At 67.6% G+C, this 55,924-nt stretch carries 52 protein-coding genes and 1 riboswitch (2 of these 53 only partly in view); of the genes, 27 read left to right on the forward strand and 25 right to left on the reverse strand.

The window, feature by feature from the left end; genetic code table 11:
• The 7 genes from SAHL_RS08270 to SAHL_RS08300 form a co-directional block, all read left to right on the forward strand.
• Positions 1-64: the 3' end of an aminotransferase class I/II-fold pyridoxal phosphate-dependent enzyme gene (locus tag SAHL_RS08270; protein ID WP_245968455.1), read on the forward strand. It extends 1,139 nt beyond the left edge of the window; 64 of the gene's 1,203 nt are visible here — the last part of the coding sequence; the start codon falls outside the window, past its left edge; the stop codon is at positions 62-64.
• The gene (gene bioH / locus SAHL_RS08275) at positions 61-834 is read left to right on the forward strand and encodes a pimeloyl-ACP methyl ester esterase BioH (RefSeq protein WP_123590934.1); all 774 of its coding nucleotides are present in this window, start codon (positions 61-63) and stop codon (positions 832-834) included. Before SAHL_RS08270 ends, bioH begins: the two co-directional genes overlap by 4 nt.
• Before the next feature lie 112 nt (positions 835-946).
• Complete coding sequence (bioD, locus tag SAHL_RS08280; RefSeq protein ID WP_123590935.1) at positions 947-1,657, forward strand: dethiobiotin synthase; 711 nt, start codon at positions 947-949, stop codon at positions 1,655-1,657.
• Between the two features lie 37 nt (positions 1,658-1,694).
• Positions 1,695-2,180 carry a DUF2244 domain-containing protein gene (locus tag SAHL_RS08285; RefSeq protein WP_123590936.1) on the forward strand — a complete coding sequence of 162 codons (486 nt, stop codon included), beginning with the start codon at positions 1,695-1,697 and terminating at the stop codon, positions 2,178-2,180.
• 31 nt (positions 2,181-2,211) lie between these two features.
• The gene (gene coxB / locus SAHL_RS08290; RefSeq protein ID WP_123590937.1) at positions 2,212-3,729 is read left to right on the forward strand and encodes a cytochrome c oxidase subunit II; all 1,518 of its coding nucleotides are present in this window, start codon (positions 2,212-2,214) and stop codon (positions 3,727-3,729) included.
• Positions 3,730-3,765: 36 nt separating this feature from the next.
• A complete protein-coding gene (gene ctaD / locus SAHL_RS08295; protein WP_123590938.1) occupies positions 3,766-5,394 on the forward strand; it encodes a cytochrome c oxidase subunit I in 1,629 nt (542 codons plus the stop codon).
• A 239-nt stretch (positions 5,395-5,633) separates the two neighbouring features.
• Positions 5,634-6,512 (forward strand): cytochrome c oxidase subunit 3, encoded by an 879-nt coding sequence (locus tag SAHL_RS08300; protein ID WP_123590939.1) that lies wholly within the window; start codon positions 5,634-5,636, stop codon positions 6,510-6,512.
• A 70-nt stretch (positions 6,513-6,582) separates the two neighbouring features.
• On the opposite strand, the gene SAHL_RS08305 is transcribed toward SAHL_RS08300, so the two are convergent.
• A complete protein-coding gene (locus SAHL_RS08305) occupies positions 6,583-6,789 on the reverse strand; it encodes a twin transmembrane helix small protein (RefSeq protein WP_123590940.1) in 207 nt (68 codons plus the stop codon).
• A gap of 42 nt (positions 6,790-6,831) precedes the next feature.
• On the opposite strand from SAHL_RS08305, the gene SAHL_RS08310 reads away from it, so the two are divergent.
• Genes SAHL_RS08310 through cyoE form a run of 4 tightly spaced genes read left to right on the forward strand, consistent with a single transcriptional unit; the run spans position 6,832 to position 10,025 of the window.
• Entirely contained in the window at positions 6,832-7,530 is a 699-nt protein-coding gene (locus SAHL_RS08310) for an SURF1 family protein (protein WP_184947534.1), read from the forward strand.
• Positions 7,527-8,102: a hypothetical protein gene (locus SAHL_RS08315; RefSeq protein ID WP_123590942.1), complete on the forward strand. Its 576-nt coding sequence runs from the start codon at positions 7,527-7,529 to the stop codon at positions 8,100-8,102. The genes SAHL_RS08310 and SAHL_RS08315 overlap by 4 nt, the downstream gene beginning before the upstream one ends.
• Positions 8,103-8,110: 8 nt before the next feature.
• Positions 8,111-9,115 carry a COX15/CtaA family protein gene (locus tag SAHL_RS08320; protein ID WP_123590943.1) on the forward strand — a complete coding sequence of 335 codons (1,005 nt, stop codon included), beginning with the start codon at positions 8,111-8,113 and terminating at the stop codon, positions 9,113-9,115.
• Complete coding sequence (gene cyoE, locus SAHL_RS08325) at positions 9,108-10,025, forward strand: heme o synthase (RefSeq protein WP_123590996.1); 918 nt, start codon at positions 9,108-9,110, stop codon at positions 10,023-10,025. Before SAHL_RS08320 ends, cyoE begins: the two co-directional genes overlap by 8 nt.
• Here the strand turns inward: cyoE and SAHL_RS08330 are convergent.
• Positions 9,998-10,363 carry a YqcC family protein gene (locus SAHL_RS08330; RefSeq protein WP_123590944.1) on the reverse strand — a complete coding sequence of 122 codons (366 nt, stop codon included), beginning with the start codon at positions 10,361-10,363 and terminating at the stop codon, positions 9,998-10,000. The genes cyoE and SAHL_RS08330 overlap by 28 nt on opposite strands.
• 16 nt (positions 10,364-10,379) lie before the next feature.
• On the reverse strand, positions 10,380-10,997 hold the full coding sequence (locus tag SAHL_RS08335) for a transglycosylase SLT domain-containing protein (RefSeq protein WP_123590945.1): 618 nt from the start codon (positions 10,995-10,997) through the stop codon (positions 10,380-10,382).
• A gap of 205 nt (positions 10,998-11,202) precedes the next feature.
• Here SAHL_RS08335 and SAHL_RS08340 point away from each other — a divergent pair, with 205 nt between their 5' ends.
• The 3 genes from SAHL_RS08340 to SAHL_RS08350 all read left to right on the forward strand — a co-directional run bounded on the left by SAHL_RS08340 (position 11,203) and on the right by SAHL_RS08350 (position 15,408).
• Positions 11,203-13,050, forward strand: coding sequence for an assimilatory sulfite reductase (NADPH) flavoprotein subunit (locus SAHL_RS08340; protein ID WP_123590946.1), 1,848 nt, complete (start codon positions 11,203-11,205; stop codon positions 13,048-13,050).
• Positions 13,051-13,115: 65 nt separating this feature from the next.
• On the forward strand, positions 13,116-14,873 hold the full coding sequence (gene cysI, locus SAHL_RS08345; RefSeq protein WP_123590947.1) for an assimilatory sulfite reductase (NADPH) hemoprotein subunit: 1,758 nt from the start codon (positions 13,116-13,118) through the stop codon (positions 14,871-14,873).
• On the forward strand, positions 14,842-15,408 hold the full coding sequence (locus SAHL_RS08350) for a DUF2059 domain-containing protein (protein ID WP_123590948.1): 567 nt from the start codon (positions 14,842-14,844) through the stop codon (positions 15,406-15,408). The genes cysI and SAHL_RS08350 overlap by 32 nt, the downstream gene beginning before the upstream one ends.
• A 130-nt stretch (positions 15,409-15,538) precedes the next feature.
• Here the strand turns inward: SAHL_RS08350 and SAHL_RS08355 are convergent, their stop codons facing one another.
• Positions 15,539-16,234: a TetR family transcriptional regulator gene (locus tag SAHL_RS08355; protein ID WP_123590997.1), complete on the reverse strand. Its 696-nt coding sequence runs from the start codon at positions 16,232-16,234 to the stop codon at positions 15,539-15,541.
• A gap of 191 nt (positions 16,235-16,425) precedes the next feature.
• On the opposite strand from SAHL_RS08355, the gene SAHL_RS08360 reads away from it, so the two are divergent.
• From SAHL_RS08360 to SAHL_RS08375, 4 genes are all read left to right on the forward strand, one after another.
• Positions 16,426-17,487: a ferredoxin reductase gene (locus SAHL_RS08360; RefSeq protein WP_123590949.1), complete on the forward strand. Its 1,062-nt coding sequence runs from the start codon at positions 16,426-16,428 to the stop codon at positions 17,485-17,487.
• 67 nt (positions 17,488-17,554) lie between these two features.
• Positions 17,555-18,673 carry a fatty acid desaturase family protein gene (locus SAHL_RS08365; RefSeq protein ID WP_123590950.1) on the forward strand — a complete coding sequence of 373 codons (1,119 nt, stop codon included), beginning with the start codon at positions 17,555-17,557 and terminating at the stop codon, positions 18,671-18,673.
• Positions 18,657-18,968: a hypothetical protein gene (locus tag SAHL_RS08370; RefSeq protein ID WP_123590951.1), complete on the forward strand. Its 312-nt coding sequence runs from the start codon at positions 18,657-18,659 to the stop codon at positions 18,966-18,968. Before SAHL_RS08365 ends, SAHL_RS08370 begins: the two co-directional genes overlap by 17 nt.
• 80 nt (positions 18,969-19,048) lie before the next feature.
• Complete coding sequence (locus tag SAHL_RS08375) at positions 19,049-22,516, forward strand: mechanosensitive ion channel domain-containing protein (RefSeq protein ID WP_184947536.1); 3,468 nt, start codon at positions 19,049-19,051, stop codon at positions 22,514-22,516.
• A gap of 215 nt (positions 22,517-22,731) precedes the next feature.
• On the opposite strand, the gene SAHL_RS08380 is transcribed toward SAHL_RS08375, so the two are convergent.
• The 10 genes from SAHL_RS08380 to SAHL_RS08425 form a co-directional block, all read right to left on the reverse strand.
• Positions 22,732-24,306: an OpgD/OpgG family glucan biosynthesis protein gene (locus tag SAHL_RS08380; RefSeq protein ID WP_184947538.1), complete on the reverse strand. Its 1,575-nt coding sequence runs from the start codon at positions 24,304-24,306 to the stop codon at positions 22,732-22,734.
• Positions 24,307-24,368: 62 nt separating this feature from the next.
• On the reverse strand, positions 24,369-25,244 hold the full coding sequence (rpoH, locus tag SAHL_RS08385) for an RNA polymerase sigma factor RpoH (RefSeq protein ID WP_245965423.1): 876 nt from the start codon (positions 25,242-25,244) through the stop codon (positions 24,369-24,371).
• A gap of 116 nt (positions 25,245-25,360) precedes the next feature.
• Positions 25,361-26,347 (reverse strand): permease-like cell division protein FtsX, encoded by a 987-nt coding sequence (gene ftsX, locus SAHL_RS08390; RefSeq protein WP_123590955.1) that lies wholly within the window; start codon positions 26,345-26,347, stop codon positions 25,361-25,363.
• A gap of 2 nt (positions 26,348-26,349) precedes the next feature.
• Positions 26,350-27,015, reverse strand: coding sequence for a cell division ATP-binding protein FtsE (ftsE, locus tag SAHL_RS08395; RefSeq protein WP_123590998.1), 666 nt, complete (start codon positions 27,013-27,015; stop codon positions 26,350-26,352).
• A 19-nt stretch (positions 27,016-27,034) separates the two neighbouring features.
• Positions 27,035-27,997 carry a signal recognition particle-docking protein FtsY gene (gene ftsY / locus SAHL_RS08400; RefSeq protein ID WP_123590956.1) on the reverse strand — a complete coding sequence of 321 codons (963 nt, stop codon included), beginning with the start codon at positions 27,995-27,997 and terminating at the stop codon, positions 27,035-27,037.
• A 70-nt stretch (positions 27,998-28,067) separates the two neighbouring features.
• Positions 28,068-30,107, reverse strand: a complete 2,040-nt coding sequence (locus SAHL_RS08405) for a VTT domain-containing protein (RefSeq protein ID WP_123590957.1) — start codon at positions 30,105-30,107, stop codon at positions 28,068-28,070.
• Positions 30,108-30,122: 15 nt separating this feature from the next.
• Positions 30,123-31,439, reverse strand: a complete 1,317-nt coding sequence (hemL, locus tag SAHL_RS08410; RefSeq protein WP_123590958.1) for a glutamate-1-semialdehyde 2,1-aminomutase — start codon at positions 31,437-31,439, stop codon at positions 30,123-30,125.
• Positions 31,436-32,095 carry a thiamine phosphate synthase gene (gene thiE / locus SAHL_RS08415; protein WP_123590959.1) on the reverse strand — a complete coding sequence of 220 codons (660 nt, stop codon included), beginning with the start codon at positions 32,093-32,095 and terminating at the stop codon, positions 31,436-31,438. The genes hemL and thiE overlap by 4 nt, the downstream gene beginning before the upstream one ends.
• A complete protein-coding gene (gene thiD / locus SAHL_RS08420) occupies positions 32,092-32,865 on the reverse strand; it encodes a bifunctional hydroxymethylpyrimidine kinase/phosphomethylpyrimidine kinase (protein WP_123590960.1) in 774 nt (257 codons plus the stop codon). The genes thiE and thiD overlap by 4 nt, the downstream gene beginning before the upstream one ends.
• Positions 32,866-33,372: 507 nt before the next feature.
• Positions 33,373-34,140 carry a metallophosphoesterase gene (locus SAHL_RS08425; RefSeq protein ID WP_123590961.1) on the reverse strand — a complete coding sequence of 256 codons (768 nt, stop codon included), beginning with the start codon at positions 34,138-34,140 and terminating at the stop codon, positions 33,373-33,375.
• 89 nt (positions 34,141-34,229) lie between these two features.
• On the opposite strand from SAHL_RS08425, the gene SAHL_RS08430 reads away from it, so the two are divergent.
• Both SAHL_RS08430 and SAHL_RS08435 read left to right on the forward strand, forming a co-directional pair.
• A complete protein-coding gene (locus SAHL_RS08430) occupies positions 34,230-34,874 on the forward strand; it encodes an O-methyltransferase (protein WP_123590962.1) in 645 nt (214 codons plus the stop codon).
• Entirely contained in the window at positions 34,871-35,473 is a 603-nt protein-coding gene (locus SAHL_RS08435; protein WP_123590963.1) for a DUF938 domain-containing protein, read from the forward strand. The genes SAHL_RS08430 and SAHL_RS08435 overlap by 4 nt, the downstream gene beginning before the upstream one ends.
• Here the strand turns inward: SAHL_RS08435 and SAHL_RS08440 are convergent.
• A complete protein-coding gene (locus SAHL_RS08440) occupies positions 35,470-36,423 on the reverse strand; it encodes a 2-hydroxyacid dehydrogenase (protein ID WP_123590999.1) in 954 nt (317 codons plus the stop codon). The two genes, SAHL_RS08435 and SAHL_RS08440, sit on opposite strands and share 4 nt — an antisense overlap.
• Positions 36,424-36,633: 210 nt before the next feature.
• Here SAHL_RS08440 and SAHL_RS08445 point away from each other — a divergent pair, with 210 nt between their 5' ends.
• Complete coding sequence (locus SAHL_RS08445; RefSeq protein WP_184947540.1) at positions 36,634-37,122, forward strand: MarR family winged helix-turn-helix transcriptional regulator; 489 nt, start codon at positions 36,634-36,636, stop codon at positions 37,120-37,122.
• Positions 37,123-37,206: 84 nt separating this feature from the next.
• Here SAHL_RS08445 and metF read toward each other — a convergent pair whose 3' ends face one another.
• The 3 genes from metF to metK all read right to left on the reverse strand — a co-directional run bounded on the left by metF (position 37,207) and on the right by metK (position 40,895).
• A complete protein-coding gene (metF, locus tag SAHL_RS08450; RefSeq protein ID WP_123590965.1) occupies positions 37,207-38,085 on the reverse strand; it encodes a methylenetetrahydrofolate reductase [NAD(P)H] in 879 nt (292 codons plus the stop codon).
• Between the two features lie 118 nt (positions 38,086-38,203).
• On the reverse strand, positions 38,204-39,625 hold the full coding sequence (gene ahcY / locus SAHL_RS08455) for an adenosylhomocysteinase (protein ID WP_123590966.1): 1,422 nt from the start codon (positions 39,623-39,625) through the stop codon (positions 38,204-38,206).
• A gap of 94 nt (positions 39,626-39,719) precedes the next feature.
• Complete coding sequence (metK, locus tag SAHL_RS08460) at positions 39,720-40,895, reverse strand: methionine adenosyltransferase (protein ID WP_123590967.1); 1,176 nt, start codon at positions 40,893-40,895, stop codon at positions 39,720-39,722.
• 572 nt (positions 40,896-41,467) lie between these two features.
• Between metK and SAHL_RS08465 the strand changes: the two genes are divergently transcribed.
• Positions 41,468-42,031 (forward strand): thioredoxin family protein, encoded by a 564-nt coding sequence (locus SAHL_RS08465; RefSeq protein ID WP_123590968.1) that lies wholly within the window; start codon positions 41,468-41,470, stop codon positions 42,029-42,031.
• Between the two features lie 25 nt (positions 42,032-42,056).
• On the opposite strand, the gene SAHL_RS08470 is transcribed toward SAHL_RS08465, so the two are convergent.
• On the reverse strand, positions 42,057-42,878 hold the full coding sequence (locus SAHL_RS08470; protein ID WP_123590969.1) for an SDR family NAD(P)-dependent oxidoreductase: 822 nt from the start codon (positions 42,876-42,878) through the stop codon (positions 42,057-42,059).
• 113 nt (positions 42,879-42,991) lie between these two features.
• On the opposite strand from SAHL_RS08470, the gene SAHL_RS08475 reads away from it, so the two are divergent.
• Positions 42,992-43,648 carry a TetR/AcrR family transcriptional regulator gene (locus tag SAHL_RS08475; protein ID WP_123590970.1) on the forward strand — a complete coding sequence of 219 codons (657 nt, stop codon included), beginning with the start codon at positions 42,992-42,994 and terminating at the stop codon, positions 43,646-43,648.
• 52 nt (positions 43,649-43,700) lie between these two features.
• Here SAHL_RS08475 and SAHL_RS08480 read toward each other — a convergent pair whose 3' ends face one another.
• The 5 genes from SAHL_RS08480 to ribB all read right to left on the reverse strand — a co-directional run bounded on the left by SAHL_RS08480 (position 43,701) and on the right by ribB (position 48,427).
• Positions 43,701-44,537 (reverse strand): metal-dependent hydrolase, encoded by an 837-nt coding sequence (locus tag SAHL_RS08480; protein WP_123591000.1) that lies wholly within the window; start codon positions 44,535-44,537, stop codon positions 43,701-43,703.
• A 140-nt stretch (positions 44,538-44,677) separates the two neighbouring features.
• A complete protein-coding gene (locus SAHL_RS08485) occupies positions 44,678-45,577 on the reverse strand; it encodes a metal-dependent hydrolase (protein ID WP_123590971.1) in 900 nt (299 codons plus the stop codon).
• Entirely contained in the window at positions 45,570-46,553 is a 984-nt protein-coding gene (locus tag SAHL_RS08490) for an alpha/beta fold hydrolase (protein ID WP_123590972.1), read from the reverse strand. Before SAHL_RS08490 ends, SAHL_RS08485 begins: the two co-directional genes overlap by 8 nt.
• Positions 46,554-46,945: 392 nt before the next feature.
• The gene (locus tag SAHL_RS08495) at positions 46,946-47,737 is read right to left on the reverse strand and encodes a MerR family transcriptional regulator (protein WP_123590973.1); all 792 of its coding nucleotides are present in this window, start codon (positions 47,735-47,737) and stop codon (positions 46,946-46,948) included.
• 48 nt (positions 47,738-47,785) lie between these two features.
• The gene (ribB, locus tag SAHL_RS08500; RefSeq protein WP_123590974.1) at positions 47,786-48,427 is read right to left on the reverse strand and encodes a 3,4-dihydroxy-2-butanone-4-phosphate synthase; all 642 of its coding nucleotides are present in this window, start codon (positions 48,425-48,427) and stop codon (positions 47,786-47,788) included.
• A gap of 68 nt (positions 48,428-48,495) precedes the next feature.
• A riboswitch (FMN riboswitch) is annotated at positions 48,496-48,642 on the reverse strand.
• Between the two features lie 74 nt (positions 48,643-48,716).
• Here ribB and SAHL_RS08505 point away from each other — a divergent pair.
• Positions 48,717-49,874 (forward strand): methionine aminotransferase, encoded by a 1,158-nt coding sequence (locus SAHL_RS08505; protein WP_123590975.1) that lies wholly within the window; start codon positions 48,717-48,719, stop codon positions 49,872-49,874.
• A 322-nt stretch (positions 49,875-50,196) separates the two neighbouring features.
• On the opposite strand, the gene SAHL_RS08510 is transcribed toward SAHL_RS08505, so the two are convergent.
• Positions 50,197-51,237, reverse strand: coding sequence for a ferritin-like domain-containing protein (locus SAHL_RS08510; protein ID WP_221177886.1), 1,041 nt, complete (start codon positions 51,235-51,237; stop codon positions 50,197-50,199).
• A 541-nt stretch (positions 51,238-51,778) separates the two neighbouring features.
• Here SAHL_RS08510 and tkt point away from each other — a divergent pair.
• The 3 genes in view from tkt to SAHL_RS08525 are tightly spaced (at most 43 nt apart) and all read left to right on the forward strand, a layout consistent with a single transcriptional unit that may run on beyond the window.
• Positions 51,779-53,782: a transketolase gene (gene tkt / locus SAHL_RS08515; RefSeq protein ID WP_123590976.1), complete on the forward strand. Its 2,004-nt coding sequence runs from the start codon at positions 51,779-51,781 to the stop codon at positions 53,780-53,782.
• Positions 53,783-53,825: 43 nt separating this feature from the next.
• On the forward strand, positions 53,826-54,833 hold the full coding sequence (gene gap / locus SAHL_RS08520) for a type I glyceraldehyde-3-phosphate dehydrogenase (RefSeq protein WP_123590977.1): 1,008 nt from the start codon (positions 53,826-53,828) through the stop codon (positions 54,831-54,833).
• A gap of 18 nt (positions 54,834-54,851) precedes the next feature.
• Positions 54,852-55,924, forward strand: the 5' portion of a protein-coding gene (locus SAHL_RS08525) for a phosphoglycerate kinase (protein ID WP_342782242.1). The gene runs 136 nt beyond the window's last position; only the first 1,073 of its 1,209 coding nucleotides appear in the window; the start codon lies at positions 54,852-54,854; its stop codon lies off the right edge, out of view.

Here is a 55,924-nt window from a genome sequence, read left to right on the forward strand (position 1 = left end):
GCTGTCCGATGCGATTCACGACGGGGCGGCCCGCCGCCGCAGTCCCGCACGAGAGAGTGCATGACGCTGAACATCCGCAGTCAGGGGCACGGCCCCGATGTGGTCTTCCTGCACGGCTGGGGTCTGTCCGGGCGGATCTGGCAGCCGCTGGCCGACCGCCTGTCCGACGTGATGCGCTGCCATCTGGTCGATCTGCCCGGCCACGGCGACAGCCCCGGCGGTTACGCCGGGCTCAATAACTGGGCGGATGCCGTCGCCTCGGGAATCGAGCGGCCGGCGGTGGTGGTGGGCTGGTCGCTCGGCGGCCTCGTGGCGCTGGCCATGGCGCGGCGTTGGCCCGATCGGGTGCGCGCGCTCGCGCCGGTGGCGTCGCTGCCGCGCATGGTGCGCGAACCGGATTGGTCCTGGGGCATGAAGTCGAGCGCGATCGAAGCCACCCGCCGCGGTCTGAACGAGGACTTCTCCACAACGCTCAGCGAGTTTCTGATGCAGCAGGTACTGGGCGAACCCGGTGCGGCCCGCGCCGTGCGCAGCCTGCGCAACGATCTCATCGATCGGCCGCCGCAGCGCAGCGCGCTGGAGCGCGGACTCGACATTCTCTTCGAGGCGGATTTTCGCGAAACGCTGTCCGCCATCGATTGCCCGGCGTTGTGGATCGCCGGGGCGCGCGACCGTCTCGCGCATCCGGACGGCGTGGCTTGGGCGGCCGCGCAGATGCCCCGGGGCGAGTGCTGGCGGGTCGAGCGGGCCGCGCACGCGCCGTTCGTCTCCCATGAGAAGCGCTTCGCCGAACGCCTGCTGGCGTTCGTCCGGGCCAGCGAGCCGGTGGCGTGAGCGCGCGGATCGTTCGGCGTCGAGACCTTGACGCGTCGCGGCGGGGCGTTCGCCGCGCCGATCGCGCGCGGTTGCGCCATTCGCGTCGCGGCCCGCGCGCCGGGCCGGCGACATGACCGCGCGCACGCTGTTCGTCACCGGTACGGATACCGAGATCGGCAAGACCCGTATCAGCACGGCGCTGCTTCGCGGACTGCGCGGCGTCGGCCAGAGGGCGGTCGGCTACAAGCCGGTGGCCAGCGGCTGCGTGGCGGGTGCCGAGGGTCTGCGCAACGAGGACGCCCTCGCGCTGCAGGCCGCGGGGACGCCGGGCTGGGACTACGATGCGATCAATCCCTATGCCTTCGGGCCCGCGATCGCGCCCCACATCGCGGCCGCCGACGCCGGCGCGACCGTGGACCGGGCGGTGCTCGACGCCGGCCACGACGCGCTGGCCGCCGCCAGTGACTGGGTGGTCGTGGAAGGCGCGGGCGGCTGGTACGTGCCGCTGTCGGATACGCTCGACTTCGCCGACTGGGTCGCCGCGCGCGGCTGGCCGGTGCTGCTGGTGGTCGGCATGCGGCTGGGCTGCGTCAATCACGCGCTGCTGTCCGCGCACGCGATCGCCGTCCGCACGCGTCTGGTCGGCTGGATCGCCAACACACTGCCGCCCGAGCAGCCGCGCCTGGCGGCCAACCTGGCCTGCCTCGAAGCGCGCATGCCGGCCCCTTTGGTGGCGCGGGTGGACATGGATCCGGCGCCCGACTTCACGCTGAATCCGGCGCTCTGGTTTGCGCGTACATACCCACAGGGGTATAAAACCCGAAGTTTGCCAGCGGTATAGCGCTTCGCATAAACTCTCGGCCGGAGGATACGGCGGGATGTCGACCGGACTGCACAGCGAACATTCCGTACGACGTCTGGTGATCGCACCGAACGGTTCGATGACCGTGGCTCAGGCGCAATGGTTCTTTCTGGGCATGTGCGTCGTGTCGTTCGGCGTGGCCGGCGTGATGACCGTCTGGGGGCTGTGGCTGATATGGCCGTTCGCCGGACTCGAGATGGCGGCGCTGGGCGCGGGGCTCTATGCGAGTCTGCGGGACAACGGGTATCGCGAAGTGATTTCGGTCTATCCGGATCACATCGAGGTCGAGGCCGGACGGAACGAACCACAGCGGCGATGGGAGTTTCCGCGACTGCTCACGCAGGTGCGGCTTTCGCCCGGTGTGAATCGAAACAGCCCGAGCCGTCTGCTGCTCACGCGGCACGGTCACGGCTGTGAACTGGGGCGCTGCCTGACCGACGAGGAGCGCGCCGAGGTCGCCGAGCGGCTCAAGTCGTGGGTCACCGCGACCGAGCTGCCGTAGGCCGGACTGGGCGGATATACAGAGAGTGATTATGAAGAAGATCAGCATGCTGTCTCGTTGGGGTCTGGGGGCGCTCGGTGCGCTGGCCATGGCGCCGGCCCACGCCGAATGGACGCTCAACATGGGCCGCGGCGTGACCGACCTGACCGACGACGTCTTCGGTCTGCACATGCTGATCTTCTGGATCTGCGTGGTCATCGGCATCGGCGTGTTCGGCGCGATGCTGTATTCGGTGATCGTGCACCGCAAGGCGCGCGGCTTCGAGGCCGCGCACTTCCACGAATCCACGGTCGTCGAGATCGCGTGGACGGTGGTGCCGTTCATCATCCTGATCGCGGTCGCGATTCCCGCCGCCGGTACGCTGCTGCAGATCGAGGACAGCAGCGATCCGGACATGACCATTCGCGTGACCGGCTACCAGTGGCTCTGGGAGTACGATTACGTCGACGAGGACGTGAGTTTCTTCAGCCGCATCGATCGCGAGAGCGACCGCGCGCGCCAGCTCGGTTCCGGGATCGATCCCGCGGGCGTCGAGCATTATCTGCGCAACGTGGACAATCCGATGGTCGTGCCGGTCGATACCCGGGTCCGGCTGCTGCTGACGTCCGGCGACGTGATCCACTCCTGGTGGGTGCCCGAACTCGGCGGCAAGAAGGACGCGATTCCGGGCTATATCAACGACATGTGGTTCGAGGCCAACGAGACGGGGACCTATCGCGGCCAGTGCGCGGAGCTCTGCGGGCGCGGTCACGCGTTCATGCCGATCGTGGTGAAGGTGGTGTCCCAGTCCGAGTACGACGAGTGGGTCGCGGAGCAGGGCGGCGACGCCGGCTCCGAGGGCGAGCTTGCCACCGGTCAGCCCTCGCCGGACGAGGCCAGCGCCGACGAGGCCACTTCGAGCGAGGAGAGTCCGACCGCCGGCAACGCCACCGAAGGGCGCACCGAGGACGACAGCGAGGATCAGCCGGAAGAGGCCGAGGAGAGCATGGTCGGCTCGGGTGAAGAGGACGAAGGCAGCGAGCCCGCCACCGGCGACGAGCAGGATTCGGACGCGGACGAGGCCTCGGATGACAGCGGTTCCGATGACGGCGGTTCGGAAGAATCCGATTCGGCCGATCAGGACGCCGGTGGCGACAGCGAGGAGGCCGCCGCCTCGAGTGGTTCCGACAATGGCTCGAACGGTGGTTCGGGTGACGAGGACGAGGGCAGCGGCGGTGACGCCGCGGGCGACGGCTCGGACGAGGTCTCGAAGGACGAGCTGATGAGCGAGGGCGAGACGGTGTATGCCGACCTCTGCGCCGCCTGTCATCAGCCGGACGGCAGTGGCATGCCCTCGGCCGGCTTCCCCGCCCTCAAGGACGGCGCGATCACCACCGGGCCCGTCGAGGCGCACGTGGCGCAGGTTCTCGACGGCAAGGGCGCTATGCCGCCTTACAAGGGTTCGCTCAGCGATCGCGAGATCGCCGCAGTCGTGACCTACGAGCGCAATTCGTTCGGCAACAGTACGGGCGACGTCATCCAGCCGTCCCAGGTTGCCGAGCAGCGATAGCACAGGCCCCGTGAACGGCGGCCCAGGAGATACGCGATGAGCACTGTCAATCCGACCGATACCCATCATCACGACGACCATCATCACGGTCCGGTCACGCTGGCCGACGGGGTGTGGCCGTGGATGAAGCGCTGGATCGGCACGACGAACCACAAGGATCTGGGTACGCTCTACCTGATCTTCTCGTTCACGATGCTGTTCATCGGCGGGCTCATGTCGCTGGTGATCCGGGCCGAGCTGTTCGCGCCGGGCATCCAGTTCGTCGATCCGGCCTTCTACAACGAGATGATCACCCTGCATGCGCTGGTGATGATCTTCGGCGGGGTGATGCCGGCGTTCGTCGGTCTGGCCAACTGGATGGTGCCGATGATGATCGGCTGCTCCGACCTGGCGCTGCCGCGTGTGAACAACTGGGGTTTCTGGATCCTGCCGTTCGCCTTCACCATGCTGCTCGGCACGCTGCTCGTTCCCGGCGGCGCGCCGGCTTCGGGCTGGACCATGTATCCGCCGCTGGTGATGCAGACCGGTGCCGCGCTGCCGCTGATGGTGTTTGCGCTCCATCTGGCCGGTATCTCGTCGATCACTGGCGCGATCAATATCGTGGTCACCATTCTGAACATGCGCGCGCCGGACATGCCGCTGCTCAAGATGCCGCTGTTCGTCTGGACGTGGTTGATCACCGCCTATTTGCTGATCGCGGTCATGCCGGTACTCGCCGGTGCGGTCACCATGATCCTGACCGACCACTTCTTCGGTACCACGTTCTTCGACGCGGCCGGTGGCGGTGACCCGGTGCTGTTCCAGCATATCTTCTGGTTCTTCGGGCATCCCGAGGTATACATCATGATTCTGCCGGCCTTCGGCATCGTCTCCACGATCATTCCGGCGTTCGCGCGTAAGCCCCTGTTCGGGCATGACTCGATGGTCTATGCCGTGGCCTCGATCGCGTTCCTGTCGTTCATCGTGTGGGCGCACCACATGTTCACGGTGGGCATGCCGGTGTCGGCGGAACTGTTCTTCATGTTCGCGACCATGCTGATCGCGGTGCCCACGGGCGTGAAGGTGTTCAACTGGGTCGCGACCATGTGGCGCGGGTCCATGACGTTCGAAACGCCCATGCTGTTCGCGCTGGGCTTCGTGGTGCTGTTCACGATCGGCGGCTTCTCCGGGCTGATGCTGGCGCTCACGCCGGTGGACTTCCAGTATCACGACTCCTACTTCGTGGTCGCGCACTTCCACTACGTGCTGGTGCCGGGCGCGATCTTTTCGATCATCGCCGCCATCTACTACTGGATCCCCAAGTGGACCGGCGTGATGTACAACGAGAAGCTCGGCCAGTTCCATTTCTGGTGGAGCGCGGTGTGGATCAACGTGCTGTTTTTCCCGCAGCATTTCTTGGGGCTGGCGGGCATGCCGCGCCGCATCCCGGACTACGCGGTGCAGTTCACCGACTTCAACATGGTCTCCTCGGTCGGGGCGTTCATGTTCTTCATCGGGCAGTTCGTGTTCATCTACAACATGATCATGTGCATGCGCGGTTCGGGCACGAAGGCCACGGGCCGGGTCTGGGAAGGCGCGCGGGGTCTCGAGTGGACGGTCGCCTCGCCGGCGCCGTATCACACCTTCGAGACGCCGCCGAAGATCGATCCGCGCGAGATGGCGTGACCGGCGCATCGGGGTTGTATGTCGCCTAGACGGAAGAACGTGTGGCTGGCCATCGTGCTCGGTGGCATCGCAGTGGGCGTCTATGTCGCCTTCTTCTTCGAGATGGCGGCGCGATAGACAGCGGCGGGGGCGCTCGTCGGGCATGATGGTCCGACAGGGCGCCGAACGGCCGACAGGGATCGAATGGAACCGCCCGCGCGGCGGCTTCGAGGCAGCAGGACAAGCAAGGACAATGTGCTATGGCGACTGAGACCAGCGAACATCACAAGTACTACGTGCCGGAGCCGTCGCCGTGGCCGTTCATGCTCACGGTCTCGCTGTTCTTCATGCTCGGCTCGGGCGCGTTCTGGCTGAACGGCAGCACCACGGTGGCGCCATACCTGGCCGCGCTCGGGCTCGCGATGACGCTGGTCATGGTCTTCATCTGGTTCCGCGATGTCGTCAACGAGAACCTCGGCGGCGTCTACGGCCATCAGGAGGACATGACGTATCGCTGGGCCATGGGCTGGTTCATCTTCTCCGAGGTGATGTTCTTCGGCGCCTTCTTCGGCGCGCTGTTCTACACCCGCATGATCGCGCTGCCGTGGCTCAACGGCGAGGGCGAAAAGTTCTTCACCAATCTCTATCTCTGGCCGGAGTTCGAAGGGGCCTGGCCGTCGAACGGCCCGGGTAACGTGGGCGGTGATTTCGAGACGGTCAACGCCTGGCATCTGCCCCTGCTGAACACCGTTCTGCTGCTGACCTCCTCGGTGACCGTGACCTGGGCGCACTGGGGTCTCAAGGAGGACAGCCGCTGGAAGTTGTGCACGGGGCTTGCGGCGACGGTGCTTCTGGGCGCGGTATTCCTGTATTACCAGGGTCTGGAGTACGTCGAGGCCTATCAGCATCTGGGGCTGACGCTGGGCTCGGGGATCTACGGCTCGACCTTCTTCCTGCTCACCGGTTTCCACGGCATGCACGTCACGCTCGGCACGCTGATGCTGTTCATCATCCTGCTGCGCTGTCTGAAGGGGCACTTCAGTTCCCACGACCACTTCGGATTCGAAGCGGTCGCGTGGTACTGGCACTTCGTGGACGTGGTCTGGCTCGGACTGTTCATCTTCGTCTACATACTCTGACGCGGACCGAGCGTCGGCGATCGGTCGTCGATCGGCCCGCCCGCCCTCCCGGTGGCGGGCCGGGCACTGATCACTGCCCGAGATTGTGCGGCTGGACGATGCCAGCGTAGTAGCCGAGCACGAGGAGTCCGATCAGCACGAACGACAGGATGATCCGCCAAGTCAGTGCCTTGACCACGCGTCGCTCGTCGCCCGTGTCGCGTACAAGGAACACGAGCCCGGAGCCCAGGGCGATAACGATGGCGAGCATGAAGGCGACGACGATGATCTTGATCATATGCGAGTAGGGCGGTATCGGTTCGCACCCCCGTGGTGGGGTGTGCTGGTGCTGATCCTCGTCGCGGGTGCCCTGTGCGGTCTAGGTGTCTGGCAGATCGATCGCGGCGAGACGAAGCAGGCGATGCTAGCGCAACGCGCTGCAGCGAGCCAATCGGCGCCGACGCCGCTGGCCCGCGAACTGGGTGACGACGCCTCGGCGCGCGCCGCCCATGGCCAACACTATACGTTGACGGGCCGCGTGGATGCGTCGCATCAGTTGCTGTTCGACAATCAGGTCTTCGAGGGGCGTGTGGGCTATCGTGTCTGGACGCCGGTGGTGTTGGAGGACGGGCGGCGGGTGCTCGTCGATCGCGGCTGGGTGCCGCTCGGACCGGGCGGCCGGAGTCAGCCGCCGGACCCGGAGGCGCCCACCGGGACGGTCGCCTTCCGCGGGCGCTGGCGCGGCCTGCCCGAAGCGGGCATGCGGCTGGGCGACGGCGGCGCCTGTGAACAGCGCGGCTGGCCGCGCGTGCTCAATTACCCAACGATCGCGCAGTTGCGTTGTCAATATGACGGGCCGGTGGCCGCGGGTCTGCTGCTGCTGGCCGAGGATGCGCCCGGCGGCTTCGCGCGCGACTGGGACAGTCAGCTTTCCCGCATGCCGCCGGTGCGTCACTACGGCTATGCGATCCAGTGGTTCGCCATGGCCCTGGCCGTTCTCGCGATCTTCGTGATCGTCAACCTCAAGCGAGTCCGATGAAGTCACAAAACATCGCACGCCTGAAACTCATCGGCGTGTTCATGATCTTCCTGCTGCCGCTGGCGACTGCCTATCTGCTCTACTACGGGCTGTCCTACGGCGGCCCCGGTACCAACGACGGCAACCTCATCGACCCGGCCGAGCCGTTGCCGGAGCTGACGCTGCACACTGCAGAAGGCGAGTCGATGCCGAGCCTGCGGCTGCTGGAGCAGGACTGGACGATCCTTCAGGTGGCACCGAGCGGCTGCGGGGACGCCTGTCGCCGGAGCCTCGAAGAGACGCGTCAGATCCGGGCGCTCCTGCATCGCCGCTCGACGCGCGTACAGCGTGTGCTGCTGGTCGGCGACGCGACGATGCCCGACTTCGAGGGCCAGCCCGACCTGCAGGTCTACCGCAGTGAGGATGCCGGGGCCTGGATGCGGCTGTTCGAGGCCGACGGCGCGCACGCGCCGGGGACCGTGTACCTGGTCGATCCGCTCGGCAACTGGATGCTCTATTACCCGCCGGACGGTGACGGCGCGGCGTTGTTCGACGACATCAAGCACCTGCTCAAGCTCTCCCATATCGGTTAGGTGGCTCGATGTCGCGTTTCCAGCTGAATCTGCTCACCCTGTGTGTCGCCTTCGTGGTGATCACGCTGGGCGCCTTCGTGCGGCTCTCGGACGCGGGCCTGGGCTGCCCGGACTGGCCCGGCTGCTACGGGCATCTGGACGTGCCCACCGAGGCCGCTGATGTCGCCGCCGCCAATGCGCGCTTTTCCGACCGGCCGGTGGAGGCACCCAAGGCGTGGAAGGAGATGATCCATCGCTATGCCGCCGGGGCGCTGGGCCTTCTCATCCTGTTCATGGCGCTGGCCGCACTCCGGCGCAGCGATGATCCGCACCAGCAGCGTGTGCTGCCCTGGGTGCTGCTCGCGCTGGTGATCTTTCAGGCCCTGCTCGGCATGTGGACGGTCACGCTTCTGCTCAAGCCGTTGATCGTGACCGCACATCTGCTCGGCGGCATGGCCACGTTCGCGCTGCTGGGCTGGTGTCTGTTTCGCGCCGGCCCGCTGTTCGCCGGCTGGGCGACGACGGCGAGACGCGGGCTGCGTGTGGCGGCCGCGGCGGCGCTGGTGCTGCTCGTTGGCCAGATATTCCTCGGCGCCTGGACGTCGACCAACTACGCCGCACTCGCCTGCCCGGATTTTCCGACCTGCCAGACCCACTGGTGGCCGCCGACGGATTTCTCCACGGCGTTCACGCTCTGGCACGGGTTGGGTATCAACTACGAATACGGCATTCTGGAGAGCACGCCGCGCGCGACGATCCACTGGACGCATCGCCTCGGCGCGGTCGTGATCGCGATCGTGATGCTCGCGCTCGCCGCCGCGCTCTGGCGGGCAGGCCGCGTGGACGGCCGCTGGCGCGGGCTCGCCGGCACGCTGGTGACCGCGCTCGCGCTCCAGATCGCCCTCGGCATCTCGGTGGTCGAGTTCCACCTGCCGCTGTCGGTGGCGGTCGCCCACAACGGCGGGGCGGCCCTGTTACTATTGACGCTCGTGGCCATCAATCACGCCGTGTGGAGTGCGCGTCGTCATGTCTAGCTCGTGGAGCGCCGTCGCCGATCGCCAGACGCTGTCGCAGCGGCTGACGGATTACTACGAGCTGTGCAAACCGCGAGTGGTGCTGCTGATCGTGTTCACCGCGATGGTGGGCATGTTCCTCGCCACGCCGGGCATGGTGCCGCTGGACGCCTTCCTGTTCGGCACGCTCGGAATCGGCCTGATGGCGGCCTCCGCCGCAGCGGTCAATCAGATGCTGGACCGCAAGGCCGACGGCCGCATGGCCCGGACCCGTGGCCGGCCCCTGGTCACCGGCAACCTCGATATGGCGCAGTCGGCACGCTTTGCCGCGGCCATCGGTGCCTTGGGCATGGCCACGCTGCTGTTTCTGGTCAACCCGTTGACGGCATGGCTGACGCTGGTGACGCTGATCGGTTACGCCGGTATCTACACCGTCTATCTCAAGCGCGCCACCCCGCAGAACATCGTCATCGGCGGGGCCGCTGGGGCCGCGCCGCCGGTGCTGGGCTGGGCGGCGGTAACCGGCAGCGTCCATCCGCATGCGCTCATCCTGTTCCTAATCATCTTCATCTGGACGCCGCCGCATTTCTGGGCGCTGGCGATCGAGCGGCACCGGGAATACGCCGAGGTGGATATCCCGATGCTGCCGGTCACGCACGGGCTGGAATACACGCGAACGCAGGTGCTGTTGTATACCGTACTGCTGTTCCTGGTGTCACTGCTTCCGTTCGCCACCGGCATGAGCGGCCCGCTGTATCTGCTCAGTGCCGTGCTGCTGTCCGGCTGGTTCCTGGTGTATGCCGTTCGGTTGAAATACGCGCCCAAGCCGGGGTTGGCGATGCGCACCTTCGGCTACTCGATCCTCTACCTGATGGCGATCTTCACCGCGCTGCTGGTCGATCATTACGTGCCGGCGGTGTTCGGCATCTGAGGTGGCCGACCGGCCTCGATCAGGCGATCGAAGGCCTGCAGCTGCGCCACGATCGTCGGGCCGCCCGAGACCTCCGCCAAGGCCTCACGGCCCATGACCGCGATACCGCTCGCGGCGGGCAGGGGGCGATCGTTCTCGATGATCAGCCGCATTCGCGGCAGGAATACGAACTGGAGCCATTCGCTGAACATCAGCGTGTCGGCACAGAAGGGGGTTCGGCTGGCCATGGCGGCCGGTGTCGGTGCCCGCTCGTGCCATAGGTCCGCCGCGCGCAGGGCATGTTCCAGTGCGAGGAGGATGTCGGCTGCCGCATGCAGCGGCCCGCGGTCGGCGTTCATTGCGTTCGTCCTGTAATCAGAACGGCCACCACCAGTGGCCGGGATGTTCGAGTGCCGCGCGGCAGCCGTCGAGCTGGTTCGCGTAGCGGCCGGCGCGGGCGTCCACGCGGCCGGCCGTGCGCTGGAGCCAGGGTTTGGCCCTGTAACTGCCGCGCCGGTAGCCGGCCTGGCCCTCGTGATAGGCGAGGTACTGATCATAGGCGTCCCATTTCGAGATGCCGGCGCGGGCATGGCTTTGATCGATGTACCAGCCGACGAAATCGGTCGCGTCCGCGAAGTCGTCGCGGTCCGCCCAGCTGTTGCCGGTATCGCGCTTGTACCAGTCCCAGGTGCTGTCGAGCGCCTGGGTGTAGCCGTAGGCCGAGGAAATATGTGTCCATGGGATGAACCAGAACAGACGTTTACGCGGCGGCCGGGCATCGCCGACAAAGCGCGATTCCTGATGGATGATCGCCATCTGTATGTGGATCGGCGCGCCCCAGCGGTCGAAGGCGTCGCGCGCGTCGTCGTACCAGCCGCTTTTTTCGTGGAATATGTCGCAGACGTTCGCGGTGGCGCGCGGCGGAGCGGTCACGCAGCCGGCCATCGTCAGGACCAGCAGCAGGAGGACGAGGGAGACGGACAGACGCTGCATGAGTTTAGGGTAGCAGAGTGCGAATCTCGCGTATGCGGTTATAATGTCGCCCGCTCGCCGCCGCGCCGTGCCGATCATGTCTCGGCCATATATCGCGTGACGTTATAAGAAAAGAAAGAAATAGACGTTTTCACGCTGGGTGGCGGCCGATACCCTGCGCCTCTACCGTTCCTGGCGCCCGACCAGACCCGAGCCCGGATTGTCGATGAAATCTGCTCCCATACAAGAACATACGAGTCCGCTGAACGCGCAGCAGGCGCAGCAGCTCACGGAACTGATCGGCACGCTCACGCCGATGCAGGTGACGTGGATCAGCGGTTACCTCGCCGGCATCAACGCGCACAGCGCCACCGGCGAGGTTGCGCCGCCGGCGCAGAGTGCGGCCGCCCCCGCCGCGCAGGCCGAGGCCAGCGAGCCGCTCACGATCCTGTACGGCTCGCAGACCGGCAACGCCGAGGATGTGGCGGAGCAGCTGCGCGAGCGCGCCGAGGCGGCGGGGCTGAACGCCACCGTCCACGACATGCTCGACTACAAGCCCAAGGATCTGAAAAAGGAGCAGAACCTGATCGTGTGCGTGTCCACGCACGGCGAGGGCGATCCGCCGGACAACGCCGAGGAACTGCACGAGTTCCTGTTCGGCAAGAAGGCGCCGAAACTCGACGGGCTGCGGTTTTCCGTGCTCGCCTTCGGCGATACCAGCTACGACAATTTCTGCCAGACGGGCAAGGACTTCGACGCGCAGCTGGAAAAGCTCGGCGGCAAGCGCATGGCCGAGCGTGTGGATCTGGACGTTGATTTCGACGACGCCGCCGAAGCCTGGATCGACGATATCGTCAAGACCTTCGGTGACGCGCTTGGCGGCACCGGCGGCGGCGAGCAGCCGCATCCGACCGTGACCGCCATGCCCGGCGCCGAGGCCGCGCCGAGTGCCGCGAACTATTCGCGCAAGAACCCGTATCCGGCGGAGGTACTGGAGAACATCGTTCTCAACGGCCGCGGTTCGGACAAGGAAGTCCACCACATCGAGCTGGATACCGAGGATTCCGGGCTGGTCTGGGAGCCGGGCGATTCGCTGGGCATCATTCCGGAGAACGATCCGGCCGTGGTCGAGGAGCTCATTGCCGCCCTGAATCTGTCACCGGAAGAGACGGTGACCGGTGTCGACGGCGAGGTCAGTCTCGAACATGCGCTCACGCATCAGTACGAGATCACGACGCTGACCCGTCCGTTCATCGAGAAATACGCCGAGCAGGCGCGCAGCGAAGCGCTGGACGCCCTGCTGGCCGAGGATAAGCGCGACGCGCTCGCCGAATACATGGACGGCCGATTCATCGTCGATCTGGTCGAGGACTATCCGATCGAGGGCCTGGCCGGCGCCGATTTCGTGCGTCTGCTGCGCAAGCTGCCGCCGCGGCTGTACTCGATCGCCTCCAGCCACGCCGCCAATCCGGACGAGCTGCATCTGACGGTGGCCGCGGTGCGCTACGAGGCACACGGCCGCCCGCGCAGCGGCGTGGCCTCAATTCAGCTCGCCGATCGGAGCGAGGACGTCAAGCTGCCGGTCTATATCGACAGCAACAAGAACTTCAAGCTGCCCGCCGACGACGCCGCCCCCATCATCATGATCGGACCCGGGACCGGCGTGGCGCCGTTCCGTGCGTTTCTCGAGGAGCGTGAGGAGCGCGGGGCGAGCGGCGACAACTGGCTGTTCTTCGGTTCCCAGCACTTTCTCGCCGATTTCTACTACCAGATCGACTGGTTGCGCTGGCGCAAGGACGGCCTGCTCACGCGCATGGACGTGGCCTTCTCGCGCGACCAGGAAGAGAAGATCTATGTCCAGGACAAGATTCGTGCCGCCGGCAAGGACGTGTTCGACTGGATCGAGCGCGGCGCGACGATTTATGTCTGCGGCGATGCCAATGCCATGGCCCACGACGTGCACGAGGCGCTGCTCGATCTGATCGGCGAACACGCCAAACTCGACGCCGAGGGCGCCGCCGGCTTTCTCAAGAATCTGCAGAAGGAAAAGCGCTATCAGCGCGACGTCTATTGATCCGCGGCCCGACGGCGCCAGTGTCATAGAAGTGTTCGCGTAAAGCACCAAGTCGAGTGATTGCCATGAGTGACGACAAGCAACTTTCCCCGGTCGAGCACATCAAGCTCGAAAGCAACTATCTGCGCGGCAGCATCGCCGAAAGCCTGGCCGACGATCTCACCGGCGCGATCGCCGATGACGATACCCAGCTGACCAAGTTCCACGGCTTCTACCAGCAGGACGACCGCGATCTGCGTTCCGAGCGCAAGACCGCCAAGCTGGAGTCGCACTATCAATTCATGGTGCGCATGCGTCTGCCCGCCGGCGTGCTCACGCCCGAGCAGTGGTTGGCCGTGGACGACATTGCCCGTCGCTACGCCAACAACACGCTACGCGTGACGACCCGGCAGACGTTCCAGTTTCACGGCATATTCAAGCAACGCCTCAAACCCCTTATCCAGGCGCTTGATGCCGTCGATCTGGATACGCGCGGCGGCTGCGGCGACGACAACCGCAACGTCGTCGCCAATACCAACCCCCAGCGCTCGGCGCTGCACGCGGCGGTTCACGACTGGTCGGACAGAATCAGCCGCCATCTGTTGTGGAAGTCCCGGGCCTACGACGAGCTGTGGCTGGACGCACCGGTGTCGAGCGAGCCCGACCACGAACCCCTCTATGGCAAGTCCTATCTGCCGCGCAAGTTCAAGGTCGCGATCGCGATTCCGCCGGAAAACGATGTCGATCTATTCGCCAACGACATCGGCCTGATCGCGATTACCGGCGACGACGGCGAACTGGCCGGTTTCAATGTGGCGATCGGTGGCGGCATGGGCATGACCCATGGCGAGCTGGATACCTATCCCCGGCTGGCGACCGTAATCGGATTTGCGCCTTTAGACCAGACGCTGGCCGTCGTCGAGACCCTGGTGGCCATCCAGCGCGACCATGGCGATCGCGAGAATCGCAAGCACGCCCGCTTCAAGTACACCATCGACGACCACGGCGTCGACTGGATCCACGACCAGCTCGACGAGCGTGCCGATCTGCGGCTCGATAAAGCCCGCGACTACCACTTCGATCGCAATGGCGATCCGCTCGGCTGGGTCGAGGGCGACAATGGCAAATGGCATCTGACACTGTTCATCGAGAACGGTCGTATCGCCGATTTCGATGACAACGGCACGGCCCACTACGGTCAGTATCAAGGGCCGGCCGGCTACAAGCTGATGACCGGCCTGCGCGAGCTGGCCAAGATCCACACCGGCCAGATGCGCCTGACGTGCAATCACAACGTGATCATTGCCGACGTCGCCGAGGCCGACAAATCCGCGATCGAGGAGCTCGTCGCGCACTACGGGCTTGACGACGGCAGCAAGAACTCGACGCTGCGCTATTCGGCCATGGCCTGCGTGGCTTTTCCGACTTGCGGTCTGGCGATGGCCGAATCCGAGCGCTATCTGCCGAGCCTGATCAGCAAGCTCGACGACGTCATGAGCGACGCGGGACTGAGCGGCGATGCCATCGTGGTGCGCATGACCGGCTGCCCCAACGGCTGCGCGCGGCCCTTCCTCGGCGAGATCGGCTTCGTCGGCAAGGCGCCGGGCAAGTACAACCTGTATCTGGGCGCGGCCCACGACGGGTCCCGCCTGAACAAGCTCTATCGCGAGAACATCGGCGAGGACGAGATCCTGGCGGAACTGACGCCGATCATCGAGCGCTACGCGGAAGAGCGCGACGACGGTGAGTCCTTCGGCGATTTCGTCGTTCGTACGGGTATCATTGCCGAAACCACCGAAGGGCGCTTCTTCCATGACAACGTCGGCTCTCCCGAACCGGCCTAGCCGCCGGCCGCTGTTCGCCGTCGCGCGGCCGCTGCTGGTCGCGCTGGCGCTGTGCGTTGGCGGGTTCGCGACGGCACAGGAGCGGCCCGCCTCGGGGGCCGCTTCGCCGGACGCGTCCCGCGAGGCGCTCATCCGTGAGCTGATCGAGCTCACCGACGCCGAGCAGCTGGAAGGCGTGTTCTCGCGCCAGTTCATCGATCGCGTCGCCAACGCCGTCGCGCTGGTGCAGCCGCAGCTGGACCCGCGGACCATGCGGGTGATCCGGGAGGAGTCGGCCGCGGTCGTGCGCGATCGCATCGAATCCGGCGACGCCCTGTATTCCGTGCTTTACCCGGTCTATTCCAGGCACTTCAACATCGTCGAACTGTCGCGGCTGGTGGAGTTCTACCAGTCGCCGCTCGGCCAGAAGCTGGTACGGGTGTCGCCGCAGCTGCTGACCGAGTCGCTCTCGCTGGGGCGCGAATGGGGCCTGTCGCTCGTGCCCGAGATCATCGATCGGGTGCAGTCGCGCCTGGACGAGACCGGAAGCGACTGATACCTCGCGTTAACGGGTGGCCCGGCAGCCCGCGGCGCCGGCCCCGGTGGCCGACGAGCGTGGGCGGTCGCTGCCTGCGCCGCTGGGTCGCGGGACCGGGCGTTGTCGATACGATGGCAGCCGTCAGCCGTCAGCCGTCAGCCGGGGACCGATCGGTCTCATCGCGGTCCTCGGGCCGGCTCTCCCATTGCCCCACGCCCATGAAGATCAGCCGCAGCTGTTTCTCGGCGCGGAGCATGAGTGCGGTGTCCTCCGGGTGGTTCGCTGCTACCTCTAGGATGCGTTCGGACAGCGCGATCACGGTATTGACCACCAGATCCGAAAGCATGCGCAGATCGGTCTCGGCGATGTGCGAGAACTCGTCGAAACGCGCGAAGATCGCCGCGAGCGCATGGGTGAGCACCCGGATCTCGTCGTGGATCGCCGCCCGCATCGGCGCGGTGCCGGAGAAGCGTTCCTTGACCACGAACTGGAACAGCAGGCGATTGTCGCGCACGTGATGGGCGAAGAGTTCGACCGAATGGCGGGTCAGTCCCTTGAGCGGCAGCGCGCTGAGGTCCGCGTCCTGGAGTAGCCGCCGAAGCTCGCGGAACGTCTCTTCGACCAGGGTCAAGCCGAGCGCGTCCAGATCCTCGAAATGGCGATAGAAGGCGGTCGGCACGACGCCGGCCTGCCGCGCGATCCGGCGCAGCGATATCGCCGAGAAGTTGGCCTCGGTCGAGACCAGCTCGAGTGCGGCCTGCATCAGCGCCTTGCGCGCCTCACCGCGGCGGGGGGCGGTGCGACGCGCCGTGCCGGCTGACGGATTGTCGGCGGATCGGGTCATCGTGTCCGGTCGTGCGGCCATCGGTTCAACGCGGGACCAGCCGGCGACCATAGCCGTTGCGGGCGCTGTTGCAAACAGGCGCCGGCAGCGCGGGGCCGGCAACGGGGGCATGATTCTTTGTGAACAAGTGTTGACTTAATGGTGCGCCGCACCTAAAGTGTACACCTGTTCACGTGCAGGAGGAAGCCGTCATGAAACCCGTGGTGAAGAAACTGCTCGGCAGCCCCCTGGTCGGCGCGCTCACCAGCCCGCTCTCGGTGGACGACTATCTGGCCCTGATCGATCGTCGACTGTCGCTGCGCGAGCCGCGCGGCCGGGTCAGCGCCGTCGCACGCCAGACGCCCGACAGCGTCACCCTGACCATCGAGCCCAACGACAACTGGACGGGTCACCGGCCCGGCCAGCACTTGCTGCTGGGCGTGGATCTGGACGGCGTTCGCCACAGCCGTTGCTTTTCCATCGTAAGCGCCCCGGGCGATCCGCTGATCGAGGTCACGGTCAAGCGTAACGGCGACGGTCGCGTGAGCAACTTTCTGGTCGATCATGCCGAGCGCGGCCAGCTGATCTATCTGAGCCCGGCCGAGGGCGATTTCTGTCCCGGCCCGTCGGTGCCCGAAAGCGCACTGCTGATCAGCGCCGGCAGCGGCATTACGCCGGTGATGGGGGTGTTGCGCGACTGGCTCGCGCGGGATCTCGTGCAGGATGTCGTATTTGTCCACTACGCGCGTTCGGCGACGGACATGATCTACGCCGCCGAACTGGCGGCGCTGGATGCGCGTCATCCGGGGCTGCGCGTGGAAACGGTCTACACCGCCGAGGGCGGTGGCCGCATCGACGCTGCCGCCCTGGACGCTCGGGTGCCCGACCTCGCCGAGCGCGAGACCTGGCTGTGCGGGCCGGCGGGCTTCATGGACGCGGCCGAGCCGCTCGTCCGGGCGCGCTCGAACCGGCCGCTGCACCGCGAGCAGTTCGCCGCCACCCGGCGCGAGGCCGCCCACGGCGAGGGCGCCGTACAGTTCGTCAAATCCGATATCGCCGCCTCCGGCGAGAACGGCTCGCTGCTCGAGGTCGCCGAGGGCGCGGGGCTGAAGCCCGCCTACGGCTGCCGCATGGGCATCTGCCACGCCTGCAAGTGCCGGGTGAGCGAGGGCACGGTGCGCGATCTGCGCACCAACCGTGTACGCGACGTGCGCGATACCGACCTACAGCTTTGTATCCACGCCGCCGCCGGCGACGTGGCCGTTGAACTCTAGAACGCGCCTCACGCGCGCTCGAACCGCCATTCACGACAGGGCGCCAGCGCGTCCGGGAGTCAGAACCATGGGTAAGCCGACACATCTGAGCGAAGCCGACATCGCCGAATTCGGGCGCGAGCTCGATGCCGTGCGCGACGAGGTCATGAACGATGTCGGTGAGCGCGATGCTCGCTATATTCACAACATTCTCGCCACCCAGCGCTATAGCGAAGTGGTCGGGCGGGCGATGCTGATGGCCGGGTTCCTGCCGCCGGCGTGGCTCAGCGGCGTGGGCCTGCTGTCGTTGTCCAAGATCCTCGAGAACATGGAGATCGGGCACAACGTCATGCACGGCCAGTGGGACTGGATGAACGATCCGGCCCTGGATTCGGGCACCTACGAGTGGGACAACACCTGCCCGTCGGACCAGTGGAAGCATTCGCACAACTACGTGCACCACACCTTCACCAATATCGTCGATCTCGACCGCGATCTGGGCTATTCGGTGCTGCGCATGAGCGAGGATCAGGCCTGGGAGCCGCGCTTTCTCGTGCAGCCGGGCATCGCCCTGACGCTGGCGGCCTTCTTCCAGTGGGGCGTGGCCCTGCACGATCTGGAATGGGAGCGCATCGGCAAGGACAAGAGCTGGAGCGAGGTCGGCACCCAGGCGCGTGGCATCTGGGGCAAGGTGCGCAATCAGCTGTTCAAGGATTACGTGGCCTTCCCGCTGCTCGCCGGACCGATGGCGCCCTTCGTGATCTCGGGCAACTTCGCGGCCAACTTCAACCGCAATATCTGGTCGTTTATGATCATCTTCTGCGGCCATTTCACCGACGAAGTGGAGATGTTCGACGTCGAGGAGACGCGCGACGAGGCCCGCGGCCAGTGGTATCTGCGCCAGCTGCTGGGCTCGTCCAACCTCGACGGCTCGGTGCCGTTTCATATTCTCAGCGGCCATCTGAGCTATCAGATCGAGCACCACCTGTTCCCCGACATGCCCTCGCATCGCTATCGCGAGATCGCACCGAGGGTGCAGGCGATCTGCGAGCGCTACGGGCTGAACTACAACACCGGCCCGCTCAGCAAGCAGTTCGGCGGCGTGGTTAAGCGCATCCTGCGCATGTCGTTGCCGCATCGGCGCAAAGGCAATACGCTTGCCGATGAGTCATCCGTGGATGCGCCCGTCTATGCTGAAGCTGCTTGAAACCGTCAAGGATTCGGCCGAGTCGACCTTCGATTCGGCCGCGTCGCGGGTCGAGAACGTCCATCGCCTGATCGGCGATTATGTCGGCGGCCAGGCCGGCCGCCTGCGGGGCCGCTCCGCCGGTGGCGCCGCGGACCGCGCCGCGTCGGCGGATCCGGCGCGACCGACGATCTATGACGTCGTGCGGGGTGTGAACCGCGAACTCGGCGAGTTCGGTACCGATCTCTTCGAGATCATCGACGATGCCCGCGCGCGCCGGCGAGCCGAAAAGCGCGGCGATGACGAGAGCCGCTGACTCGCCGTGCGCCCCCCGTGCGGGGTAGAATGCGGTCGCTGTCGGGCAGCGCAACCAGGGCGACGGGCGACATGCGGTTGATGAGGCATCAGGGGCCGGCAGCGCCGCGCCGCGCAGGCGTCGGGCGTACGGTCGTGTTCGTGCTGTGCTGGCTGCTCTGCATGGTCGCGGCCCAGGCCCAGCAGCCGACGGATGCCGATACCGACCTCGATCAACGGCTCGCCCAGGTCCGGGATCGCATCAGCGCGTTGAAGGCGCGCGACGACGTCGACTCGGCGCTGCGCGACGACGCGCTGGAGACCTATCAGCAGGCCGTATCCGCGCTCGAGGCGGCCCAGAACGATCGCCGTCAGACCGAAGCGCTGCGCGAGAAGGCGGCCGAGGCACCGGCCGAGATCCGGCGCATCAACGAACAGATGCGAGCGATCGAGGCCGCGCCCAGCCGGGATTCACTGGAAGAGACCGCCACCTCGGCTCTGTCGACACGGGCCGACGAGCTCGACACGCGACTCGGTGAGACACAGGCCCGTCTGTCGGATCTGCGCGACCAGCTGACCCGCCTCGCCCAGCGGCCCGACGCCGCCCGCCGGGAGCTGGCCGAGGCACGCAATGCCCTGCAGTCGCTGGATACGTCGGCGGCCTCATCGTCGAGCGATGAGCCCGGTGCCAGCGCGCTCAACGAGGCCGAGCGCAGCCAGCTGTCCGCCCGGCGCGAAGCCCTGACCGCCGAGATCGAGCGACTCCAGCAGGAGCTGTCCGGTCTGGATGCCCGCGAACGCCTGGTCGAGGCACAGCGCACACTGGCCGAAGCGCGGCTGTCCCGCGACACGCAGGCGCTCGCCGCGCTCCAGCTGGCGCTGGCGCAGCGTCAGAACGACACCGCCCGAACGCTGCGCGAACAGAGCCAGGACACGCTCACCGAACTTCGCGGTGCCGCCCGGCCGCTCGCCGACGCGGCCCAGCGCAATCTGGAACTGTCACGGGAGCTGGCCAAAGTCACCGCCGACAGCGAGCGTCTGGCCTCCCGCCAAGTGGAACGCCGCAGCGATGTCGAGGATCTCGAGCGGCGTCTGAATCTGGTCCAGCGTCAGCTCGAGATCGGCGGCACGTCGGTGGCCCTTGGCGACGTCCTGCGCTCGCAGAAGCGGGACCTGACCTCGCCCGAATTCGCGGCGGTGCCCGTTACGGGAAGCCGGGCGCCGGATATCGCCTCGGCCGAACTCCAGCGTTTTCAACTCCAGCAGGCGCGGGTGGAGCTCGATGATCTCGCCTCGCGCGTGGATGCGCTGGTCGACGGGCCGGATGCGCTGAACGACAGCCAGCGCCGGTCGCTGATCAACCTCCTGGAACAGCGCCGCGACGTACTCGACCTCCTGGTCGACGCGGAGGGCCGCTACATCGACATCGGCCGGGATCTGCGTTCGCTCGGGGGGCAGTACGAGGAAACGCTGGGCGCCTTCGAACGATTGCTCGACGAGCGTCTGTTCTGGCTGCCGTCGTTCGACCGCGTGGGTCTCGACTGGCCGGGCGCGGTGGCCCGCGATCTGCCCTGGGTGTTCGATCCCGACGGTTGGAACAGCGCCGTGGCGGCCTTCGTCTCGGGCGTGAGCAACGAGCCGCTCGCGGCCCTGCTCGCCGCGCTCGTCGTTGCCGCCATGCTCAGCGTGCAGCGGACGCTGCGCGCACGGCTCAAACGGCTTGCCGAGCCGGTCGGCAACGTGCGGCGTGATACCTTCTGGGTCACGCTGCGCACCACGCTGATCACGCTGCTGCTGTCGCTGCCGGCCGCGTTGCTGCTGGTCGCCACGGGCCTGTTCATCCGTCAGGGCAGCGATCCGGCACCCTATGCGCTGGCGGTGGCGTACAGCGCGATCCAGCTCGGCGTGCTGGTGCTGTTCATCGAGCCCTTCGCCCAGGTGTGCCGGGCCAACGGCCTCGCCGAGCGGCACTTTCTCTGGGACGAGGCGGCCCGCCGCGGCCTGCATCGGAATCTGCGCTGGCTGCTGGCCGTCCTGGTGTTGCCGACCCTGGTGCTGGCGCTCACCGAGTCGATCAACGAGGACGGCAGGCGCGAGACGCTCGGGCTGGCCGCGTTCGTGTTCAGCTCGCTGATGATCGCGGCGTTCTCCTGGCGGCTGCTGCATCCCACCCGCGGGGCGATCTCCAACCTGGCCGACAGCAGCGACGACCACTGGCGGCTGGGCTATCTGTGGCTGCCGCTGGCGGTGGGGGTGCCGCTGCTGCTGTCGGGGATGGCGCTCTGGGGCTATTACTACACGGCGCTGCAGTTGCAGACCCGTTTCTTCTATTCGGCGGCGCTGCTGTCGGGCTGTCTCATCCTCTACAGCCTGATCGTGCGCTGGCTGACCGTGGCCGAGCGCCGGCTGGCGCTCACCCGAGCCCTGCGCAAGCGCGAGGAGGCGCGCGAGGCCCGCGCCGCGCGCGAAGCCGCGGCCGCGGCCGGCGAGGGCGCGCCGGAGAATCTGGACACGCTCGAGATCGATCTGCTCCAGATCAGCGAACAGACGCGCGGACTCATCAAGGTGGTGATCACGCTTATCATCGGTGGCGGCCTTTGGCTGATCTGGTCGGATACGCTGCCGGCGCTGCAGCTGCTGGACAACGTCACGCTCTGGCAATACAGCACCGAGATCGAAGGCCAGAACCAGCTCATGAACGTCACCCTAGGCGCGCTGATGCTGGCGCTCACGGTGGGGGTGATCACCGCGCTCGCGGGGCGCAACCTGCCGGGGTTCCTCGAGATCACGATCCTGCGCCGGTTCTCGATGGACGCCGGCAGCCGCTATGCGATGGCCACGCTGTTCCAGTACGCCATCGTCATCGTCGGCCTGCTGGTGGCGGTCAGCCTGATCGGGCTGCGCTGGTCGTCGATCCAGTGGCTCGTCGCCGCCGTCGGCGTCGGTCTGGGTTTCGGGCTGCAGGAGATCTTCGCCAACTTCGTCTCCGGCATCGTGATCCTGTTCGAGCGTCCGGTGCGGGTCGGTGACACGGTCACGGTCGGCACGCTCACCGGCACGGTTTCGCGCATCCGCATCCGTGCGACCACGGTCACCGACTGGGACAACAAGGAAGTGGTCATCCCCAACAAGACCTTCATCACCGAGACCGTGATCAACTGGACGCTCACCGACGACATCACGCGGCTGATCCTGCGCGTGCAGCTGCCGCTGGATACGGACACCGAACTCGTCGAACGTCTGATCTCCGAGGCCATCGAGGCCGAGCCGGTGGCGCTGGAGGAGCCGGCACCCTCGGTCTTTCTCGTGGGTTATGACGACGGCACGATGACCTACGAGGCGCGGGTGTTCTATCACGACCTCTACAATCTGCTGCCGCTCCAGCATGCGCTCTACAAGCGGATTCACGCGGCCTTCGCCGACAACCGCGTGACCGTGTCCTTCCCGCAGCGGGATCTGCACCTGCGTTCGATGGATTCGTCCTTCGAGCGCTTCGGCCGCGAGGCCGGGCCCGGCGGGGCGCACGCGGGCGGGGACGACGACGCTCCGGTACCCGCCGACGGGCGTTAGAGCACGCGGTTCGGCGTCCGATCCCCCCGTTTCCCGAACGGGCGGCGGGCGCGGGCAGGGCCCGCGGCACGAGATGGCGTGAGCCGGCGCGCGGGTTCCACGCGCCGGACGCGCGCCCGGCAGGCAGGCGCCTTCCGGGCCCGGCGCGACGGGTTGGGCCGTGGCGCGGGCCGATAGGCAGCGGCCGTCGCCGCGGAGACGTCGCACGTGCCGGCCTAGGCGTTCTCCTCCGGGTGAAAGATCTGGGTCGGCAGCGCCTGAGGGAAATAGGCGAACAGCCAGGTTTCGGTCAGCAGCCGGTCGCCGCGGGCGAGCACGCAGCGCAGCTCGACCGGTTCGTCCGCCGGCGGCAGCGCGCCGCTCCAGTCGAAGAACGCGCGCCAGCGCGGCGTGCCGGCGACACGGCGGGCGTAGGGATTGACGATATCGCCGTGGCTGGCGCTGGCCCGGACATCGAGGGTGGTATCGTCGGCGAGTCGAGGCAGCGCGCCGCCTTCGAAATCGATCACGAACTTGCGTGCCAGCACCGACTGGTCGTCGTAGCTGCCCGGGTCGCCGGCCCGGCCGGTCCGGGTCGCCACCACCTGCGCGCGTCCGGACGCGGGCGCTGCGCGGTCCCGCCAGTCGAGGCGATAATCGAAGCGCCAGCGGTGGTCCGCGCGGTCGCTGCCCTCGGGCACCCAGAAGGCGTTGATGTTGTCGTACACCTCCTCGGCGGTGGGTAGCTCGAGCAGCCCGACATGGCCCGGGCCCCAGTCGCCGCGTGGGGTCACCCACAGGCTCGGGCGGCGTTCGTAATGGACCGCCGCGTCCTGATAGTGGTCGAAGTCCCGGTCGCGCTGGAGCAGGCCGAAGGCGCGCGGATCGGTGTCGCCGAAGGCGCTGTAGTGGGTCCGCGGCGGATTGCCCAGTGCCCGCCAGAGGTGCTCGCCGCGGCCGGTGATCATGGCGAGACCGTCGCTGTCGTGCAGTTCCGGGCGCCAGTCGGTGCCGCGTCGGGCGTTGGTCTCGCTGAACCAGAACATGCTCGTCAGCGGGGCGATGCCCAGCCGCCGGATGCCGTGGCGCTGAAACAGATGCGATTCGACGTCCATCACTGCGCCGCGCTCGCCGATCTCGAAGCGATAGGCGCCGGTCAGATCCTCTCCCTCGAGCAGGGCGCACACGGTGAGCGTCGTATCCCCCGGCGCCGGGCGCAGGAGCCAGTAGGCGGTGAAGTGCGGAAAGGATTCCTCGGCGCCGTAGCCGGTGTCGACCGCGACCCCGCGGGCGGACAGGCCGTACTGGTCGCGCGCGCCGGGGCTGCGGAAATAGCTCGCGCCCTTGAAGGCGCACCATTCGCGGCGGTCGCCGGCGGCATCGCGCACGCGAAAACCGGCGAAGCCGAGATCGGCCGGCAGCCGCTGTTCCAGCTCGGGATCGTCGTAGCGGAACAGCGACGGCCGGTAGTCGAGCCGGCGTGCGCGGCCGTCGGCGTCGACGACGTGCAGCGCCACCGGCACCCGCGCGTTCTGGTCGAGCTGGAAGAACTCCACCGTGACCGGCAGGTCCGCGCCGTGCCACAGCGAGTGCTCGCGGTCGGCATGGATCCCCATGAAGGTGTCGTAGCCGAGCTCATCGAGCAGTGCGGCGTGCCGCGACTCGGGTGAATCGTAGGGTGGATCCGCGAGTCCACGCGCGTGTGCGATCAGATGCTCGAAGGCAAAGCGCCGATCATCGGGCGGGGCCGCATGCAGCGGCCAGCGCCAGCCGCCCAGCGCCGAGGCGCCGGCCAGTGTCGCGGTCGACACCAACAGACGCCGCCGCGTCGCGTCGGGAGGCATGGCCGCCGTCGAGCGGGGCGTCGATCGCGTTAGGCAGCGACCATGGCGCCGCGCAGCTTCTTGATCGCCGCGACCTCGAGCTGACGAATGCGCTCGGCGGACACGCCGTAGCGGTCGCCGAGCTCCTGCAGCCCGATCTTGCCGTCCTCGCGCAGCCAGCGCGATTCGAGGATGTCGCGGCTGCGCTCGTCCAGCCCGGTCATCGCCTGCGACAGGTTGGCGTGCTGGTAGGTTTCCCAGTCGCCGTTCTCGACGTCGGCGGCCGGGTCGTAGCCGTCCTCGGCGGCGAGGTAGTCCTCCGGCGCGTAGCTGTCCTCGTCGTTGGCCGAAGGCAGGGCGTTGTAGGAGGTGTCACCCCCGGACAGCCGGCGCTCCATCTGCAGCACCGTCTCCGGCTTGACGCCGAGATCGGTGGCGACCGCGTTGACTTCCTTGTCGTTCATCCAGCCCAGGCGCTTCTTGGAGCTGCGCAGGTTGAAGAACAGCTTGCGCTGCGCCTTGGTCGTGGCGACCTTGACGATGCGCCAGTTGCGCAGGATGAATTCGTGGATCTCGGCGCGGATCCAGTGGACCGCGAAAGAGATCAGGCGCACGCCCACGCTGGGATCGAAGCGCTTGACCGCCTTCATCAGGCCGATGTTGCCTTCCTGGATCAGGTCGGCGAGCGGCAGGCCGTAACCGGAGTAGCCGCGCGCGACGTGCACCACGAAACGCAGATTGGACAGAATCAGCTTCTGGGCGGCCTGGATGTCGCCTTCGTCGCGCAGCTTGCGTGCGAGCTGCTGCTCGTCGTCCTGTTCGAGTACCGGGATGCTCGAGACCGCCTGGAGATAGGACTCGATGCTGCCGGACGCGAGCGTGGGCAGGTTCATGCGGGCCGGGGACAGGGAGATATCGTTAGCCATGTGCAAAGCCTCCTTCGGACTTTTGCCTATGGCGTCATTCTATCAAATAACGCCGGAGTGGGGCTGCAGTCCAATAGTAATACCCCAAAGACAGGCGGCGCGACGTTTGGTTCCCGCTATCGTGGTTCGATGTCCGCGAGTCGCCGGTTCACCGTCAGCGCGCAGCCGCACCAGCCCAGCGCGATGCCGGTCGCAAGCAGGGCGAACCCGCCGCTCCAGTCGAGGCCGACCAGATCGAGCGCGCTGTCGTAGGAGCGCGTCAGCGTGCCGAGGGGCCCGGCCAGCGCCGCGAAACATCCGCCGAGCAGGATCAGCGCCACCACCGCGCCGGACAGGCCGTACCAGACGCCGCTGTAGAGGAACGGCCTGCGGATGAAGGCGTCGGAGGCGCCCAGCAGTTTCATGACCTCGATCTCCTCGCGCCGGTTCTCGATGTCCAGCCGGATGGTGTTGCCGACGATGAACACCACCGCTGCCGACAGCAGCAGCCCGATCACCCAGGCCGCGCGCTCGATCAGCGAGAGGATGGCGAACAGACGCTCGAGCCAGGCCTGGTCCAGCTCGGCCCGGGCCACCCCGGTCTCGCCGCGCAGCGTGTCGACGAGCTCGCCTACCGCGGCCCGGGTCATGTCCGCGTCGGGCGTGACCACGACCACCGCGGGCAGGGGGTTGGACGGCAGCGCGTCGAGCGCGTCGCCGAAGCCCGAGGCCTCGCGAAACGTCTCGAGGCCCTCTTCGGCGGAGACGTATTCGGCACCGTCGATCGTATCGCGGGCATCGAGCCGGCGCGCGAGCGTGCGCCCGCGCTCCACGCTCACGTCGTCGTCGAGATACAGCGAGGCCTGGACCGTGCCCTGCCAGCTGGTCGAGAGCGTGTCGAGATTCTTGACCAGCACGTACAGCCCGGTCGGCAGGGCGAGCGTGATGCCGATCACGAACACGGTGAGCAGGCTCGCGACCCAGCGCCGGTGCATGCGCCCCAGCGCCTCGATGAGACAGCGGGCGTGCGCGCCCAGCCAGCCCTGGGCCGGCGCGGCCAGGGTGGGTATGCGCTGGCGCTGGGACGGCCGGCGTCCGTCGCGGCCGCGGTGCTGTTCGGCCATGCCTAGCCGGCCTCCAGATGGCCGTGATCGAGCGCGATCCGGCGATGGCCCATGCGCTGGACCAGATCGATGGCGTGCGTGGCGATCATGATGCTGGTGCCGGTCTCGTTGAGGCGGGTGAACAGCCGCATGATGTCGGCCGACAGCGCCGGGTCGAGATTGCCCGTGGGCTCGTCGGCCAGCAGCAGATAGGGGCGATCGACCACCGCGCGGGCGATGCCCACCCGCTGCTGCTCGCCGCCGGACAGGGTCACCGGGAACTTGCGTTCGTGTGACAGCAGACCGACGGTGTCGAGAGCGGCGCGCACGCGGCGGGCGATGTCGGCGTGGCCCAGGCCGCGGATCACCAGCGGCAGGGCGACGTTGTCGAACACGGTGCGGTCGAACAGCAGATTGTAGCTCTGGAAGATCAGCCCCAGCCGCTGGCGGTAGCGCGGAATCTGGCGCCGCCGGACCGTGGCCAGATCGGTGCCGTTGATGACCACCTGGCCCCGGGTCGGCCGTTCGATCAGGCCGATGAGCTTCATCAGCGTCGACTTGCCAGCGCCGGAATGGCCGGTGAGAAACGCCATCTCGCCGCGCGCGAGGCGCAGCGACACGCCGTCGAGCGCCATCTTGCCGCCGGGATAGCGCTTGACGACGTGATTGAAGGCGACGATATCGGTCATGCGCGGGCCGGTGTGCGCGTCAGCGCTGGAACAGGGCATCCATGAACGCTTCCGATTCGAACACGCCGAGATCCTCGACCGCCTCGCCGACGCCGATGAAGCGCAGCGGCAGCCCGAGTTTCTGGGCGATCGCGAAAACGATGCCGCCGGCCGCCGAGCCGTCGAGCTTGGTCACCGTGATGCCGGTCACGCCGACCGCCTCGTTGAAGGCCACGGCCTGCTGCAGGGCGTTGCCGCCGGTGGTAGCGTCGACCACGAGCATGATCTCGTGCGGCGCGCTCTCGTCCTGTTTGCCCAGCACCCGCTTGATCTTCTTGAGCTCGTCCATCAGGTGGCCCTGGGTGTGCAGGCGCCCGGCGGTATCGGCGATGAGGATATCCGTGCCGCGCGCCTTGGCGCGCGAGAACGCGTCGTAGACCACCGAGGCCGAATCCGCGCCGCTGCCCTGAGCGACCACGGGCACGCTGTTGCGCTCGCCCCACTGCTGGAGCTGTTCGACCGCGGCGGCCCGAAAGGTGTCGCCGGCGGCCAGCATCACCGACTGGCCCGAGTCCTGGAACTTCTTCGCCAGCTTGCCGATGGTCGTGGTCTTGCCGACGCCGTTGACGCCGACCATCAGGATCACGAAGGGCTGGCTCTGCTCGGGGATCTCCAACGGGGCCTCGCAGGGCGCGAGTATGTCGCCCAGATGCTCGCGCAGCGCCCGGCCGAGATCCTTGCCCGAGCGCAGCCGGCCGCCGTCGAACATCGTCTGCAGACGGCCCATGACCTGGCCGGTGGCGTCCACGCCCACGTCCGAGAGCAGCAGCTTGGTCTCGAGTTCGTCGAGCGCATCCTGATCCACGGTCTCGCCGGGCAGCAGGTTGCGCAGGTCGTAGGTCAGCCAGGAGTCGCCCTTGTTGAGGCTGGCCCGCATCCGGGTGAAAAACCCCGGTTGCTTGAGCTTGCTCTTCTTCTTGGGCTTGGAGGGGGCGAATGCCATAGGCGTAACGGCGCGTCCGCGCGAACGATGAACGATCTGGAGGGGCCGGCGCCGCGCAGCGGCCGGCCGGCTAGTCCGGCGCTACTTTAGCATCGACGCCGGGCACCGGGGACCAGAGCAGCAGCTGTGTGGTGCCGCCGGTGCCCGCGACCCGGCGATGTCCGATGCCGGCCGCCGCGAGCGTGCGCTCGAGATCGACCAGTGCCCGCGCATGGCTGCGCTGATCCGCCGCCGTGGCGATCAGACTCAGGCGGCGATCCACGCGCTGGTGATCGACCATGCCGACCCAGATCGGTCGGTGCCGGTTGGCGGTGAAGGCGCCGCTGCGCCAGAGCCGCAGCACGCTGCGCCGACTCGTCTCGTCTGCGGGCATGGCGTGCACGAGGGTGATGCCGGCGCGGCGCCCGTCGTGGATGCGCGGGAGTACCGCCAGCGTTTCGATGTCGACGTCCGGTGCGAGCCAGCGCAGCGGCTGGCCGGCGTCCAGACCCGGCGGCGGATGCCAGCCGGCCCGCGCGAGCGTCGCGATCAGCGCGTGGGCGTCGCCGGCGGCCTGGACGTTGAGCGGCGCGCTCGGTCGCCCGGCGATGTCGCGGATGCGCGCATCCAGCACACGGTGGCCGTCATCGGCCCAGTCGGCGAGCGGTCTAGCCGGCTGCGCGCCGGCGGCCTCCGGCAGAGGCCGCTGAGGCAGCAGCGTCAGCAGCGCGGCGATCACCAGACAGCCCGCCAGAACCATGAATACCGGCCGGCCGCGCACCGGTCGCGGCCGCTGGCGCCGATAGCAGAGCATGAGCAGGTTCAGCCAGACGAAGGCGACCGGCAGGCCGATGAGCAGATCGCTCGCCCAGTCCAGACCGAGATAAAGCCGCGCGAGCGCGATCAGCACGACCCCGGCGATCGTGACCGCGTGATAGTAGGGCCGGGCGCCGGCCGCCTGGCGCGAGGCCAGCACCATGCCGGCCAGCCCGTACACGGTGGCGCACAGGATCAGATCCTGGCCGCCGCCGGCCAGAAACAGCGGATCGGGGGCGCGGCCGTGCAGCAGCGCGCCGGGGCCCGGTATCGCCAGCCACCAGCGCAGCAGCACCGTCGCCAGGGCCGAGAAGCCGATCGCCGCTGCCCAGTGCCCGGCCGCGCGCCAGTTGCCCATCAGCGCCAGCAGGGCGCCGATGACCGCCGCGAACGGCAGATAGATCAGCGGTGAGCCGATCTCGGCGAGCACGCGCGCGATCCCGTCGGAGATCGGCGTGTGCAGGCTCTGGGTGACATAGAAGGCCACCGCGTCGAAGCGGCCGGGATAGACCGGCTGCGGCCAGCCCCAGACCGCGCAGTAGAGCAACGCGGTTGCGGCCATGACCAGGGCCGCGAGAATCGCCAGCGCCGGCAGTTCGGGCTGACGCGGGTCCGCGAGCGCGCGGCCGAGGATGCCCAGCCGTCGATGGCGACCGCTCCAGGCGAGCAGGCGTTCGGCATAACGTCGCGTCAGCACCCGGCCGGCTGCGAGCGTGAAGCGGGCGGCGGCCACCGCCAGCCATACGATGCTCGCAACCACCACCAGCAGCACCGCCAGTCGGGTCGCGACCTGGGCGGCCAGTTCCAGCGAGGCGCCGAAGACCACGCCGGGCAGGATGTAGCAGGGCGCCCAGACCAGCGTGGCGATCACGTCCATGATCGCGAATCGTGTGACCGACAGCCCGGCTGCACCCGCCACGGTGGGCACGATCGGGCGCAGCGCACCGATGAGCCGGCCCAGCACGATCGCCTTGCCGCCGTGCGTGGCCAGAAACGACTGGCCCCGGGCCACCAGTGTCGGCGCCCGGGCGAAGCCGGGCAGCGCCTGCAGGCGGCCGCGGTAGCGGCGGCCGAGCGCGTAGCTCGCACCGTCGCCGACCAGCGTGCCCAGCATCGCGGCGGCGAAGGTGGCCGCCAGTGGCAGGGCGTCGGCGCCGATGAGCGCGCCGAAGGCGAACATGAACAGCGCGCCGGGGATCAGCAGCCCGAACAGGAACAGCGATTCCCCGAGCGCGACCGCGAACACGAGCGCGAGCGCCGCCAGCGGGTGGGCCTGGACCCACCCCAGCAGTGCCTCGAGCAGGCCGTGACCCACGCGCGCGGTGGGCGATCAGCCGCGGGCGACGGCGGCGAACGCGGCGTCCGCCGCGTTCAGCGTCTCCTCGATGGCCTCCTCGTCGTGGGCGCGGGAGATGAAGGCGGCCTCGAACGGCGACGGCGCGAGATAGACCCCGTGGTCGAGCATGGCGTGGAAGAATCGCCGAAAGGCCGCGCCGTCGCAGGCCGCGACCTCGTCGAAGCGGGTCACCCGCGACGCGTCGGTGAAGAACAGCCCGAACATCGCGCCGGCCCGCTGTACGGTCAGCGGCACGCCGTGGCGGCGGGCACGCGCCTCGAGGCCCGAGACGAGCGCGTCCAGTCGGGGTTCGATCGCGGCATGCACCGCGCCGCCGCGGATCTGGCTCAGCGTGGCGATGCCGGCGGCCATGCCCAGCGGATGGCCGGACAGCGTGCCGGCCTGGTAGACCGGCCCGGTCGGCGCCAGCGTCTCCATCACCCGGCGCGAGGCGCCGACCGCGCCGACCGGCATGCCGCCGCCCACGATCTTGCCCAGCGCGGTCACGTCGGGGGTCACGCCGAAGTGCGCCTGGGCACAGGCCGGATGCACGCGAAAGCCCGTCATCACCTCGTCGAAGACCAGCAGCGCGCCGTGGTCGTCGCAGAGCGCGCGCAGGCCCTCGAGAAAACCCTCGACCGGCGGCACGCAGTTCATGTTGCCCGCCACCGGTTCGACCATGACGGCCGCGATCTCGTCGCCGTGGGCGGCGAAGGCCTCGGCCACCGAGTCCAGGTCGTTGTAGGTCGCCACCAGTGTGTCGTCGACCACCGATTGCGGCACGCCCGGCGAGCCCGGAATGCCGAGGGTGAGGGCGCCCGAGCCGGCGTTGACCAGCAGGGCGTCGACGTGGCCGTGGTAGTTGCCCGCGAACTTGAGGATCTTGTTGCGGCCGGTATGGCCCCGCGCCAGCCGGATGGCGGTCATCGCCGCCTCGGTGCCGGAGTTGACCATGCGCACCGACTCGATCGAGTCGACCATGTCGCAGATCAGCTCGGCGAGTTCGACCTCCAGCCCGGTGGGCGCGCCGAAGGACAGGCCCTTGGCCGCTTGCTTCTGGACCGCCTCGATCACCGCCGGGTCGGCGTGGCCGAGGATCATGGGCCCGAACGAACCGACGTAGTCGACATAGGCGTTGCCGTCGACGTCGTGTATGCGCGCGCCGCTGGCGCGATCGATGAAGGCCGGGGCGCCGCCGCCGACCCCGTCGAAGGTGCGCGCCGGCGAGTTGACGCCGCCGGGGGTGAAGCGCCGTGCGCGCTCGAACAGGGCCGCCGAGCGCGGGCCGGGGCGGGCAGCGGGTTCGCTCATGATCGAGACTCCTGAAGCAGATGAATATCCGAAGATCGTCGGGCCGCGGCCACGGCGGCGGCCAGCTCGCGCGTGGCCGCGGCGCTGTCGGCGGCCGCGAAGAGGGCGCCGGCGACGGCGACGAGATCCGCGCCGGCCGCGATCAGACGTGGCGCATTGTGGGCGTCGATGCCGCCGATGGCGACCACCGGCACGCCGAGCGCGCGCGCGGCGCCGAGCACGGCCGGATCGGCCGGCGGCGCGTCGGGCTTGGTCCGCGATGCGAAGAAACGGCCGAAGCTGACATAGCTCGCGCCTTCGGCGACGCCCCGCCGCGCGCGCTCGAGCTCGCCCGAGCAGCTCACGCCGATGATCGCGTCCGGGCCGAGGCCCGCGCGGGCGGCGGCGATGCTGCCGTCGCTCTGGCCGAGATGGACGCCGTCGGCACCGCAGGCGGCGGCCAGCCGCCAGTCGTCGTTGATGATCAGGCGCGCGCCGTGCGCGCGCGTGCGCGAGGCCAGCGCGGCGACCAGCGCCTTGTCCGGCGCCTGCGGCCGCTTGTCGCGATACTGCAGCCACCGGGCGCCGTGGGCGAGCACGGCGTCGACGCGATCGAGCGCGTCATCGGCCAGGGTGGTGCGGTCGTAGATCGCATAGACACCTTGGGACACGCTCATGGCAGGGGCCGGCGATCCGGTATCCGCTGGCCGCGGCCGGCGGCGAAGCCGTGTTCGATCGCACGCCAGGTGTAGTCCTGGGCCTGGGCGAGCGCGCGCTCGGTGGCGTCACCGCAGGCCAGGCGCGCCGCGATCGCGCTGGCGAGCGTGCAGCCCGAGCCGTGAAAGACGCCCGGCACGCGCGGCCACTCGTAGGTGTGGGCCAGGCGCCCGGCGACGAATCCGCGGTTGACCACAGCCGCGCCGTCTTCGTCGCCGCCGGTGATCAGCGCATGGCCGCCGGTGCGCGACAGGCGCTCGCCGCAGCGCGCCAGCTCGGATTCGCCGTCGCAGAGCAGCCGTGCCTCGGCGGCGTTGGGGGTGATCACCGTGGCATGGGCGAACAGCTGATCGCGCAACGCCTGGCCGACCGCATCGCCGGCGAGTGTGCCGCCGCCGGCCGCGCGCAGCACCGGATCGACCACCAGCGGAATGTCGGGACGCGCCTGCACGAGTTCGGCGATGGCCGCGACCTGCGCGACGTCCGCAACCACCCCGATCTTGATCGCGCCGAACGACATGTCGGCGATCGCGGTATCCAGACAGCGGCGGAAGAAACCGATCTCGACCGGCGACACGCCGTACACGTTGGTGGTGTCCTGACAGGTCAGGAGCGTGACCACGGTGGCGGCGTGGGCACCATTGGCGGCCGCGGATTCGATGTCGGCCTGGATGCCGGCACCGCCGCTCGGGTCGTGACCTGCGATGACCAGGATATTGGGGCGCGTCATGGCCGCGAGTCTAACACCGGGCGGCCGTTTTCCGGACGTTATGCACAATGCACGTCCGGGCGATGGCGATCGGTCGCGGATTTTTTCCGGTTCTCGATATCGCACCCTCGATTATTGGATAAACTTCTGATTTTAAATCGGTGTGTCGGACTGGTTACAAAATCGCCGGTTTGCGCAAATCCCTGATCACATGCCCGATGACGCGCTTCGTTCGACGCGTTTCCACAGAGTTATCCACAGGTTTTGTGAATTCTCCTCGTTTAGCGTTTGCGCTCAATCGGTTAGCGGTTATAGCTCAACGAGTGTCTTTAGCGGCCCAGCGGTTATGCACAATGTCAACGGGGTTGTCGCTGAACAGAGGCTTTGTTAAGCACACGACTGCCTTTTTTTGTCATCTCGTAGGATTCTGAAAATAAACAATTAATGGTTGGAAGGCGGGACGTCCCGAGATATTTAGGCCGAACTGACGCTGGGCGTCACGAGCGGACGCACAAACTATCCCCGGATTTATCCACAGGCGTCCGCGACCGCGACCCGGTGCACGCGGGTGCACCAGCGGCCGTGGTCGTCCAGCTCGATACAGCGATAGCCGGGGCCGCGCTTTGGATCGAGACCGAAATCCGTCGCTCCCGGCAGGAACTGGCGCATGGTCGAGGGTGTGACGAGGCAATCGAAACCGCCGCAATCGATACGCGCGTCCTGATGGGCGTGCCCACAGACCACGGCCCGAACCTGCGGCTGCGCGGCCAGGCAAGTCCGCAGGGCCGCGCCGTCGTCCAGGCCGATGGCGTCGACCCAGGCACTGCCGACCGCAGCCGGCGGGTGATGAACGAACACGAGCGTCGGGCGGTGGGGGCAGGCGCCGAGCGTCTGCGCCAGTGCTTCGATCCGTCGTTCGCCGAGGTGCCCGGACGCGGTGCCCGGCTGGTGACTGTCCAGGGCGACCAACCGCCAGTCGCCGATATCCAGCACGCCGTGCACGGTGGCCGCGGCGAGATGTCGCTGCATGCGCGCCGGGTCGTCATGGTTGCCGGCCATCGCCAGCACCGGTCGGCCGAGTGCGCGCAGGCGTGCGTCGAGACGCTGATAGCCGGCCACGCTCTCGTCGTCGACCAGATCGCCGCCCAGGACAAGGGCGGCGCAGTTCGGGTAACGGCGGAGGGCGTCGGCCAGCACCGCGCCGAAGCTCGTCTCGACCTGCCAGCCGTGCAGCCGCGCGTGCGCTGCCGCCAGCAGATGGGGATCGGTCAGGTGCAGAATCTCGAGCGCGGCCATGGCGATTTCGTGCCGACGGAGGACGGCGGTATGCTGCCACGGTTCGGCCGACGCAGCCCTGGTTTCGGCCCCCGAGAGCGAGGTGTGTCATGTACGACGCGGAGCTGGTCACCTATCTTCGCCATATCAGCAGTCGCGAGACCGCGGTCATGGCCGACAACCGGCGTCTGACCGCCAGCCGTGACGATGCCGGCCTGCAGATCGACCCCGAGCAGGGGCAGCTGATCGCGCTGCTGCTGCGGCTGATGGGTGCGCGCCGCGGCATCGAGATCGGTGTGTTCGCGGGCTACTCGAGCCTCTGGATCGCCGAGGCGCTGCCGCCCGACGGCTGTCTGATCGCTTGTGACAGCGACGCCGAGATCACCCAGCGCGCCCGCGCGGACTGGGCACGGGCCGGCGTGGCCGATCGTATCGACCTGCGTATCGGCCCGGCGATGGCCACGCTCGACGCCGAGATCGCCGCGGGCATGGCCGGCCGCCACGACTTCGTGTTCATCGATGCCGACAAGACCGGCTATCTGGACTATTACGAGCGCGCGCTGGCGCTGCTCGCCCCGGGCGGGCTGGCGATCGCAGACAACACGCTCTGGCACGGCCGGGTGATCGATCCCGACGACGCGAGCGCGGACACCGAGGCCATTCGCGCGTTCAACCGGCGGCTGCGCGACGACGAGCGCGTGGACCTCAGCCTCGTGCCGATCGGTGACGGCCTGACCCTGGCGCGCAAGCGATGAGCACGCGCATCGGCGACGACAGCGCGGCCGAGCGCAACAAGCAGCCGATCTTCGAGGCGCTGGCGCCGTGGCTGGTCGATGCCCGCCGGGTGCTCGAAGTGGGCGCGGGCGACGGCACCCACGCCTTCGAGGCGGTCCACCGCCTGCCGCAGGTCATCTGGCAGACGAGCGAGGCGCCGGCGCATCATCGGCGGCTGGTCGCGGCGCTGGTCGAAGCCGACATGACGCGGCTGCCGGCGCCGCTGGCGCTCGATGTCCGGGGGCCGTGGCCGGCCGCACGCTTCGACGCGGTGTTCGGCGCCAACGTCGCCCACATCATGGACTGGGACGCCGTCGGCGCGCTGTTCGCCGGCGCCGGGGCGTGTCTGAACGTGGCCGGGCTGCTGTGTCTCTATGGGCCGTTCATCGAGCCCGAGGCGTCCCTGACCGAGAGCAATGCCCGTTTCGACGCCGCTCTGCGCGCCCGCGATCCCGCCATGGGGCTGCGGCGCCTGGACGATCTGGACGCGCTGGCGGGGCGGCACGGGCTCGACCCGGCCGACGTCCGGCCGATGCCGGCGAACAACCGGCTGGTGATCTGGCGTCGTCGTTCGCGCTAGTTCACACGGTGGCCGGTGTCGCCCGCCCGGAATGCCCGCACGTTGGCCGCGATCTGGTTCAGCAGGCGCTGGCGCGCGCCGCGGCTGGCCCAGGCGCTGTGCGGCGTGACCACCAGGTTGGGGATGCTCGGATCGAGCAGGGGATGATCCGCCGGCGGCGGTTCTTGGTCGAGGACATCCAGCGCCGCGCCGGCGATCCGGCCTTCGCGCAGGGCCGCGATCAGTGCGTTGGCGTCCACGATTCCGCCGCGGGCGGTGTTGATCAGGAACGCGTTCGATTTCATCCGCGCCAGCGCCGCCGTGTCGATCAGACGCTCGGTCTCGGGGGTCAGCGGGCAGTGCAGGCTGATGAAATCGGCGCGCGCGAGCACGTCGTCGAAGGCGACGCGGCCGGGGCGGACGTCGCCGGCGCCCGGCCGTTCGGATACGAGCACGGTCATGCCGAAGGCTTCGGCCAGACGGGCCACGGCGCCGCCGAGTTCGCCGTGGCCGACGATGCCGAGCGACTGGCCGTCGAGTTCCTCGATGGGATAGTCGAGGAAGCAGAAGAATTCGCTCTGGGCCCAGGCGCCGCGCTTCACTGCGGCATCGTAGGCGGCCCAGCGGGTGGCGTGGCCGAGCATCAGGGCGAGCACGTGCTGGGAAACCGCGGGGGTGCCGTAGCCCGAGACGTTGAGTACCGGGATCCCGTGATCGGCGGCGGCCTGCAGATCGACGTTGTTGACGCCCGTCGCGGCCACGCAGATGAGCTTGAGGGCGTCCGCAGCGGCGATGGTTCCGGCATCCAGCACCACCTTGTTGGTGACGGCGACGTCCACGCCGCGCAGGCGCTCGCCGACCTCCGCGGGCTCGGTGTTGTGATGCCAGGTCCAGTCGTCGAGCGTATCGGTCAGAGCCGTCCAGTCCAGGGCGTCGCCCATGGAGCCGGCATCGAGAAAGCAGCCGCGCATCATTTCTCCCGCAATGGCGATATAATGCGCAAGGTTAACCGAGCGCCCGCAGTGCCGATACCGTGGGTGAACCTTTCGGCTGCTGCGGCGTCCGAATGACGAGGGGGACGCGAAGGGGTTACATCGCCAGTCATTCGTGTATCCTGCAGATATCTGTGGAACAACGGGATCCGTTTTCGAAACTCAACCGAACCCGAGTGGATGACACCCATGACTCGCAGCACGCCGGCGCAGGACAAACCGCAAAGCCATCACCTGCCGACCACCTGTCCCTCCGTTCAGGCGCTCGAATTCGAGCTCGCCTTCCTGGTGCGTCGGCTCGAGGCCGCACGTCGCCGCTTCGATTTCGGCCTCGAGCGGGCCCATTATCTTCTGTTGATCCTGCTCGAGCGGGAGGACCGCCAGTCGGTGGGCACGCTCGCCGCCCAGGTCAATCTCGACGCCTCGACGGTCACGCGTCAGGTCGCGGCCATGAAGCAGGCCGGTTTCGTCGACAAGCTGGACAATCCGGACGACCGCCGCGGTGGTTTCGTCACCATCACCGAGGCGGGCCGAGAGGCCGCGAACCGCACCCGCCAGCGTCGGCTCGATCGCGTGGAGAGCGCGTTTCGTGACTGGAGCGAGGCCGATCGCCGCGAGCTCGCGCGGCTCACGGCGAAGTACAACGACGCCATGCGGGACATGTTCAACGAGCTCTGAAGCGGCTGTCCCCACGAAAAAGGCCGACGATGAATCGTCGGCCTGACGGGTACTCCACCCGATGCGCGCTGTGTCCGGCGGTTGTCAGCCGTTGGCCGCGCTCGCGGTGTCCTGGGTGGGCAGCCCCAGTTCGCGCCAGAGCCAGCAGGTCGGGTCGGCCTTGTTGAGGCTGTAGAAATGCAGACCGGGCGCGCCGCCGGCGAGTAGACGTTCGCACAGGCGCGCGACCAGATCCTGGCCGAAGGCCTGCACCGATTCCAGATCGTCGCCGTAGGATTCCATCTTCTGACGGATCCAGCGCGGAATGTCGGCGCCGCACATGGCCGAGAAGCGCGAGACCTGCTCGAAGTTGGTGATCGGCATGATGCCCGGCACGATCGGGATGTCGACGCCCTTGGCCGCGGCTTCGTCGCAGAAGTTGAAGTAGGCGTCGGCGTTGTAGAAATACTGGGTCATCGCCGAATCGGCCCCGGCCTTGACCTTGCGCACGAAGTTGTCGACGTCGGCGGCCGGCGAGGGCGCCTGCGGATGATATTCCGGGTAGCAGCCGACTTCGATGTGAAAGTCGTCGCCGTGGCGCTCGCGGATGAACTCGACCAGTTCGTTGGCGTAGGCGAATTCGCCGGCGGGCCGGTCCATGCCCTCGGGCAGGTCACCGCGCAGGGCGACGATGCGATCCACCCCCGCCGCCTTGTAGTTGTCGAGGAACTCGCCGATGCTCTCGCGCGTGCCCTCGACGCAGGACAGATGGGGGGCCGCCGGGATACCGGTGGTCTCCATGCAGCGCTTGACCGTCTTGAGGGTGCCCGAGCGCGTGGTGCCGCCGGCGCCGAAGGTCACCGAGAAGAAGGCCGGGCCGAGTTCGGCGAGCCGGGCCCGGGCCTCGTCGAGCCGGGCCTCGCCCTTCGGGCCCTTGGGCGGAAAGAATTCGATGCTGTAGGAACTCTGGGATGCGTTCGTCATAAGCGTGTACCGAAGCGTTGAACCGAGTGAACGCGAAGACAGTGCATAAAAGCCGGCCCGCACGTGGCGGGCCGGTTTCGCGTGCCGAATGTCGGCCGAAAGCGGCCGGCTGCCCGCCTTAGTAGCGGTAGTGATCCGGCTTGTAGGGGCCTTCGACGGGCACGCCGAGGTAGTCCGCCTGGGTCTGCGACATCTTCGTGAGTTTGGCGTTGACGCGTTCCAGATGGAGCGCGGCGACCTTCTCGTCCAGATGCTTGGGCAGTACGTAGACCTCGTTGTTGTAGCGGTCCCTGTGGTTCCAGAGCTCGATCTGGGCCAGCACCTGGTTGGTGAAGGAGTTGGACATCACGTAGCTCGGATGGCCCGTGGCACAGCCCAGGTTCACCAAGCGACCCTCGGCCAGCAGGATGATCTTCTTGCCGTCGGGGAAGGTGATGTGATCGACCTGCGGCTTGATCTCCTCCCACTCGTACTGCTCGAGCGCGGCCACGTCGATCTCGTTGTCGAAGTGACCGATGTTGCAGACGATCGCCTCGTTCTTCATGCGCTTGAGGTGATCGTGGTTGATCACGTGGTAGTTGCCGGTGGCGGTCACGAAGATGTCCGCCTGCTCGACCACGCCCGGGTCTTCCAGATCCACCACGCGCAGGCCTTCCATGGCCGCCTGCAGCGCGTTGATCGGGTCGATCTCGGTGACGCAGACCGTGGCACCCAGGCCGCGCAGCGACTGCACGCTGCCCTTGCCGACGTCGCCGTAGCCGCAGACGATGGCGACCTTGCCGGCGACCATGACGTCGGTGGCGCGCTTGATGCCGTCGACCAGCGATTCACGACAGCCGTAGAGGTTGTCGAACTTCGACTTGGTGACCGAGTCGTTGACGTTGATCGCCGGGAAGGTCAGGCCGCCTTCCTTGGCCATGTGGTACAGGCGATGCACGCCGGTGGTCGTCTCCTCGGAGACGCCGGTGATGGCCTTGCCCAGCTTGGTGTAGAAGTCCGGCTGTTCGGACAGCCGCTGCTTCATCACCTTGAACAGCGCCTTCTCCTCGTTCGAGCCCGGGTTGTCGAGCAGCGAGGGATCCTCGGTCGCCTTCACGCCGAAGGTCGCCAGCGTGGTGGCGTCGCCGCCGTCGTCGAGGATCAGGTTCGGCAGGCCGCCGTCGTGCCAGTCCATGATGGCGTGGATGTACTCCCAGTACTCTTCCTGGGTCTCGCCCTTGTAGGCGTAGACCGGAATGCCGCGCTCGGCGATGGCCGCGGCGGCGTGGTCCTGCGTGGAGAACACGTTGCAGGACGCCCAGCGAATGTCCGCGCCCAGGGCGGCCAGCGTCTCGATCAGCACGGCGGTCTGGATCGTCATGTGGAGGGCGCCGGCGATGCGCGCGCCCTTGAGCGGCTGCGAGTCGCCGAATTCCTCGCGCAGGGCGACGAGCCCCGGCATTTCGGTCTCGGCAATCTCGATCTCGCGCCGGCCCCAGGCCGCGAGCGAGATATCGGCAACGACGTAATCCTGACCCATCTTTTCGGCAGGTGCACTCATGTTGGTCTGTCTCCTGGTGAAATCGGAAAGCGGCCGCGGTGCGCGACGGGCCGAAAGGCCCGTCCGCTACCGGCGGCCGGAATAGGGCGGCGGTTCAGGCCGCCTGCAGGCCGGCGTCCTTGGCCAGCGCCTCGGCCTTGTCGGTGCGCTCCCAGGGCAGGTCGACGTCCTCGCGACCGAAGTGCCCGTAGGCGGCGGTCGGGTAGTAGATCGCACGCTGCAGCTCGAGCATCGTCAGGATGCCGTAGGGGCGCAGATCGAAGTGATCGCGGATGAGCTTGGTGAGCTTCTCGTCGTCGACCTTGCCGGTACCGAAGGTCTCGACCCAGATCGAGGTCGGCTCGGCCACGCCGATGGCGTACGACAGCGCGACTTCGCACTTCGAGGCCAGGCCCGCGGCGACCACGTTCTTGGCGACGTAGCGCGCGGCGTAGGCCGCGGAACGGTCGACCTTGGACGGGTCCTTGCCGGAGAAGGCACCGCCGCCGTGACGGGCCATGCCGCCATAGGTGTCGACGATGATCTTGCGGCCGGTCAGACCGGCATCGCCCAGCGGGCCGCCGACTTCGAACTTGCCGGTCGGGTTGATGTGGACCGTCGGGTTATCGGTCAGCCAGTCGCCGATCACCGGCTTGATGATCTCTTCCTGAACGGCGTCCTTGAGGTCCGCCTGGCTGATCTCGGGATCGTGCTGGGTCGACAGCACGACGGCGTTGATCGCGGCCGGCTTGCCGTTCTCGTACTCGAAGGTCACCTGGGATTTGGCGTCCGGACGCAGCCAGTCCAGCTTGCCGGACTTCATCAGCTCGGCCTGCTTGCGCACCAGCCGGTGGGCATAGGTGATCGGGGCGGGCATGAGCACGTCCGTCTCGTCACAGGCGTAGCCGAACATCAGGCCCTGGTCGCCGGCGCCCTGTTCCTTGGGGTCGCCGCGGTCGACGCCCTGGTTGATGTCCGCCGACTGCTCGCCGAGGACATTCATGACCGCACAGGTGTCGGCGTCAAACCCCATGTCCGAGTCCGTGTAGCCGATGTCGCGCACGGTATCGCGCACGATCTTCTCGACCGGCACATTGACCTTCTTGCTCTCGTCGGTCTTGATCTCGCCGAAGACCATGACGAAGCCGGTCTTGCAGGCCGTCTCGCAGGCGACCTTGGCGGTCGGGTCCTGCTCGAGGTAGGCGTCGAGAATCGCATCCGACACCTGGTCGGACAGTTTGTCGGGATGACCGCCGGTGACGGATTCCGACGTGAACAAGTAGCGACTCATTGGCAATATCTCCCTATCCGGATGAACGGATGGCAGTATACGTAAGACGCGCCGGACTTGCATGTCCGGGGTCGAACCCGGTCGCGTTCTGCCGTCGCCGATGACGGCGGCAGGCCCGATGGCTACTGCGATTGCGCGGTCTCGGCGGTCGGGCGATCGCGCGCCAGAGCATCCCGAAAAGCACGTTCGTCTGCGCGGTCAGCGGGGATTGTCCGGGGTGCAGCGGGTGCTTCTGTATGAGTCGGGCGAGTACGCCGCAGATGCTAGCGGCCCACCGCCACGCCCGTCCCGTTCGTCGAGGGTGCTTGGCTGATGCCTTCTTTCTGCCGCATTGGCGGGCCGCATCCGCCGAGGCAAGAGCGCTGCTGGCCGAGACGGATGTTGTACGACATTCGTGCTCACACCGGCGTCGAGCGCAGGCCGGGGCCCGAATCGCCGTGTGCGATTTGCTTGATCAGCCCAGCGCTTGGCTATCCGCTGTCTTGGATAGCCGCAAATCATCTACGGCGGGGTTGGGCCGGTATCGGCGAGCGGCTAGACTGCATGCGATCCAACCAGACAAGGAACCGACCATGTCGCTGACCGACTCAACCATGATGCCGCTGGGCACGCCGGCGCCCGATTTCGCCCTGCCGGACACGGTTTCCGGCCAGACCACGACGTTTGCCGATGTCGCCGGTGAGAACGGCACCGTGGTGCTGTTCATCTGCAACCACTGTCCCTACGTGATCCACATCATCGACGAGCTCGTGAAGGTGGCCGAGCGCTACCAGCCGCAGGGCATCGGTTTCGTCGCGATCTCCTCGAACGACGTCAGTGAGCGTCCCGAGGACGGGCCCGAGCACATGGCCACCTTCGCCGAAGAGAAGGGCTTCATCTTTCCCTATCTCTACGACGAGAGCCAGTCCGTGGCCAAGGCCTACGACGCGGTGTGCACGCCGGACCTGTTCGTCTTCGACGCCGACGGCAAGTGCGCCTACCGCGGGCAGTTCGACGAATCCCGCCCCAGGAGCAGCATCCCGGTCACCGGGGCCGATCTGCGTGCCTCGCTCGATGCGCTGCTCGACGGCGACATGATTCCGGCCGACGTGCAGGTGCCCAGTCAGGGCTGCAGCATCAAATGGAAAGCCGCCTGACGGAAAGGCTCGCGGGTGGCCTGACTCAGGCGGCCCGCGATTTCGGCATCAGTCGGGACAGGATCGACCAGTAGCGTTCCGGTGCGGTGCGGGCGACGGCCGCGAGTGCCACGGCGTCGGCGCCGATCAGGCAGCGGCCGCGCCGGCGGGCGAGATCCTTGAGAATCTTGGCCGCCGCCTGGTCGGGCGTGGTGCGGGCGATGCGATCGAAAAAACCCGTCGCCCGCTCGTGGTCGGTGCCGCCGTCCGGGCCCACATAGAAGCGTGCGGTGCGGGCGATGTTGGTCCGGATGCCGCCCGGATGCACGCACATCACATGGATATTGCTGCCGGCCATTTCGTGGCGCAGCGCCTCGGTGAAGCCGCGCACCGCGAACTTGCTGGCATTGTAGGTGCCCTGGGTGGGCACGCTGATGATGCCGAACACGCTGGAGACGTTGATGAGGGCGGCGCTGTCGCGCTCGCGCAGCAGTGGCAGGAAGGCCTTGGTACCGTGGACCACGCCCCAGAAGTTGATGCCCATGATCCACTCGAAGTCGTCGTAGCGACTGTCCTCGATGGTCTGGGCATGGGCGACGCCGGCGTTGTTGATCACGACATCGACGCCGCCGAAGCGCGTGGCCACCTGGTCGCGAAACGCTTCGACGGCGCCGCGATCGGCCACGTCCACGTGGGCGGTGAGCACCTCGGCTCCGTCACAGGCGGCGGCCGTCTCGGCCAGACCGGTGTCGTTGACGTCGCACAGCGCCAGCCGCGCCCCGCGCCGCGCGCTCTCGAGCGCGAGGCTGCGCCCGATGCCGGAACCGGCGCCGGTGATGACGACGATGCGTGACTTGAGTGTCTTCATGGGTCCGTCCTCGAATGCCGGTGTGGCCGCGGTAGAGGGGCGTGCTCGACGCGTGAAGTGACAACGTATAGTTTCAAATTACTTTTGACAATATTTCATGTCAACATGAAGCCATGAGCAATACTCGCGATTCGAGCAACGCTGGGCGCGCCTACGCCGGGCGCACGCTGGACGAGCGTCGACGCCGGCGTCGCGCGCAGTTCGTGGACGCCGGCATCGCCGTGTTCGGGCGCGAGGGCTATCGCGCGGCGACCGTCAAGGCGCTGTGCCGCGAGGCCGGCCTGACCGAGCGCTATTTCTACGAATCCTTCGGCAGTAGCGAAGTCCTGTTCGCCGAGGTCTACAAGACGCTCGTCGGCCGGCTGCAGGACGACGTCGTCGCCGCCATCGATGCGGCCCCGCGCGAGCCGGAGGCCGCCGCCCGCGCGGGCCTCCGGGTGTTCTTCGAGACGATGCAGGTCGAGCCGGGCACGGCCCGGATCCTGCTGATCGAGATCTTCGGCATCAGCGGCGAGATCGACCGGCTCTACCGGGCGACCACGCACAACTTCACCCGCATGCTGCAGGAGCTGGTCAGCACCATCTTTCCGCTGCAGCACGGCCGCGACACCGATACCGGCATCATCTACACCGGGCTGGTGGGCTCGACCATCCATATCGCCATGTACTGGACGCTCAACGATTATCACGATCCGCTCGAGGTGGTCGTGGAGTCGAGCCTGGCCCTGTACGTGGCGGTGGCGCGCCAGTTCGCCGGCGAGACGCCCTGACGGCCGCTCCGGGCGGCGGTCGACCGCGACCGCCGCCGCGGAGACGCGCGCGTCAGTGATGGGTGGCGTAGGCGGCCTCGGCGTCGTCGACCAGTTCGTCCAGTTCGGCCAGCAGATGAGCGTTGTTCTGCTGCCACGGATGGAAGCTGTACTGGAAATAGGACAGCCACTCCGGAATCATGCGCCGGATGAAGCCGGGTTTGCCCAGCATGAAGTTGGCGAGCTTGAGATGGCCGCGCCAGCCCTGTTTGCGGCAGTTCTCGTCGGCCCGGCTCATCTGCCAGTAGAAGCTCATCAACACCGGCCAGAATATGGCCGTGGCCAGCGTCATCGCCAGGGTGCGTTCGGCCCAGTTGCGCGGCCCGCGGCCGATGCATTTCTCGTAGACGTTGTAGGCGACGGCCTTGTGCTCGACTTCCTCGAGTGCATGCCAGCGCCACATGCGCTCGAAGTCCTCCTGCGAGCCGTGCATCATCTCCGGGTAGCGCAGCAGCATGTCGCCCATGAGAGCCGTGTAGTGCTCGAGTGCAATCGTGGCGGCCAGCGGCATGGACTTCGGCGTGTTCTGCTTGATCCAGTCGAGCAGGCGCCAGGTGAAGGCGTCGAGCTTGTGGGCCGGCAGGCCGGCGTTTTCCATCAGCTCGTTGTACTCGATGTGCTCGCGCGAATGCATCGCCTCCTGGCCGATGAAGGCGGTCGCGGCCTTCTTGAGATCCGGGTCGGGAATCTCGTCGCGATAGCTTCGGATCGCGTCGATGAACATGCGCTCGCCGGCGGGGAACAGCAGCGACAGGGCGTTCATGAACTGGGTGACGTTCGGGCCTTCCTTGTGCCAGTCGCAGATACGCTCGCCCGGCGGCACGAAGTGCAGATCGCGCCGCTCGGGCATCACGTTCACGCTGTCGCTGTGCGGAATCTCGCGTTCGGCGTGGGGGGCTTCTTGGCGACATCGGATGCGTTCTTGCTCATGTCATCCTCCTGGGGTGGATTCGGGGTCGCGGGGATCTCGTGGATAGACCGTCCTTCGGCTCAGGCGGCCTTGTGTTCGGCGTAGGCGGCTTCGGCGTCGTCGACGAGTTCGTCGATCTCGGCGAGTAGATCGGCGTTGTTCTGCTGCCACGGATGGAAGCTGTATCTGAAGTAGGCGAGATACTCGGGCAGCAGCCTGCGCAGATAGCCGGGTTTGCCGAGCATGAAATTCGCGAGATGCAGGTGCCCGCGCCAGCCGGCCTCGCGACAGGCCGGGTCGGCGGCGGCCAGGCGGCGATAGAACATCATCACGTGCGGCCAGAACGTGGCCGTGGTCGTGAGCATGATCGCGCTGCGCATGGCGTAGGCTTTGGGCCCGCGGCCGACGCATTTTTCGTAGACATCAAACGCCACGGCCTTGTGTTCGACTTCCTCGAGCGCGTGCCAGCGCCACATGCGCTCGTAGTCTTCCTGTGAGCCGGCCATCTGTTCGGGATGGCGCAACAGGGTGTCGCCCATGAGCGCGGTGAAATGCTCGAGCGCGATGGTCATCAGCAGCGGCGTGACCTTGCTGCTGTGTTTCTTCACGTATTCGGTATGCGCCCAGACCTGGGCATCCAGCTCGCTGGCCGGCAGGCCGGCCGCATCCATGAGCTGGTTGTACTCGATGTGCTCGCGCGAATGCATGGCTTCCTGGCCGATGAACGCGGTGGCCGCCTTGCGCAGGTCGGGGTCCGGAATCTCGTCGCGATAGGCGCGTACGGCGTCGATGAACATGCGCTCGCCGGCCGGAAAGAACAGCGAGAGCGCGTTCATGAACTGGGTCACGTTCGGCCCGGCCTGGTGCCAGTCGCAGATGCGATCGCCCGGCGGCAGGAAATGCAGGTCGCGCCGCTCGGGCATGACCGGGCCGCTGCAGCCTTCGGCATGCGGGGCGAGTTCGATGGTCGCCTCATCCATGGGATGCCTCCGGGGGTCGATGGGCGGGAGATTCCGGCTTATGACCCGTTTGCGGGACCGGGGCCGGGTCCGGGTGCGCGGCGACGTGGCCTCGAGCGAACGCACGGCAATGATCGGCGACGGTGTCCGGGTGGGTCTGGATCGCCCAGTGCGCGGCGTCGATGCGCACGACCTCGAGGTCGGCCACCCAGCGCCCCAGATCGTCTACAAAACCTGGTCCGACAAAGGCGTCGCGTTGCGGTACGACGATCTGCACCGGGCAGCGCGCGCGGCGATCGCGCGGGCACATGAGTCGGGGCAGCATGTTGGCGCGATAGAGCTTTGCGCCGTGGGCGCCGTCGCGTGCCAGGGTGGCGCTCGTGGGCAGGCGCTCGCCCTCTAGCGCGGCGAGCGTGTGCGGCCAGCGCGCGCCGAGCGGCCCGTGCCACGCCAACTGCGGCAGCAGCGGGACGTGCAGGGCCGCGATGTACCACGACTTGCGGAGTTGGCGCCGCAGCCCCGACGGATCCGACCGCCGCTGCGCGCGCAGCCAGTGGCCGGCGTGATCGAGGCAGGGACCGGAAATCGAGGTGAAGCCGGCGAGCCGACCTGCGAACGCCGGGTCGGTGACGACCTCCCAGCTCTGGATCGAGCCCCAGTCGTGGCCGACGAGGTGCACCGGCGCGTCGGGGCTGGCCCAGTCGATCACGGCGATCAGGTCGGCGGCCAGGCGTGACAGTCGATAGGCGCGGGTGGGGCGCGGCCGCGCCGAGGCCCCGGCGCCGCGCACGTCGAAGCTGACGCAGTGGAAGTCGTCGGCGAGGCGGTCGATCACGCGGTCCCAGACCGCGTGGGTGTCCGGGTAGCCGTGCACGAACACCAGCGTGGGGCGGTCGGGCTCGCCGCGCGCGAACACGGCGAGATCGACGCCGTCGCTCCGGATGGTGGCGCGATGCGTGTTCCGTTCGCTGTTCGAGCGGCTGAGCGTATTCGGCATTTCTTCGTTTGATGTAATCGTTACATCAAACGATGTCACAAATGACGCGGTGCCGCAACTTACCCAGCGCTATTCTTCCAAGTCGCTGAAATCAGGACATTACGATCCGACGACGTCCAGGGCGTGCAGCCATCTCGCACGCGTCCGTGCCAAGCGCTGGCCTGCCGCAAGGCGAGGTGTCGTGCGGTCACGCTGTGCAACCCTGCCGTAACGCTGGACTGCACCTTGTCGCTCTCATCGACGCCGGTCCCGAAAGCTCGGGGCGGCCCTGCAATAACCGTGGGCGACCGGCGGCGTTGCAAGCCTGGGTCGTGGCATGCCCAGAGCCGGCGGCTCGGGCCCTGGCAGATACGATTGGCGGCCTTGAACGCGGCGCGCGAGTGAAACGGGGCCTAGCGCGGGTCGTGTCGGTGTTCCATCAGCAGCGCCAGACGATCCCCGAGGTGCTGATCGGCGGCCTTGGCCATGGCGCGGGCGACCTCGGGCAGCACGGCCATCTCCACGAGCGGACGGAAACGCCAGATCAGATCGGCCAGGGCGGGCATGTCGTCGGCCGGCGGTAGCTGGCCCTCGCCGTAGCGGTCGAACACGTGCTTGGCCACCAGTCTGACCATCTCGTCGGCCGCCTGCTCGACGTTGCTGCGCAGATAGGCGACCACTTCCAGCATGTCCTCCAGCGGTATGCCCGCGGCGACGAGTTCCGCGCCGGCATGCAGCATGCGCGGGCTCGGCACGCGGTAACGCATGCCTTCGGGACGGATGATGTCGAGTTCGACCGCCCGTCTCAGCGCGCTGCGCGAGAAGTTGCCGCTGAATTTGCGCAGCAGCTCGGCCATGGTGACGTAGTCCGGGACCTCGTCCGACCAGGGGCTGGCCACGGCCGTCTCCAGGCCCAGCAGATGGCCGATGTCGTTGCCGCGCTCCCAGCTCTCGATCAGCTCCCCGATATTGGCCAGGGTGTAGCCGCGTTCGAGCAGCCGGTTGATGATGCGCAGGCGCGAGAAATGGGCGTCGTTGTAGATGCCCTTGCGGCCCCGGCGCTCCGGTGGCGGCAGCAGGCCGCGATCCTGGTAGGCGCGGATATTGCGCACGGTGGTGCCGGTCTCGCGGGCGAGCGCGTCGATGGAGAATTCCTGGGGCGCCGGCGTGTCGGCGGTCTCGGACGGCGTGGGGGCAGAACTCATGGCGAAAGAATAGCCCGCCGGGTCAACGACGTCATCCGTGGCGGGCCCTCACGCGCAGCATGCCGCGTGGGCCGACCGCCATGCGGCGATGTCCTCGATGGTGAGGACAGGCATGCCGCTTGCGCGGGCGTATCGGTCGATGTCGGCGTTGCCGGCCATCGTGCCGTCGTCGTTCATCAGTTCGCAGAGCACGGCGGCGGGTTTCAGCCCGGCAAGCACGGCGAGGTCGACCGACCCTTCGGTATGGCCGCGGCGTTCGAGCACGCCGCCGTCGCGGGCACGCAGCGGGAACACATGCCCGGGGCTGACGATGCGGCGGCGACCCTCGAGCGAGTCCAGTGCGGCGCCGATGGTGGTCACGCGATCCGCGGCGGATACGCCGGTGGTCACGCCGTCGGCGGCCTCGATCGAGACGGTGAAGCCGGTGCGATGGCGGGCGCGGTTGTCACGCACCATCGGCGCCAGGTCGAGCTCGTCCACGTAGGCGCCGGCCAGGCAGAGACACACGATGCCGCTGCCGTTGCGGATCATGCGCACCATGCTGTCGTGCTGCAGGGTTTCCGCGGGCGCGACGATGTCGGCCTCGTTCTCGCGGTCGGCGTCGTCTAGCAACAGCACGGGCCGGCCGTCGCGGAACGCGGCCACGGCAGCGGCGAGTCGGGGATGATCCTGGGGGTCGATCGATGGCATGAAACGTCCTCGGGCGAAAGAGTCAACGTTTCAGGGCAGGCCGTGCCGCGTGTGCGTCGCGCAGGCGCGCAGGTCTTCTTTCATCCGGACTGTGACCGTCGGCTCTGGCATCGCACCAGATCTGCTGACCTTCGAGGGAATCTCGAAGCGCTCGCGGGCTCGTCGAACATCGACATACCGCCGGTGGGGAATCGCACCCCGCCCTGAAGACGAGCGCGATTATAGCCGATGGCCGGGTCGAGCGACAGGCGGCTGCTAGCATGCCGCCTGGACATGCAGGGGGAATGTGATGCCGATCGAGAGCAAGCTGCCGGGTGTGGGCACCACTATATTCAGCGTCATGACCGAGCTGGCGCGAACCCACGAGGCCGTGAATCTCGGGCAGGGGTTTCCCGACTTCCCGCCGCCGGCCCGGCTGACCGAAGCACTGGCGCGGGCGGTCGCCGACGGCCATAACCAGTACCCGCCCGGCATCGGCGTGGCGGCGCTGCGCGAACAGATCGCGGCCCAGACCGCGGCACGCGACGGGCGCGCGGCCGACCCGGCGACCGAGATCACCGTGACCTCCGGCGCGACCGAGGCAATCTTCGCAGCCATCGCCGCCGTGGTTCGCGCCGGCGATGAGGTGATCGTGCTCGATCCGGCCTACGACTGCTACGGCCCGGCGATCGCGCTCCAGAACGCGCGGGCGGTGCACGTGCCGCTGTTACCGCCGTCGTTCGCGATCGACTGGCAGCGATTGGCCGACGCGATCACGCCGCGCACCCGGATGCTGATCGTCAATACGCCGCACAACCCGACCGGCGCGGTATTGTCCGCGGCGGACCTCGAGGCGCTCGCCGGGGTGCTGCGCGATACCGAGATCGTGCTGCTGTCGGACGAGGTCTATGAGCACATGGTCTTCGACGGCACGATCCACCAGAGCGTGTCGCGGCACGCGGAACTGGCCGAGCGCAGCTTCGTGATCGGCTCCTTCGGCAAGACCTATCACTGCACCGGCTGGAAGATCGGCTACTGCGTGGCGCCGCCCGCGCTCACCGCGGAACTGCGTCGAATCCACCAGTACCTGACTTTCGCGAGTTTCGCCCCCGCCCAGCACGCCCTCGCCGAGATGCTGGCGTTCGAGCCCGAGCATCACCGCGGGCTGGCCGCGTTCTATCAGGCCCGGCGCGATCGCTTCCGCGAGCTGCTGGCCGCCACGCCGCTGCGGCTGCTGGACGTGCCCGGCGGCTATTTCCAGCTCGTGGACTATCGGGACGTGCGCGATGTCGATGATGCCTGCTTCTGTCAGTGGCTCGTGCGTGAGGCGGGCGTCGTCGGCGTGCCGCTGTCGCCGTTCTATGAATCGCCGCCGGACAATCGGCTGCTGCGGCTGTGTTTCGCCAAGCGAGACGCGACGCTCGAGGCCGCTGCGGCCCGGCTGGCGCGGCTGCAGGCCAACGGTTGACGTGTCCGGCCGGCGGTCGTGCCGAAACGGTCGCCTGATGCGACGCGCCGGCGCTTTCGGTCGTTCTGGCGGCCCGCGAATGACGAACGGACGGGCCGGGAGGCGGGGGTGGTGCCGACCCGGCAAGACCGCCGCGGATCGCGCCGACCTTGCTTTGCCGCCCCGGATGCCGCGCGCCGGACGTCTCGGCAACACCGGTTCGCGGAACTCGGATGACGGGTTCCCGAGCGGTGACGCTGCGGCCGGCCGTCCGGGAGCCGTCGGTTAGCCGTGTCGCAGCTCGGCCCGGCCCGCGAAGGGCCGGGGCCGAACCGCGCGGATGCTAGTCGTCGGAGGAGTCCCCGTCGCCGAGCTGGTCGCCGCTGCGCGTGAGGGTGCCGTTCGTGCCGTTGGGGAAGAAGCCGCCCATGCCGGCTTCCTCAGGCGTGAGGTAGACGATGTTGTGGACCTGCTGCGGTGTGCGACTGAAGGCCAGACCGTTGCCGTCGGTGGGCACGATGTTCGTTGCGTCGTAATCGTTGCCGTTGAGCGAGACGGTGGTGGTCGAGATGCCCTGGTCGATGTCGTCATCGCCGTCGAGGCTGTCGCGGGCACCGGAGATCATGTTGATCACGTCCTCGACGGTGACGTCGCCGGCCACGGTCTCGTCCATGCGAGCGGTGAGCACGGTGCGTACCAGTCCGGCGTGATAGGCCTCGACGCCGAGCAGACCCGCGGCGGCGGTGAGAAAATCGCGGTTGCGGATGAACTGGGCGCCGCCCTTGTAGGCGCTGACGCCGACGTCCTCGAAAATGAACGCGCCGATGAGGAAATTCAGCGGATTCGCGAACGGGTCGAATTCGATTCCGAGCGCGGCCATGCCCGCGGCGTTGAAGGCGTCGGTGAAGTTGATGCGGGGTCGTGCGACCGCGCCGCCGCCGAGCGCACCGCGCAGGAACTGCACGTGATCGCGTTCGTCGGCCGCGATCTCGGCGGCATAGCGGCCGATCAGCGGTTCGCCGCTGAAATCGACCTGGCGGCCGCCCACGACATCGCCCGGCGAGCCGTTGCCGTCGATGCTGTCGTCGCCCAGCCCCATGCCGGTGACCGCCCTTAGATAGAACTCCGCTTCGAGGTACTCGAGGTTCAGCGCGAAGTTCAGCACCGCCTGATCGCCGGGCCCGTCGATCACGACCGCGTCGTCGTCCTGGCCGATGGCGACGCCGTCGTGATCGTCGCTGCAGGCGGCCAGCAGTGAACTGCCGACCAGCCCGGCCGAGAACATGCCCGTGTTGGCCAGGAATCGGCGGCGCGACGAACTGATCGGCCGCCCGGTCCGGGCGCTGATGATGTGTTTCGTGGCGTGGTCTGTCTCGTCGGTCATGACGACCCCCTCCGGATCTCGTGAGTGACGAGCCGCCGCCTGCCGCAGCGTTATCGAGTCGTGTCAGGCGTCGTGCGCGTCGGGATATGCCAGTTGTCTTTCGGTGCTCTTGGTGTCCGCCGCTGCCCGGCTACCGCAGTCTGTGTTGTCAGGGGTGGGTAATCCGGATATCGGCTCGATTCGACGCTAGCACGAGCGCAAGGCGGCCCATACGCGTTCGAACGCAGGCTTTTCAAGGCATCGATAACCCCGGTTATTCATGCCTCGGTTCATATAATGGGAAAAATATCCCAAATATTTGATAACGATTACTTTTATTTTTCGTTTGGCATTCGTTTGTCTTATCGTTTCGAGCGCATCGAAAACAAATTTAAATGCATGATTCCGCAGGGTGCGGCGCGAGCGATGGCCGATCCGCGCCGGCGGCGATGCGCTCGAAACCCAATGGCCGCTCGGGTCGCGGACCGATCATTCATATTGCCGGGGGGCGCCCTTTGGTAGACAATGGCCGGCCTTTGTCAAGCTGCGCCGGAGGATAGCGATGCCTGCCCGTCGTGATCTCGCCAACGCCATCCGAATCCTGGCCATGGACGCCGTCCAGCAGGCCAACTCCGGTCATCCGGGCATGCCCATGGGCATGGCCGATATCGCCGAAGTGTTGTTCAACGACCATCTGCGGATGAATCCGGGCAACCCGGACTGGGTCGACCGCGATCGCTTCCTGCTGTCCAACGGCCACGGGTCGATGCTGCAGTACGCGGCGCTCCATCTGACCGGCTACGAGCTTTCGCTGGACGACATCAAGCGCTTCCGCCAGCTCCATTCGAAGACGCCGGGGCATCCCGAGAATTTCATGACGCCCGGGGTCGAGACGACCACGGGGCCGCTCGGCCAGGGGCTGGCCAACGCCGTCGGCATGGCGCTGGCCGAGGCCGCGCTGGCGAGTCGTTTCAACAAGGACGATGCGACGCTGGTCGATCACCACACCTGGTGTTTCGCGGGTGACGGCTGCCTGATGGAGGGCATCTCGCATGAGGCCTGCTCGCTCGCCGGTACGCTGGGCCTGGGCAAGCTGATCGTGTTCTACGACGATAACGGCATCTCCATCGACGGCGAGACGCGCGGCTGGTTCACCGAGGATGTGCCGGCCCGCTTCGAGGCCTATGGCTGGCAGGTGGTGCGCAAGGTCGACGGCCACGATCCGGAAGAGATCAACACCGCGATCGAGACGGCCAAGAAGGAGACGACGCGGCCGACGCTGATCTGCTGCCGCACGGTCATCGGCTGGGGCGCGCCCAGCATGCAGGGCACGGCCGGCGTGCACGGCGCGGCGCTGGGCGACGACGAGATCGCCGCCGCGCGCGCCGAGCTGGGCTGGTCCGACGAGACCCGCTTCGCGATCCCGGACGAGATCTACGCCGCCTGGGACAAGCGTCAGGCCGGCGCCGATGCCGAGCGGGACTGGCTGGCCACACACAAGACCTATGCCGAGAAATACCCCGAGGACGCGGCCGAGTTCTCGCGTCGGATGGCCGGTCAGATGCCGCGCAACTGGTCGGCGCTGTGCCGCGAGTTCATCGAACACACCCAGTCCAGCGGCAAGCGCACCGCCACCCGCAAGTCGTCGAAGGCCACCATCGGCGCCTATGCGGCGGGGCTGCCCGAACTGTTCGGCGGCTCGGCCGATCTGTCCGGCTCCAACGGCACCGATTTCGACGGCCACAAGCCGATCGCGGCGGGGGATTTCAGCGGCAACTATCTGTACTACGGCGTGCGCGAGTTCGCCATGACCGCCATCACCAACGGCATGAGCCTGCACGGCGGTTTCACGCCCTTCGGCGGTACGTTCCTGACCTTTTCCGACTACGCCCGCAACGCCGTGCGCATGGCCGCGCTCATGCGCTCGCGCAACATCCTGGTCTATACGCACGATTCCATCGGCCTCGGCGAGGACGGGCCCACCCACCAGGCGGTCGAACATGTGGCGAGCCTGCGCCTGATCCCGAATCTGCACGTCTGGCGCCCGGGTGACGACGTGGAGGTGGCCGTGGCCTGGCAGGCCGCGATCGAGCGCGCCAACGGCCCCACCGCGCTCGCGCTGTCGCGCCAGGATGTCGATCACCAGGACCGCGATGCCGACCAGCTGGCCGCGATCGCACGCGGCGGCTATGTGCTGCGCGAGCCGGCCGACGCGGCCCGGGCACTGGTCATCGCCACCGGCTCGGAGCTCGAACTCGCGGTCGCGGCGGCCCGGACGCTCGAGGGCGAGGGCATCGCCGTTCGCGTGGTGTCCATGCCGTGCCTGGAACTGTTCAACGCCCAGAGCGCGGCGTATCGCGCCTCGGTGCTGCCGGCGGAGATCACCGCGCGGGTGGCCGTCGAGGCCGGCGTGTCCGATCCCTGGTATCGGCTCGTGGGCGCCAACGGGCGCGTGATCGGCGTGGACGATTTCGGTGCCTCGGCCCCCGGGGACGAGGTCTACAGACACTTCGGCCTGACCGCGGATGCGGTGGCCGAAGCGCTTCGCGAGCAGGTCCGGGGCTAGCGCCCGGGCCATTCTTTAATCCTGTTCCAGTCCAGAGGTGAATATGGCAGTCAAAGTAGGGATCAACGGTTACGGTCGCATCGGGCGCAACGTGCTGCGTGCGCTCTATGAAGGCGCGCACCAGAACGACATGGAGATCGTGGCGATCAACGATCTCGGGGATGCGAGCACCAACGCCCATCTGACCCAGTACGACACCGCGCACGGCCGCTTTCCGGGCGAAGTCTCGGTCGAGGGCGACGACCTCGTGATCGACGGCCACCGGATCAAGGTGCTGGCCGAGCGCAATCCGGCCGATCTGCCCTGGGGCGATCTCGGCGTGGACATCGTGCTCGAGTGCACCGGCCTGTTCGCCAGCGAGGAGAAGGCCAGCGCCCATCTGAAGGGCGGCGCGAAGAAGGTGCTGATCTCGGCGCCGGCCGGCGACATCAAGACCATTGTCTACGGCGTCAACCACGAGTCGATCGACGCGAATGACAAGGTCATTTCCAACGCCTCCTGCACGACCAACTGCCTGGCGCCGCTGGTCAAGCCGCTGCACGACGCCTTCGGGCTCGAGTACGGGCTGATGAACACGATCCACTCGTACACCAACGACCAGGTGCTGTCGGACGTCTATCACAAGGATCTGCGTCGCGCCCGCAGCGCCACCCAGAACATGATCCCGACCCAGACCGGTGCGGCCAAGGCCGTGGGCCTGGTGCTGCCCGAGCTCAACGGCAAGCTCGACGGCTTCGCCGTGCGCGTGCCCACGATCAACGTCTCGTTCGTGGACCTGACCGCCCAGGTGTCGAAGGAGACCTCGGTCGACGAGGTCAACGCCGTGCTGAAGCAGGCCGCCGAAGGCCCGCTCAAGGGCGTGCTGGCCTACAGCGAGGCGGAGCTCGTCTCCCAGGACTTCAACCACACCACGGTGTCCTCGACGGTGGATGCGCCGCTGACCAAGGTCGCCGGCGGCAAGCTGATCAAGGTCTGCTCCTGGTACGACAACGAATGGGGCTTCTCCAATCGCATGCTCGACACCGCGCTGGCGCTGGCCAAGGCCGGCTAGAGCGGACGTACAACAACAATGACCGAGGAAAGCGACATGGCTGCGATGCTCAGAATGGAAGACGTGGATCTTCGCGGCAAGCGGGTGCTGATCCGGCAGGATCTCAACGTGCCGTTCGTGGGCGGCGAGGTCAGTTCCGCCGGCCGTCTCAAGGCGTCCGTACCCACGCTCAAGGCCGCGCTGGCCGCGGGCGCGCGGGTCATGGTCATGTCGCACCTCGGGCGTCCGAAGGAGGGCGAGCCGGACAGCGAGCACAGCCTCGCACCGGTGGCGGAGTATCTCTCCGAGCTGCTGCGCCAGGAGGTGCGTCTGGTCGGTGACTGGCTCGACGGCGTGGACGTCGGCGAGGGCGAGATCGTCATGTGCGAGAACGTCCGCTTCAACGTCGGCGAGAAGGCCAACGACGAGACCCTGTCGCGACGGATGGCGGCACTCTGCGATGTCTTCGTGATGGACGCGTTCGGTACGGCGCACCGGGCCCAGGCCTCGACCGAGGGCGTGGCCCGCTACGCCCCGGTGGCCTGTGCCGGGCCGCTGCTCGCGGCCGAAGTGGAGTCGCTGCGGGCCGCGATGCTCGATCCGAAGCGGCCGCTGGTGGTGATCGTCGGCGGCTCCAAGGTATCGAGCAAGCTCGAGCTGCTGGAGAGCCTGGCCAATGTCGCCGATCAGCTGATCGTGGGCGGCGGCATCGCCAACACCTTCCTGGCCGCCGAGGGCTACGACGTCGGTGCGTCGCTGCACGAACCCGATCTCGTGGGCGCGGCGCGTCTGATCAATCGCGAGATCCAGTCGCGGGGTGGCAACATCCCGCTGCCGGTGGACGTGGTGGCGGCGACGGAGCTCTCCCCCGAGGCGCATCCGGAGGTGCGCCCGGTCGGCGAACTCGAGTCCGACGAGATGATTCTCGATGTCGGGCCGAAGACCCGGGATGCCTTCGCCGATATCCTGGTCAACGCCGCGACCATCGTCTGGAACGGGCCGGTCGGGGTGTTCGAGATCGATCAGTTCGGTGGCGGCACCCACGTGCTGGCCCGGGCGATCGCCCGCAGTTCGGCCTTTTCGATCGCCGGCGGCGGCGATACGCTGGCCGC

The sequence above is a fragment of the Salinisphaera orenii subsp. halophila YIM 95161 genome (assembly GCF_003732545.1).
GTDB lineage: Bacteria > Pseudomonadota > Gammaproteobacteria > Nevskiales > Salinisphaeraceae > Salinisphaera > Salinisphaera orenii_A.

What these genes read in the sequence shown, in the direction of transcription:
- bioH (WP_123590934.1), top strand. Translation starts at nt 61, where the DNA reads ATGACGCTGAACATCCGCAGTCAGGGGCACGGCCCCGATGTGGTCTTC.
- bioD (WP_123590935.1), top strand. Translation starts at nt 947, where the DNA reads ATGACCGCGCGCACGCTGTTCGTCACCGGTACGGATACCGAGATCGGC.
- SAHL_RS08285 (WP_123590936.1), top strand. Translation starts at nt 1,695, where the DNA reads ATGTCGACCGGACTGCACAGCGAACATTCCGTACGACGTCTGGTGATC.
- coxB (WP_123590937.1), top strand. Translation starts at nt 2,212, where the DNA reads ATGAAGAAGATCAGCATGCTGTCTCGTTGGGGTCTGGGGGCGCTCGGT.
- ctaD (WP_123590938.1), top strand. Translation starts at nt 3,766, where the DNA reads ATGAGCACTGTCAATCCGACCGATACCCATCATCACGACGACCATCAT.
- SAHL_RS08300 (WP_123590939.1), top strand. Translation starts at nt 5,634, where the DNA reads ATGGCGACTGAGACCAGCGAACATCACAAGTACTACGTGCCGGAGCCG.
- SAHL_RS08305 (WP_123590940.1), bottom strand. Translation starts at nt 6,789, where the DNA reads ATGATCAAGATCATCGTCGTCGCCTTCATGCTCGCCATCGTTATCGCC.
- SAHL_RS08315 (WP_123590942.1), top strand. Translation starts at nt 7,527, where the DNA reads ATGAAGTCACAAAACATCGCACGCCTGAAACTCATCGGCGTGTTCATG.
- SAHL_RS08320 (WP_123590943.1), top strand. Translation starts at nt 8,111, where the DNA reads ATGTCGCGTTTCCAGCTGAATCTGCTCACCCTGTGTGTCGCCTTCGTG.
- cyoE (WP_123590996.1), top strand. Translation starts at nt 9,108, where the DNA reads ATGTCTAGCTCGTGGAGCGCCGTCGCCGATCGCCAGACGCTGTCGCAG.
- SAHL_RS08330 (WP_123590944.1), bottom strand. Translation starts at nt 10,363, where the DNA reads ATGAACGCCGACCGCGGGCCGCTGCATGCGGCAGCCGACATCCTCCTC.
- SAHL_RS08335 (WP_123590945.1), bottom strand. Translation starts at nt 10,997, where the DNA reads ATGCAGCGTCTGTCCGTCTCCCTCGTCCTCCTGCTGCTGGTCCTGACG.
- SAHL_RS08340 (WP_123590946.1), top strand. Translation starts at nt 11,203, where the DNA reads ATGAAATCTGCTCCCATACAAGAACATACGAGTCCGCTGAACGCGCAG.
- cysI (WP_123590947.1), top strand. Translation starts at nt 13,116, where the DNA reads ATGAGTGACGACAAGCAACTTTCCCCGGTCGAGCACATCAAGCTCGAA.
- SAHL_RS08350 (WP_123590948.1), top strand. Translation starts at nt 14,842, where the DNA reads ATGACAACGTCGGCTCTCCCGAACCGGCCTAGCCGCCGGCCGCTGTTC.
- SAHL_RS08355 (WP_123590997.1), bottom strand. Translation starts at nt 16,234, where the DNA reads ATGACCCGATCCGCCGACAATCCGTCAGCCGGCACGGCGCGTCGCACC.
- SAHL_RS08360 (WP_123590949.1), top strand. Translation starts at nt 16,426, where the DNA reads ATGAAACCCGTGGTGAAGAAACTGCTCGGCAGCCCCCTGGTCGGCGCG.
- SAHL_RS08365 (WP_123590950.1), top strand. Translation starts at nt 17,555, where the DNA reads ATGGGTAAGCCGACACATCTGAGCGAAGCCGACATCGCCGAATTCGGG.
- SAHL_RS08370 (WP_123590951.1), top strand. Translation starts at nt 18,657, where the DNA reads ATGCTGAAGCTGCTTGAAACCGTCAAGGATTCGGCCGAGTCGACCTTC.
- SAHL_RS08375 (WP_184947536.1), top strand. Translation starts at nt 19,049, where the DNA reads ATGAGGCATCAGGGGCCGGCAGCGCCGCGCCGCGCAGGCGTCGGGCGT.
- rpoH (WP_245965423.1), bottom strand. Translation starts at nt 25,244, where the DNA reads ATGGCTAACGATATCTCCCTGTCCCCGGCCCGCATGAACCTGCCCACG.
- ftsX (WP_123590955.1), bottom strand. Translation starts at nt 26,347, where the DNA reads ATGGCCGAACAGCACCGCGGCCGCGACGGACGCCGGCCGTCCCAGCGC.
- ftsE (WP_123590998.1), bottom strand. Translation starts at nt 27,015, where the DNA reads ATGACCGATATCGTCGCCTTCAATCACGTCGTCAAGCGCTATCCCGGC.
- ftsY (WP_123590956.1), bottom strand. Translation starts at nt 27,997, where the DNA reads ATGGCATTCGCCCCCTCCAAGCCCAAGAAGAAGAGCAAGCTCAAGCAA.
- hemL (WP_123590958.1), bottom strand. Translation starts at nt 31,439, where the DNA reads ATGAGCGAACCCGCTGCCCGCCCCGGCCCGCGCTCGGCGGCCCTGTTC.
- thiE (WP_123590959.1), bottom strand. Translation starts at nt 32,095, where the DNA reads ATGAGCGTGTCCCAAGGTGTCTATGCGATCTACGACCGCACCACCCTG.
- thiD (WP_123590960.1), bottom strand. Translation starts at nt 32,865, where the DNA reads ATGACGCGCCCCAATATCCTGGTCATCGCAGGTCACGACCCGAGCGGC.
- SAHL_RS08425 (WP_123590961.1), bottom strand. Translation starts at nt 34,140, where the DNA reads ATGGCCGCGCTCGAGATTCTGCACCTGACCGATCCCCATCTGCTGGCG.
- SAHL_RS08430 (WP_123590962.1), top strand. Translation starts at nt 34,230, where the DNA reads ATGTACGACGCGGAGCTGGTCACCTATCTTCGCCATATCAGCAGTCGC.
- SAHL_RS08435 (WP_123590963.1), top strand. Translation starts at nt 34,871, where the DNA reads ATGAGCACGCGCATCGGCGACGACAGCGCGGCCGAGCGCAACAAGCAG.
- SAHL_RS08440 (WP_123590999.1), bottom strand. Translation starts at nt 36,423, where the DNA reads ATGCGCGGCTGCTTTCTCGATGCCGGCTCCATGGGCGACGCCCTGGAC.
- SAHL_RS08445 (WP_184947540.1), top strand. Translation starts at nt 36,634, where the DNA reads ATGACTCGCAGCACGCCGGCGCAGGACAAACCGCAAAGCCATCACCTG.
- metF (WP_123590965.1), bottom strand. Translation starts at nt 38,085, where the DNA reads ATGACGAACGCATCCCAGAGTTCCTACAGCATCGAATTCTTTCCGCCC.
- ahcY (WP_123590966.1), bottom strand. Translation starts at nt 39,625, where the DNA reads ATGAGTGCACCTGCCGAAAAGATGGGTCAGGATTACGTCGTTGCCGAT.
- metK (WP_123590967.1), bottom strand. Translation starts at nt 40,895, where the DNA reads ATGAGTCGCTACTTGTTCACGTCGGAATCCGTCACCGGCGGTCATCCC.
- SAHL_RS08465 (WP_123590968.1), top strand. Translation starts at nt 41,468, where the DNA reads ATGTCGCTGACCGACTCAACCATGATGCCGCTGGGCACGCCGGCGCCC.
- SAHL_RS08470 (WP_123590969.1), bottom strand. Translation starts at nt 42,878, where the DNA reads ATGAAGACACTCAAGTCACGCATCGTCGTCATCACCGGCGCCGGTTCC.
- SAHL_RS08475 (WP_123590970.1), top strand. Translation starts at nt 42,992, where the DNA reads ATGAGCAATACTCGCGATTCGAGCAACGCTGGGCGCGCCTACGCCGGG.
- SAHL_RS08480 (WP_123591000.1), bottom strand. Translation starts at nt 44,537, where the DNA reads ATGCCCGAGCGGCGCGATCTGCACTTCGTGCCGCCGGGCGAGCGTATC.
- SAHL_RS08485 (WP_123590971.1), bottom strand. Translation starts at nt 45,577, where the DNA reads ATGGATGAGGCGACCATCGAACTCGCCCCGCATGCCGAAGGCTGCAGC.
- SAHL_RS08490 (WP_123590972.1), bottom strand. Translation starts at nt 46,553, where the DNA reads ATGCCGAATACGCTCAGCCGCTCGAACAGCGAACGGAACACGCATCGC.
- SAHL_RS08495 (WP_123590973.1), bottom strand. Translation starts at nt 47,737, where the DNA reads ATGAGTTCTGCCCCCACGCCGTCCGAGACCGCCGACACGCCGGCGCCC.
- ribB (WP_123590974.1), bottom strand. Translation starts at nt 48,427, where the DNA reads ATGCCATCGATCGACCCCCAGGATCATCCCCGACTCGCCGCTGCCGTG.
- SAHL_RS08505 (WP_123590975.1), top strand. Translation starts at nt 48,717, where the DNA reads ATGCCGATCGAGAGCAAGCTGCCGGGTGTGGGCACCACTATATTCAGC.
- SAHL_RS08510 (WP_221177886.1), bottom strand. Translation starts at nt 51,237, where the DNA reads ATGACCGACGAGACAGACCACGCCACGAAACACATCATCAGCGCCCGG.
- tkt (WP_123590976.1), top strand. Translation starts at nt 51,779, where the DNA reads ATGCCTGCCCGTCGTGATCTCGCCAACGCCATCCGAATCCTGGCCATG.
- gap (WP_123590977.1), top strand. Translation starts at nt 53,826, where the DNA reads ATGGCAGTCAAAGTAGGGATCAACGGTTACGGTCGCATCGGGCGCAAC.